We start from the raw sequence: 55,677 nt of genomic DNA, 5'->3' as shown, positions 1-55,677 counted from the left end.
GGACTCGAACCTACGACCGATCGGTTAACAGCCGATAGCTCTACCACTGAGCTACTGCGGAATGATAAAGTAACTTCTTCCATTGGAAGGATATAAACAAAAAGCTTGGCGGCGTCCTACTCTCACAGGGGGAAACCCCCAACTACCATCGGCGCTGAAGAGCTTAACTTCCGTGTTCGGTATGGGAACGGGTGTGACCTCTTCGCTATCGCCACCAAACCTGATGGAGAGAATGTTCTCTCAAAACTAGATAACAATGTTCATGCTTCACATTAGAATATAGGTTAAGTCCTCGATCTATTAGTATCTGTCAGCTCCACGTGTCACCACGCTTCCACCTCAGACCTATCAACCTGATCATCTTTCAGGGATCTTACTTCCTTGCGGAATGGGAAATCTCATCTTGAGGGGGGCTTCATGCTTAGATGCTTTCAGCACTTATCCCGTCCGCACATAGCTACCCAGCGATGCCCTTGGCAGAACAACTGGTACACCAGCGGTGCGTCCATCCCGGTCCTCTCGTACTAAGGACAGCTCCTCTCAAATTTCCTGCGCCCGCGACGGATAGGGACCGAACTGTCTCACGACGTTCTGAACCCAGCTCGCGTACCGCTTTAATGGGCGAACAGCCCAACCCTTGGGACCGACTACAGCCCCAGGATGCGATGAGCCGACATCGAGGTGCCAAACCTCCCCGTCGATGTGGACTCTTGGGGGAGATAAGCCTGTTATCCCCGGGGTAGCTTTTATCCGTTGAGCGATGGCCCTTCCATGCGGAACCACCGGATCACTAAGCCCGACTTTCGTCCCTGCTCGACTTGTAGGTCTCGCAGTCAAGCTCCCTTGTGCCTTTACACTCTGCGAATGATTTCCAACCATTCTGAGGGAACCTTTGGGCGCCTCCGTTACATTTTAGGAGGCGACCGCCCCAGTCAAACTGCCCACCTGACACTGTCTCCCTGCCCGATAAGGGCAGCGGGTTAGAAGGTCAATACAGCCAGGGTAGTATCCCACCGATGCCTCCACCGAAGCTAGCGCTCCGGTTTCCAAGGCTCCTACCTATCCTGTACAAGCTGTACCAACATTCAATATCAGGCTGCAGTAAAGCTCCACGGGGTCTTTCCGTCCTGTCGCGGGTAACCTGCATCTTCACAGGTACTATAATTTCACCGAGTCTCTCGTTGAGACAGTGCCCAGATCGTTGCGCCTTTCGTGCGGGTCGGAACTTACCCGACAAGGAATTTCGCTACCTTAGGACCGTTATAGTTACGGCCGCCGTTTACTGGGGCTTCAATTCGCACCTTCGCTTACGCTAAGCGCTCCTCTTAACCTTCCAGCACCGGGCAGGCGTCAGCCCCTATACTTCGCCTTACGGCTTCGCAGAGACCTGTGTTTTTGCTAAACAGTCGCCTGGGCCTATTCACTGCGGCTTCTCGGGGCTTTAACACCCTAAGAAGCACCCCTTCTCCCGAAGTTACGGGGTCATTTTGCCGAGTTCCTTAACGAGAGTTCTCTCGATCACCTTAGGATTCTCTCCTCGCCTACCTGTGTCGGTTTGCGGTACGGGCACCTCTCACCTCGCTAGAGGCTTTTCTTGGCAGTGTGGAATCAGGAACTTCGCTACTAAATTTCGCTCGCCATCACAGCTCAGCCTTTACGGGAAACGGATTTGCCTATTTCCCAGCCTAACTGCTTGGACGCGGATATCCAATACCGCGCTTACCCTATCCTCCTGCGTCCCCCCATTGCTCAAATGGTGAGGAGGTGGTACAGGAATATCAACCTGTTGTCCATCGCCTACGCCTTTCGGCCTCGGCTTAGGTCCCGACTAACCCTGAGCGGACGAGCCTTCCTCAGGAAACCTTAGGCATTCGGTGGACGGGATTCTCACCCGTCTTTCGCTACTCATACCGGCATTCTCACTTCTAAGCGCTCCACCAGTCCTTCCGGTCTGGCTTCACAGCCCTTAGAACGCTCTCCTACCACTGTTCGTAAGAACAGTCCGCAGCTTCGGTGATACGTTTAGCCCCGGTACATTTTCGGCGCAGAGTCACTCGACCAGTGAGCTATTACGCACTCTTTAAATGGTGGCTGCTTCTAAGCCAACATCCTGGTTGTCTAAGCAACTCCACATCCTTTTCCACTTAACGTATACTTTGGGACCTTAGCTGGCGGTCTGGGCTGTTTCCCTTTCGACTACGGATCTTATCACTCGCAGTCTGACTCCCAAGGATAAGTCATCGGCATTCGGAGTTTGACTGAATTCGGTAACCCGGTAGGGGCCCCTAGTCCAATCAGTGCTCTACCTCCGAGACTCTTACCTTGAGGCTAGCCCTAAAGCTATTTCGGAGAGAACCAGCTATCTCCAGGTTCGATTGGCATTTCACCCCTACCCACACCTCATCCCCGCACTTTTCAACGTGCGTGGGTTCGGGCCTCCATTCAGTGTTACCTGAACTTCACCCTGGACATGGGTAGATCACCTGGTTTCGGGTCTACGACCACGTACTCATGCGCCCTATTCAGACTCGCTTTCGCTGCGGCTCCGCATCTTCTGCTTAACCTTGCACGGGATCGTAACTCGCCGGTTCATTCTACAAAAGGCACGCCATCACCCGTTAACGGGCTCTGACTACTTGTAGGCACACGGTTTCAGGATCTATTTCACTCCCCTTCCGGGGTGCTTTTCACCTTTCCCTCACGGTACTGGTTCACTATCGGTCACTAGGGAGTATTTAGCCTTGGGAGATGGTCCTCCCGGATTCCGACGGAATTTCACGTGTTCCGCCGTACTCAGGATCCACTCTGGAGAGAACAACATTTCAGTTACAGGGCTGTTACCTTCTTTGGCGGGCCTTTCCAGACCTCTTCGCTTATATCGTTCCTTTGTAACTCCGTATAGAGTGTCCTACAACCCCAAGAGGCAAGCCTCTTGGTTTGGGCTGTTCCCGTTTCGCTCGCCGCTACTCAGGGAATCGCATTTGCTTTCTCTTCCTCCGGGTACTTAGATGTTTCAGTTCCCCGGGTATGCCTTCTCATACTCTATGTATTCAAGTATGGATACTACTCCATTACGAGCAGTGGGTTTCCCCATTCGGAAATCTCCGGATCAAAGCTTGCTTACAGCTCCCCGAAGCATATCGGTGTTCGTCCCGTCCTTCATCGGCTCCTAGTGCCAAGGCATCCACCGTGCGCCCTTTCTAACTTAACCATTTCTTACTTTAGAAAGAATCACTATGTGTGATGAACTTTGCATTGCATTCAATGTGAATGTATTACTTATTGTTATCTAGTTTTCAAAGAACAATCCTGTCTCGCTAGAGACATGTTTTGAAGGAATGATCCTTCAAAACTAAACAAGACGAAAACGTACGCTGCTCCATATATCCTTAGAAAGGAGGTGATCCAGCCGCACCTTCCGATACGGCTACCTTGTTACGACTTCACCCCAATCATCTGCCCCACCTTCGGCGGCTGGCTCCATAAAGGTTACCTCACCGACTTCGGGTGTTGCAAACTCTCGTGGTGTGACGGGCGGTGTGTACAAGGCCCGGGAACGTATTCACCGCGGCATGCTGATCCGCGATTACTAGCGATTCCAGCTTCACGCAGTCGAGTTGCAGACTGCGATCCGAACTGAGAACAGATTTATGGGATTGGCTAAACCTTGCGGTCTTGCAGCCCTTTGTTCTGTCCATTGTAGCACGTGTGTAGCCCAGGTCATAAGGGGCATGATGATTTGACGTCATCCCCACCTTCCTCCGGTTTGTCACCGGCAGTCACCTTAGAGTGCCCAACTGAATGCTGGCAACTAAGATCAAGGGTTGCGCTCGTTGCGGGACTTAACCCAACATCTCACGACACGAGCTGACGACAACCATGCACCACCTGTCACTCTGTCCCCGAAGGGAAAGCCCTATCTCTAGGGTTGTCAGAGGATGTCAAGACCTGGTAAGGTTCTTCGCGTTGCTTCGAATTAAACCACATGCTCCACCGCTTGTGCGGGCCCCCGTCAATTCCTTTGAGTTTCAGTCTTGCGACCGTACTCCCCAGGCGGAGTGCTTAATGCGTTAGCTGCAGCACTAAGGGGCGGAAACCCCCTAACACTTAGCACTCATCGTTTACGGCGTGGACTACCAGGGTATCTAATCCTGTTCGCTCCCCACGCTTTCGCTCCTCAGCGTCAGTTACAGACCAGAGAGTCGCCTTCGCCACTGGTGTTCCTCCACATCTCTACGCATTTCACCGCTACACGTGGAATTCCACTCTCCTCTTCTGCACTCAAGTTTCCCAGTTTCCAATGACCCTCCCCGGTTGAGCCGGGGGCTTTCACATCAGACTTAAGAAACCGCCTGCGAGCCCTTTACGCCCAATAATTCCGGACAACGCTTGCCACCTACGTATTACCGCGGCTGCTGGCACGTAGTTAGCCGTGGCTTTCTGGTTAGGTACCGTCAAGGTGCGAGCAGTTACTCTCGCACTTGTTCTTCCCTAACAACAGAGCTTTACGATCCGAAAACCTTCATCACTCACGCGGCGTTGCTCCGTCAGACTTTCGTCCATTGCGGAAGATTCCCTACTGCTGCCTCCCGTAGGAGTCTGGGCCGTGTCTCAGTCCCAGTGTGGCCGATCACCCTCTCAGGTCGGCTACGCATCGTCGCCTTGGTGAGCCATTACCCCACCAACTAGCTAATGCGCCGCGGGTCCATCTGTAAGTGACAGCCGAAACCGTCTTTCATCCTTGAACCATGCGGTTCAAGGAACTATCCGGTATTAGCTCCGGTTTCCCGGAGTTATCCCAGTCTTACAGGCAGGTTACCCACGTGTTACTCACCCGTCCGCCGCTAACATCCGGGAGCAAGCTCCCTTCTGTCCGCTCGACTTGCATGTATTAGGCACGCCGCCAGCGTTCGTCCTGAGCCAGGATCAAACTCTCCGAAAAAGTACAAAACCGAAGTTTTGCTTTTCGCCAGTTTGACTGACTACCTATGAAGTTTCATAGGATTTTTTTATAAAAACTCGAATTAACAGGTACGTTTTGTCTTGTTTAGTTTTCAAAGATCATCTCCGCCGTTCTTAGCGGCTTTAATAATATAACATTTCGCTTCATCTTATGTCAACAACTTTTTTCAAGTTTATTTCCCGAAGCGTTTTGTGTTTGTCACTGTGTGTCAGCGACGATTAATAATATATCACGAAAACATTCTATCGGTCAACGCCTTTTCGAAACTTTTTTTGAAATAGTTTTATTAAGCATCTTAAACCCTTGTCCTGCATACAATCAAGTAACAATCTTGGACAAGGCAGGAGTGTTTGAATTGAGTCGATTATATGTGTTGCCTATTAAACGGCTGAAGCAAGTTGTCATTATTCTTGTAGCAGCCCTTGCAGCTGCAACCTTTTTTTATGTACAAAAGGCACCGCCGCTGTCGGTATTTAAAACTGAACATGGACCCCGAGCCATTTATAAAGGAGAGACTTCATCAAAACATGTCTCTCTCACTTTTAATATTGGCTGGGGGGATGAGAAGGCAGTTCCTATTTTAAATGTCCTTCGAGAGTACGGTATAAAGAACGCCACTTTCTTTCTGTCTGCTTCTTGGGCTGAGCGTCATCCTGATATCGTGAAACAAATTAGGGAGGACGGCCATCAAATTGGAAGCCTCGGCTATGCTTATAAAAATTATAGCCAGCTTGAAGATAGTGAAATCAAGCAAGATCTTGTCCGTGCACAAAATACATTTCAAAAGCTTGGACTAGATGACATTCAACTATTAAGACCGCCAACTGGACAGTTTAACGAAACAGCACTGAAAATTGCCACACAGTACGGTTATACCGTTGTTCATTACAGCATCAATTCACAGGATTGGCTGAATCCGGGGGTCGACCAAATTGTTCAAAATGTAAATGATCGAATGAAAAGCGGAGACATTGTTCTCCTTCACGCCTCAGATTCAGCAACCCAAACCGCTCAAGCCTTACCCGCTATTTTGAAACAAATAAAAGAAAAGAATTTAAAAAATGTGACGGTTGGCGAACTGATCTCCAACACGAAAACAAAGTCATCAGAAGTTAAGTAGCTTTCGCTTTTGAAAACCGCGGCATCGCTAACAGCTGAAACGCATTACAGCCTAATAGCGGGAACAGCATTAAATACAGCCAGTCCTCTTCATTGACTCTGAGCGCCGGGAACCATTCTAACGACGTGATGACGACCATGAGAAACATTGCGGAAATAAATGTTTTCTTAGAGGACTGCTGCTGTTTAAAATAAGCCACGATCAATGCAAACACACCGATAAAAACAGGCAGCCACAAGTATGGAAGAAATGAATCATTCTCCCCGAAAAACAAAAATCGCAAGTAAGCTAAATCAAACAACACAAAAATCACAAGAAACAGCTGAATGGTATTCCATAAAGAATGTGACCGGAAAATCTCTAACGCAAACCGGTGCACCGTCAAGAAGACAACAAACCCCATCTGGCTAATGACACTAAAGATCATCCCTACACCAATAAACCAAAACAATACAGATGCGATCTCTAGAATTTCAAACGATATAAAAAGCTTCTGATATTTCCCCCACTCCAGCGCAAAGCCTACCACGCTTGTAATGACCGCTCCAACAGCTAGCACAGAGAAGAAAAAACGAACTAAATCCCGACTTTTCATTGAATTGATCCAACCCCTATTTTTGTTATGTATAAATTTACGTGAAACATTCATATTAAAAGTAAGACATGTAACGAAAGGAGCCACTGTATGTCAAAAGGCATCTTGCGTATAATGAGCTGTTTTCTTCTTTTATCTCTAACAGCTTGTGCTCCCAAAACCCAATCCTCATCTAATATGGACTATGACGAAACAAAAAAAATGGTCGTCGATATATTAAAGACAGATGACGGTAAAAAGGCCATTCAACAGTTATTAAATGACGAGGCAATGAATGAAGCTTTGGTAATGGATGAACAAACTGTGAAAAAAACGATAGAGAAAACACTGACTTCTGATAAAGGCAAAGAGTTCTGGAAGAAGGTCTTTGAGGATTCTAAATTTGCCGAGACTTTCGCAAAATCCATGCAGCAACAGCATGAAAGAATGTTAAAACAGCTAATGAAGGATCCTGACTATCAACAGCTGATGATGGATATTCTCAAGGATCCTGAGATGGAAAAGAAATACGGTGAATTGGTAAAAAGCAAAGAGTTTAGAAAACACTTAGAAAAAGTCATTACGGAAACATTAAGCAGCCCTCTTTATAAGAAGAAATTCGAAGATGAGCTCAAAAAGGCAGCATCCGAGAGCGGCAGTGATTCCGGCTCGAAAGATAGCGAAGGAAGCGATTAGTTAAACATCACCCGAGTGGCATTCATCCACTCGGGCTTTCATTATGCTTTCACTGCTAATTGTTCAATGACTTTATTCGCAATGTGTTGATACACTTCTCCTGTCGGATGACTTGCATCATAGACAGAAGGCGCAAAATCATCCTCATTCCAATCAGGCTGTCTTAAAGGAATTTGGCCAAGGACTGATACACGCAGCTCTTCAGCCAGCTTGTCCCCGCCGCCTTTTCCAAAGACGTATTCCTTTTCACCTGTTTTTTTGCTTTCATAATAGCTCATATTCTCAACGACCCCGAGCACCTCATGATCTGTTTGCAGTGCCATTGCGCCTGCTCTTGCTGCAACGAAGGCAGCTGTCGGATGCGGTGTAGTGACAATGATTTCTTTACAGCTAGGCAGCATTGTATGAATATCAAGCGCCACATCTCCCGTTCCAGGCGGAAGGTCTAATAGTAAGTAATCTAATTCTCCCCACTCAACTTCATGGAAGAAGTTATTTAACATTTTTCCAAGCATCGGTCCTCTCCAAATAACCGGTGCATTTTCTTCAACAAAAAAGCCCATTGAAATCACTTTGACACCAAAGCGCTCCACAGGAATAATTTTTTCCCCTTTAACTGTTGGTCTGACAGTGATTCCCATCATATCCGGTACACTAAAGCCATAAATATCAGCATCAATCAGCCCGACTTTTTTCCCTAGACGAGCCAGCGCTACAGCAAGGTTAACAGAAACAGTCGATTTACCAACGCCGCCCTTTCCACTCGCAATCGCTAAGAACTCAGGCGGATTTTTAGAGTTAAGCAGAGTTTCTTCCTCATCTTGTGATGGCATAAACTTTTCAAGTGTTTCCTGAGGCAGTTCCTCAAAACGAAGTCCTACTGTGTTAGCACCTGCTGCTTTCAAGGCTTGTACGATGTCTTGCTGCAGCTTCATCTGCTCAGCAGTGCCTGTTTTAGCAATGGCCACCTTTAGGCTCACATGCTCTTTCTCAGGCTTTAGGCTGATTTCCTTGATGGCATCCAGCTCACCAAGCGGTATATGAAGGAAAGGTTCGTCCATCTTCCCAACTAGTTTTCTCACATCATCTTGTCCGATCATAGCAGAACCTCACCCTTTATTGAATTCGTTTACAATCCAAGTATATCATACATATCCTTACAATGTCTGTCCTGTTTGCCTGCGATCAAAAGGAAAAAGCCCCTTATTCAGGAGGCTCTTTTTGCTCTGTTAAATATCTTAAAATCCCTTTATAAATAGAGGCAGCAATTTGATCCTGATATTTAGGTGTTGCCAGCTGTCCAGCCTCTTTCGGGTTGGAGAGAAACCCAATTTCCACAAGAGCTCCTGGCTTTGTGACATTTTGCATTAAATAAATGCCATTAATCCGCTTCGCCTTTCGATCTGTGTTTTCAAGATTCCTGCGCAATTCATCTTGAATGAACTTCGCTGCCTTTTCATTTTCTTCATACTTTCCGTAAAAAAACGTCTGAGCCCCGCTCCATTTGTTTGATGGTATCGCATTTAAATGAATGCTTAAATAGAGATCCGCTTCAGATTCATTGATGACTTTGACGCGGTTCCTTAAATCCTCCGCTTTCTTTCGGGCATATCCCCTTGTATTCTTTGATGATAAATCAGAATCATCCTCTCGGGTCATGAGAACAAGCGCTCCCTGCTCCTGCAAATAGTCACGTATCTTCATGGATACATCCAGTGCAATCTCTTTCTCAAGCAGTTCTCCTCCTACAGCCCCTCCATCTGGACCGCCGTGACCCGGATCTAAATAGATGATCTTCCCGCTTAGAGGCAAATTCCACGATTTCCATGAATCATCATTTAGAAATTGAAACCTGAATAAGAATAAGAGGACAATAAACCCAATTAAAAACCCTGTCCACTTCAGCTTTCTTTTCATCCCTGTCCCTCCCATACACCATTATTTTATAGATATGGGACAAGGACTGGAAATATGCTTAGTGCAGCCGAAGCTTGTGTCTTTTTTCTGATTCACGAAAGCCTTCCTGCCACCACATGCTTAAAAAATCCTTTGCAAATGGATATAAACATGACATTTTCCGCTCCATACGGAACATATTCCCCCACGATTGCAAGCATCCTGCCAGCTCTTCAATCAGCTCAGCTTCCTCCTGGAAGGACCGCTTTTTGATATCGTCGAATGATTCGCCGTATTTACTCGACTCACCGTATCTCCCGCCAGCTAAGAAAGCTTCAATGGCGAAATCGATGCAGCCATCACTCATAATACCAGCTGGATCATCTGCAAATGGAAACAGCTTCTTTGTGAATTTCTCGGAAGCAGCCGTTACTTGTTGAAGAGACAATGTACGCAAAAGCTTCTTTTCAAGCGTGACATCTCGTTTTGTTTTTAGTTGATAAAATGAAAGCACTTCTGCCATGGACTGAACTCCTTTTTTCTTTGTATTGTTCGTTGGTTTGAACAAAACATGCAGTTCAGTAAATGGAAATGACGGCCTGTGAACGATCGGAATGGAAAATTGTGATAAAATAGACATTTACATATAGAAAGAACAATAAAGGGGCAAAATCAATGAAGAAATGGATGTATATCCTGCTGCTACTTACAGTCGTCCTATCTGCGTGCAGCAGTCAAGCCAGCGAGAAAAAGAGCGATATGAAAGGAATAGCAGACATATCCTTAAAACAACTTTCAACACACAAAAACACGTATCTCGGTGACAATTCAGCCATTCGTGAAATCTTATCAGATCTTCCTGGAGGCGTCATTCGTGAATTTGAAATCATCGATAGGAAAGCATTAGACGTCACGTATGGAGTAAAAGAAAATGCAGGCTATACAGAAGAACAGTTTGACGCCTTCTGGTTTGATCAAAAGGATACGATCGAAAAAACGTATTTATACAACGCCATCGCACTTTTTATTCTGGTCGATAACGTAGAGCAAGTGACACTTAACATGACCTCTAAAGACGAGCCGTCCGTCACGTTTAAAAGAAAACAGCTAGAAAAAGAGCTCCCTCACCCTTTTAAAAAGTACAAAGACGATACAGCGCTTTGGCAAAAGGAACTGGTTGATGGAGTTGTGAAGTCAAAAAAGAAACGCCAAGATGTATACAAAGCGTTTCCAATGCAGAAATAATAAAACAGAGGGGTGTTTCCCTCTGTTTTTTGATGTTTATGTAGTGAAAGCCTGTATCAAGCGTTGTCGAAAGTTTTGATCCACTGCTGCAGTAAGCATAAATTCGTTGAATACTCCCCCAATCCAGTGAGAATTGTTCGCTTTCAGATCATTGATAAAAAGAGAAATGGATATAGAGGATGTATCTGTTCTTCGATATAAAGCACCTGTGAAAACGAACAATGTTGCTCCGCCTTTATACCAAAGATATTCATCTGTTTCCTTTTTCAATGTTTCTCCCAGTACGATTTGGCTAAAAAGACTCTTTTCTTCTATTGTTAACAGCTCATCCTGGAGACGTTTCATAAAATGTGCATATTGATTGGTTGTAGACTTTGTCAACTTTTGCGTCAGTAATGATTGAATACGCCAGCCTAATAAGTTCTTTTTTTTCATTTTTTCTTCTAACGCCTTTTTATACTCTGGGTCATTTTTCATGATATTAAAAATCTCATTCATTAGAGATTTGTATTGTTCTTCGGATACACCGCTCATTTTCTTGAATGCATCCCGCCGACGATCAGATACATAAGCGGACCACAAAATCATTGGCGTGAGCGGCATGAGTTCATCATGTTCTGTAAGACCTGCTTGTTTCATCTGATCATTGATCTTTTCTAAGCCCAGCCGGTCAATCAAATAATCCGTACAAGCATTCGAACTGAATTGCATCATCCCTTTGGCAACATCTAATAAAGTCGCATGCTCAGAAAAATCATTGACCTCCAGCCAGTACGCGTGCGCACCACCGTCTGTTCTATCAATATAAAACCGCTCTATATCAGACAATGCCACTTTTTCCTCTAGCTTGATGGCGCCGCTCGATACAGCTTTAACAAAATGAAATAAAACCACTAATTTCACCGTACTTGCAAGTGGCGTTTTTTGATCAGCATTCCATTCTAACACCACATCATCATTTTCAATGATTGTCACTGAAACGTCCTTTTTGTTTTTTGTGACAAATGTCAAAAGATCTTCCTTCGTTTTCTTCATATCTCTTTTATACAGCAAGACTTGAACCACCACGTAAAGTATGACCACACATATGACAATTAGACCGATTTTGAATAACATGTTTCTCCTTTCTCAATAACAGAGGATGTACACATTCAATATAACAAATATTTCAAATAAAGGCACAAAAAAGGCAGAGGTTCGTGAATCCTCCGCTTCTTGTTGTCCTTATTCATGGGGCAGATGCAGCTTCATTCCTTCATGTGTGGCTTCAAACCCTAATTTCTCATAAAAATGGCGTGCTTCTGGCCTCTGTTTGTCTGTTGTCAGCTGAATCATATGACATCCGCGGTCGCTTGCGCGTTGAATGGCCCACTTTATGAGCAGCGAGCCGACTCCTTTTCCTCTATGAGTCGAAGCCGTACGAACTCCTTCGATGGATGCTCTCCATCCTCCTTGATGTGTAAGAAATGGCGTCATGGTTAACTGAAGAACACCAATTGCTTCTTCCTGGTCAAACGCAACAATGAGTTCAATATTTGGATCAGCATCGATTGAACGAAAGGCTTTGATATAACTTTCTAATAATGGGCTAGTGTAACACTCTCTCTTTTGACCTAACTTATCATCTGAAAGCATGAAGACGATTTTGTCGAGATCTTCTTGCACAGCTTCTCTAAATGTCAATTGATTTAAATTCAATGAAAGCACCTCCTAGGATGGACGTAAACTATCTTCACTTACTAAAATACCAATTACAACCGTTTTTCTATAAGATTTGATCAGCTGCTTTTTTTAACCACACAACTAGGCGGCAGTGTGTACCCTTGGTTTTCTTGAATGGGAAAACTCAATGATAAGAAATGCTTCAAAGATCCTCATGGCGAAGTCCCTCTTCTGCTTATTTGATCTGATTATATCAACATCGAAAGCGGAGTGATATTTGAAATGGTGAATTACTTCATATCATGAAAACTTATCAAGCCCTCTTCACGAACCATTCCTCTTGTAAGATGGCATAGTAAAACTCATCCCACCACTCATTTCCTTGTGGTATACATTTTTTAAAATACCCCTCTCTCCTCATCCCCATTTTCTCCATCACTCTCCACGATGGCACATTCTCAGGCTGACAAGTGGCAATGATCCGATGTAAGTTTAGTGTGTGAAAACCATGATGTAAGACAGCATACGCCGCTTCTGATGCATAGCCCTTGTTTTGATAGGCAGGATTGAAGACCCAGCCAATCTCATATGTGTGCTCACCAAAGTAAGAATGGAACACGATATGCCCGATGCATACCTGATCTTCTTTTAATAGAACAGCAAAATTCTTGGCTTTTTTAAGACGATTATTTTTAACAAATTCCTTCGCATTTTCTTTAGAAAAAACACCTTCCGGAATATACTTCATCACCGCCGGATCAGATGTATATGCATAAACATCATGCCAATCATCCTCAGCAAATGATCGAATGAAACACCTTTCTGTTGTTAGATTCATATGACACTTCCATAGACTTCGTGTTTTAAACAAAACCTTGCTATGATCCTATTTTATATGTTTCCAAACAGAAAAAAACACAAATAAAAAAGCACCAGCAGGATGCTGATGCTTTTTTTATAAGGTTTGTCTGTAACAAACCTTTGTAAAACGTCCATACAATATAAAATTGATTAACGTTTTGAGAACTGAGGAGCTCTACGTGCGCCTTTAAGACCGTATTTCTTACGCTCTTTCATACGAGGATCACGAGTAAGAAGTCCAGCACGTTTAAGTGGTGTACGGTACTCAGGATCTACTTCTAGAAGAGCACGAGAGATACCGTGACGAATTGCTCCAGCTTGACCAGAGAATCCACCACCGTGAACATTTACAAGAACATCGTAGCTGTTAGCTGTTTCTGTGATGTTCAAAGGCTGTTTCACGTCTTCGATTAAAGCAGCGAATGGAATGTATTCAGTAATTTCACGATTATTAACGACGATACGGCCTTCACCTGGAACTAAGCGAACGCGCGCTACAGAACTTTTACGACGACCTGTACCGTAATATTGAACCTGTGCCAAATTGTTAACCTCCCTTATAATTAACCGCGAAGTTCGTAAACTTCAGGTTGTTGTGCTTGATGTGGATGCTCAGAACCACGGTACACATTTAATTTTTTGAACATTTGACGACCTAGTGGACCCTTTGGAAGCATACCTTTGATAGCAAGCTCCAACATTTTCTCAGGGTAGTTTGTACGCATCTCAAGAGCAGTTCTTTGTTTCAAACCGCCTGGGTGCATCGTGTGACGGTAGTAAATTTTGTCCGTCAATTTCTTACCTGTTAATTCAATTTTCTCAGCATTGATGATGATGACGTGATCACCTGTATCAACGTGTGGTGTATAAGTTGGTTTGTGCTTACCGCGCAAAAGTGATGCTACTTCAGTAGAAAGACGACCTAGAGTCTTGCCTGCCGCATCAACAACTAGCCATTTGCGCTCAATTGTGCTTGCGTTCGCCATTGGTGTTGTACGCATGAGTTTCCCTCCTAAATAAATCAATGAATTTTCCTTGAATCAAATGCTACGTTCTATTTCAAAACACAAGATAAGTCTTCCGGGGCTTATTTGTGGGGTTGAAATACATACCATATGATATCTTATAACTTTCTGCTTCCTGTGTCAAGAACATGTTACACCTGGTTTAGTTGTCATAGAAAACTTCCCATAAATACAGTCCGTGACTAGGCGCAGTCTTGCCTGCCGCTTCGCGATTTCGGGCGGCAAGCATAGCTTTTATCTCCTCAGGGTGAAATTTACCAGAACCGATTTCAAGCAACGTTCCAGCGATAATCCGCACCATGTTGTATAAAAAGCCATTCCCTCTCACACGCATTTCAAGCCCGTCTGAGACGTTTTTCCACTCAAGGGCATAAATAACCCTCACCTTGTCCTGAACCTCCGTATTGGCCGCACAGAAGCTTGTAAAGTCATGCGTCCCAATCAGGTGCTCAGCGGCTTCTCTCATTTTATCGATATCCAGCCGGTAAGGATAGTGGCAGGCATACTGTCTCGTGAACACATTTTGGTGTGTTTCCGTTGAGACCTTATAACGGTACTCCTTCGAAACAACACCAAATCTGGCATGAAACGAGTCATCGACCTCCTCAGCCTTTAGAACACGGATATCATCCGGCAGCAAGCTGTTAAGGGCAAAAGGCCATCTCTCCATCGGGATCGAGAGTGGGGTGTCAAAATGGATGACCTGTCCCTTTGCATGGACACCGCTGTCCGTCCGGCCGGAAGCCACAATCGGAATCAGTTCATCCTGTTTGTGCATTCTTGCAAGGGCTGACTCTATCTCCGTCTGAACGGTTCGCTGCCCTGGCTGCACCTGATAGCCTTTAAAATGTGTCCCATCGTAGGATACGGTACATTTGACCTTCATCTAGGAATCACCTAATTTCTAAGCAGCACAAGGAGTGCTGTTAACAGGATGAATAGAAGCAGCGTGAACGTGTCCTTCATGCCCCAGACAAGCTGACGGTATTTCGTCCGTCCTTCTCCCCCGCGGTAGCCTCTCGCTTCCATCGCGGTCGCCAGTTCTTCTGCACGCTTAAACGCACTGACGAAAAGCGGAACAAGCAAAGGAACGATGGCTTTCATGCGATCCTTTAAAGGCCCGCTTGTAAAATCAACACCTCGTGCCATTTGTGCCTTCATGATTTTATCCGTCTCTTCTAATAACGTCGGAATAAACCGAAGAGAGATGGACATCATGAGAGCAAGCTCATGAACAGGCAGTTTGATTTTACGGAATGGGTGCAGAAGCTTCTCCATCCCGTCTGTCACTTCTATAGGCGTTGTGGTTAACGTAAGAAGTGTCGTCATCATGATGAGATAGACAAAACGGAGTGAAATGAATATTCCTTGCTTTAAACCTTCTTCATAAATATTCAGAAAACCAAAGTGGAATAGCAAGGCGCCATCCTTTGTCATGAAAATATGCAGAATAAAGGTAAACAGGACAATCCATAGGATCGGCTTCATTCCCTTGAGAATAAAGTATAGCGGCACCTGAGAAACCATCACCACAAGGATGGTAAAGACACCTAAAAGCCCGTAAGTGATGTAATTATTAGCAAAAAAAACAATAAAGACAAAAAAGAAAATTGATAACAGCTTTGTCCTTGGATCAAGACGATGGACAAAGGATGAACCTGGCACATATTTGCCGATAATCATACTATCCATCATGATGTCGTGTCCTCCTGATAAAGAGCTGTTAAGGCTTCTGCCATTTCATCCATCGTCAGAAGCGGCCTTGGAAACGTAATACCAAGCTTTTCTTCTACAGTCTGCTGGAATTTAATCGTTTCTGGGAGGTCGAGACCAAACGAAGACATGTCTGTACGATTGGCAAACAACTCTCTCGGCGTACCTGTCGCCTTCACTGTCCCTTTATGCATCACAATCATTTGATCCGCATAATGAGCGGCATCTTCCATACTGTGTGTGACCAGAATCGTGGTGAGGTTTGCCTTATGATGAAGATCATAGAACATGTCCATGATTTCCTTCCGCCCGCGTGGATCCAGCCCAGCAGTCGGCTCATCAAGCACAAGCACCTCTGGCTCCATCGCTAAAACGCCTGCAATCGCCACACGTCTCATTTGACCGCCGCTTAGTTCAAAGGGAGATCGAGATAATAGGGACTCAGGAAGACCAACCAGTTTCAGCATCTCCTTCGCCTTCGCTTCTGCCTTCTCTTGAGGAACGCCGAAGTTCATCGGGCCAAAGCAGATATCCTTGAGTATGGTTTCCTCAAAGAGCTGATGCTCAGGAAACTGAAACACGATGCCTACCTTTTTCCGGAGGGGTTTCATATCCTTCTGCTTTTTATTGGCTTGTAAAACTGTCTTTCCAAGCGCAATGCTCCCCTTCGTTGGTTTGAGCAATCCATTTAAATGCTGCAGCAATGTGGACTTACCAGAGCCCGTATGACCAATGACAGCGACATAGCTGCCCTCTTTGATGGAAGCATTGACATCATACAAAGCGAGACGCTCAAACGGCGTTTTCATTTGATAACGATGCTCTAATTCTTTGATCGTAATGTCCATAGCTCTTTCACCAATCCTTCTTGTGTCAAATGGGCATTTGCAAGCGGCACACCTTGCTGCTTCAATTGCTTGCTCAATCGATAGGAGAATGGCAGATCAAGTCCAATCTGAACCAGCTGTTCATCTAGTTCAAATACTTCCTCTGGCGTTCCCTCAGCAAATTTCTTCCCACCATTCATCACAATGACGCGGTCTGCTTTGGCAGCCTCGTCTAAATCATGTGTGATGGAAATGACTGTGACCGTTCCTTGTTCCTTCAATAGTCTAACAGTCTCTAACACTTCTTCACGGCCAATCGGATCAAGCATTGATGTTGCTTCATCCAAGATCATGATGTCAGGGCTTGCGGCAAGCACACCTGCAATGGCGACTCTCTGCTTCTGCCCGCCTGATAGATGGTGCGGCTCTTGATCAAGAAACTCCTGCATATTGACCTGTTTGACAGCCCAATCTACACGTTCTATCATCAATTCCCGCTCAACCCCGTTATTTTCTAAACCAAAAGCCACATCATCACGAACTGTTGAGCCCACAAATTGGTTATCTGGGTTTTGAAAGACCATTCCGACCTTTTTGCGAATATCCCAAACACTTTCTTCTTTGAGCTCAATCTCTCCAACCTTGACCGTACCAGCATCCGGTAAAATGAGCCCATTCAGCACACGGGCAAGTGTGGATTTACCTGAACCGTTATGACCAACAATGGCGAGCCATTCATTTTGATTCACATGCAGTGACACTTGATCTAAAGCGGGCTTGTCCGCATCCTTGTGATAACGAAATACAATGTCCTTTACGTCAATTAATGTCTTCCCCATCTCTACCGGACCTCCTCTCAGCTCAACCTCTTCTTTGCTTATTCCTAAAAAAGCCGTAGTACCTAAAAAAGGGCATAGATCCAGTTATGAACTGTCCCGCCCTTTCTTAGATACACGATATGTGATTAAACTAATTCAATGACAGCCATTGGTGCGCCATCGCCGCGACGAGGTCCAAGCTTCATGATACGAGTGTATCCACCTTGGCGATCTTCGTAGCGAGTTGCAACGTCAGCGAATAATTTTTGAAGTGCATCTTGGTTTGTTTCAGCGTTAGCTACTTCATTACGAATGTAAGCTGCAGCTTGACGGCGAGCATGAAGATCTCCGCGTTTGCCAAGAGTGATCATTTTTTCAACTACAGAGCGAAGTTCTTTCGCACGTGTTTCAGTTGTTTCGATGCGTTCGTTGATGATCAAATCAGTCGTTAGGTCACGAAGCATTGCTTTACGTTGTGCACTAGTGCGTCCTAGCTTTCTGTATGCCATGTGATGTCCCCTCCTTAATTAGAGATGCTGTATGAATAAAAAACACACGAAAATCCTAGTTCACAATGAAACTAGTCAATCGTCTTTACGAAGACCCAGTCCAAGTTCTTCTAGTTTCGCTTTCACTTCTTCAAGAGATTTACGTCCAAGGTTACGAACTTTCATCATATCCTCTTCTGTCTTGTTAGCAAGCTCTTGAACAGTGTTAATACCCGCACGCTTCAAACAGTTGTAAGAACGAACAGAAAGATCAAGCTCTTCAATTGTCATTTCAAGCACTTTTTCTTTTTGGTCTTCTTCTTTCTCAACCATGATTTCAGCATGCTGAGCTTCGTCAGTTAACCCAACGAAAATATTCAGGTGTTCAGTTAAAATCTTAGAACCTAGAGCGATCGCTTCTTTCGGTCCTGTGCTTCCATCAGTCCATACATCTAGTGTTAATTTATCATAGTTTGTGATTTGCCCAACACGGGTGTTCTCCACTTGATAAGTCACACGAGATACAGGTGTATAGATTGAGTCGATCGGAATCACACCGATTGGCTGATCGTCTCTTTTGTTTGCATCAGCAGGATTATACCCGCGACCTCTTTGTGCAGTTAAGCGAACACGGAAGCTCGCATTCTTGCCAAGAGTTGCGATGTGAAGATCTGGATTTAAGATTTCAATATCGCTGTCGTGTGTAATATCAGCAGCTGTTACAGTACCTTCATCTTGTACATCAATTTCAAGCGTCTTCTCTTCTTCAGAGTAGATTTTGAGTGCAAGCTTTTTAATGTTTAAGATAATCGTTGTAACATCTTCAACCACGCCTTCGATCGTTGAGAATTCGTGTAAGACACCATCTATCTGGATCGATGTTACAGCTGCACCAGGAAGTGAGGATAAAAGGATACGACGAAGGGAGTTCCCTAAAGTGGTACCATATCCACGCTCAAGTGGCTCTACGACAAACTTGCCATACTTGGCATCGTCGCTGATTTCAACCGTTTCGATTTTTGGTTTTTCAATTTCGATCATCTAATAAAACCCTCCTTCAAAACGTCGAAACCTCGAATAGAATCATATGAGATTCCATCCGAAATTCCTCATTGTTTAGTCCCGTATGTGCTCAGGCAACGAGTCGTGTATTCGTCTCATAAATAACTGTATCATAACCCATTATTGACAGGGACACAAAATCTATACAAACAAATTACACGCGGCGACGTTTTGGTGGACGGCATCCGTTATGAGGAACTGGAGTTACGTCTCTAATTGCAGTAACTTCAAGACCTGCAGCTTGAAGTGCACGAATTGCAGCTTCACGACCAGAACCAGGACCTTTAACAGTTACTTCAAGTGTTTTAAGACCGTGTTCGATAGAACCTTTAGCAGCAGTTTCAGCAGCCATTTGTGCAGCGAAAGGAGTAGATTTACGAGAACCTCTGAATCCTAATGCACCAGCACTTGACCAAGAAATTGCGTTTCCATGAACATCAGTAATCGTTACAATCGTGTTGTTGAAAGTGGAACGGATATGAGCGATTCCAGCTTCAATATTCTTTTTCACGCGACGTTTACGCGTATTTTGTTTACGAGCAGCAGCCATTCTTTAACTACCTCCTTTACTTATTTTTTCTTGTTAGCTACAGTACGACGCGGACCTTTACGAGTACGCGCGTTGTTTTTTGTGTTTTGTCCACGAACAGGAAGTCCTCTACGATGACGGATTCCGCGGTAGCTTCCGATTTCAATTAGACGCTTAATGTTAAGTGAAACTTCACGACGAAGGTCACCTTCTACTTTAAGTTTGTCAATGATATCACGGATTTTACCAAGTTCGTCTTCAGTTAGATCGCGAACGCGAGTGTCTTCAGAAACACCTGCTTCTTTAAGGACTTGTTGCGCAGTCGTACGACCAATTCCAAAAACATATGTTAAAGAAATGACAACACGCTTATCACGTGGAATATCTACACCAGCAATACGAGCCATGATTTGGGCACCTCCTTGTTATTAGCCTTGTTTTTGTTTATGTTTTGGGTTTTCACAGATCACCATTACTTTTCCTTTTCTGCGAATCACTTTACATTTTTCACAGATAGGTTTAACAGATGGTCTCACTTTCATGTGTTTCCAACCTCCTTCTTCCGGAGTTGCTTTATTTGTAACGGTACGTAATTCTACCACGAGTTAAGTCATATGGAGATAATTCTACCGTAACTTTGTCTCCAGGTAAAATGCGAATGAAGTGCATACGGATTTTTCCTGATACATGAGCCAAAACTGTATGACCATTCTCTAGTTCAACTTTGAACATTGCGTTTGGCAAAGTTTCTGCTACAGTACCTTCCACTTCAATTACATCGTCTTTCGCCATTCAAGTGTTCTCCCTTCTTCAAATCAGTAACTTGCTCTCTGACAAATGTCCAAATGAGAATCTCTCAATTGTCCATCTATCACCCGACCTGTTTTGAATATACTGTTCTGAACTTCCGGAGATACGCAATCATAAAAGGTTATATGATTGATATTTTTTCTTAGGAGAATGAAATTTACGCTTTTCTCCGTCTGCGATTAGTACATGGCAGCCAACGAACATGCCGATGACACCTGTATACTGATCTTGTTCTTTCTTTGGACTATACAGACAACCTGCCCGATTTGGGCCTGAAAGGCTTCAGTGAAGACCTAAATCTTAGTCAGTATATCAAAACCTGTATCTGTAATCGCAATCGTATGCTCAAAGTGAGCACACTTTTTCCCATCAACCGTTACAACCGTCCAGTTATCAGCCAATGTTTTCACATATCGGCTGCCTGCGTTCACCATCGGTTCGATGGCCAACACCATCCCAGGTTTTAGCCGCGGGCCTTTGTTGGGCGGACCATAATGAGGAATTTGAGGGTCCTCATGAAGATCCTGTCCGACCCCATGTCCAACATATTCTCTAACAACTGAAAAATTTTCATTTTCAACATACGTTTGTATGGCATGGGAAATGTTCGACAGACGTTCGCCTGGCTTTGCTTCCTGTAAGCCTTTATATAGAGATTCCTCTGTGACTTCCAGTAGTTTGCGGTCTTCATCACTGATTACCCCAACTGGATAAGTCCAAGCAGAGTCACCATGATAGCCATTTAACTTTGCGCCAATATCGATACTAATGATGTCACCATCACGTAAAACCCGTTTACCAGGAATACCGTGAACGAGTTCTTCATTCACCGAAACGCAAATGCTCCCGCGAAAACCATTATACCCTTTAAAAGATGGGATTGCACCCTGCTTTGTAATAAAACGTTCGGCAATTTGATCCAATTCTTTTGTCGAAATACCTGGTTTTATATGTTTCTTCAGCTCTTCATGAGTCAGTGCGACAATACGTCCAGCTTCTCTCATAATCTCAAGCTCGCGAGGAGTTTTACAGATAATCATTTATTTAATCCTCCAAGCAGGTCCTTGATATCTGCATACACATCGTTAATGTGCTTCGCACCATCAATGTTTACAAGATATCCTTTTTCTGAATAGAAGTTCAGTAAAGGTTCAGTCTGCTTTAAGTTTACTTCAAGTCTAGTCGAAACGGTTTCTGCATTATCATCTGCACGTTGATAAAGCTCGCCTCCACACTTGTCACAAACATTTTCTTTCGCAGGTGGATTGAATACTAAATGATATGTTGCTCCGCAATTTTTGCAAATTCTTCGGCCAGTCAGACGCTCCATCAAAGCATCTTTATCGACTTTAATATTAATGACATAATCAATCGTTCTGCCAAGGTCCTTTAGAATTTCTTCTAAAGCTTCAGCCTGAGCGACTGTTCGCGGAAATCCGTCCAGAAGAAAACCTTGTTCACAATCATTTTTGCCAAGTCTTTCTCTAACAATACCGATTGTGACCTCATCAGGAACAAGCTCTCCTTTATCGATAAAGGATTTTGCTTCGAGCCCAAGTTGTGTCTCCTCTTTCATAGCAGCGCGGAACATATCTCCTGTTGAGATATGAGGGATCCCATAATCATCAACAATTCGTTCTGCCTGAGTGCCTTTACCAGCACCCGGAAGCCCCATTAAGACTAAGTTCATTTCGGATTTCCCCTTCCTTACTTAGAGAGGTTGGGCAGCTGCCCAGCCCTCTGTTTTATTTCATAAATCCACGGTAATTTCGTTTCACTAATTGGCTTTCAAGCTGTTTCATTGTTTCAAGTGCAACACCTACAACAATGAGAAGACTTGTGCCGCCAATTTGTGCAGCGGAAGGTAATCCAGCGAATTGAATGAAAAAGATAGGAAGTATTGAAATCACGGCTAAGAAAATGGCGCCCACAAACGTGAGTCGGTACAAAATGCTCGTAATTCTATCTTGAGTCATTTTCCCTGGACGAACTCCCGGGATATAGCCACCCTGCTTTTGCAGATTTTCAGCCATTTGTTCAGGATTGACTTGGACAAAGGCATAAAAATATGTGAAAGCAACAATCAGTGCTACATAAATCGTCATACCGATTGGCTTAGTATAGTCAAAGTTGTTGGTTATCCAAGTTGTCACATTATTGGTTCCGAAGAACGATGCGATCGTCTGCGGAGTAATAATGAAAGAAACGGCAAAGATGACTGGAATCACCCCTGCTGGATTCACTTTTAATGGAAGGTGCGTTGCTTGACTAGCAGACATTTGTGCACGGCCAGTTCCCTTTGAATATTGAATTGCAATCTTTCTCACTGCCATTTGAATGTAAATAACACCGATAACAATGACAAGAATGGCAATGACAATAAGGGCAATTTTAAGGATTTGCATGAACAGCTGTCCATCTCCACCTACAAATTGTTGAGCGTACACTTGTTTTAATGTTTGAGGGATACCAGCGATGATACCGGCAAAGATAATAATCGAAATACCGTTACCAACACCGTGAGCAGTAATCTGCTCACCCAGCCACATTAAAAATGCTGTTCCCGCAGTGAGTACGACCGCAATTAAGAGATACGTTGAAACACCAGGGTTTTCAATCAGCATGCCTCCTGCCATATTGTTAAATCCATATGACATTCCTAGCGCCTGGATAAATCCTAGAACAATTGTAAAATACCTTGTGAATTGTGCTAATTTTCGGCGGCCAACCTCTCCTTGCTTTGACCACTCAGTAAACTTCGGAACAACATCCATCTGCAAGAGCTGAATGATGATCGAAGCAGTGATATACGGCATAATCCCCATTGCAAGAATGGAGAATTGGAAAAGTGCCCCGCCCCCAAACGTGTTGAGGATTCCGAAAACACTCATTTGATCCTGTGCCTGGAGAACTTCGGCGTTCACATTAGGCACAGGGATGAAAGCACCTATACGAAAGACGACTAACATTAAAAGTGTGAATATAATCTTATTCCGTATATCTTTCACGCGCATAAAATTGGAGATTGTCTTAAACAAGTTAGATCACCTCGGCTGTACCGCCAGCAGCTTCAATCGCTTCTTTCGCAGAAGCAGAGAATTTATTGGCTTTTACAGTTAATTTTTTTTCTAATTTACCGTTGCCAAGAATTTTTACTCCTGCTTTTAACTTGCTTATTGCACCAGTCTCTAGAAGAAGTTCAGGAGTTACTTCCGTTCCTTCGTCAAAACTGTTTAATCTGTCTAAGTTGATTACCGCGTAATCTTTACGGTTGATGTTTGTAAAACCACGTTTTGGAAGACGTTGGAATAAAGGCATCTGACCACCTTCGAAACCAGGGCGTACACCGCCGCCAGAACGAGCGTTTTGACCTTTATGACCTTTACCAGAAGTTTTACCGTTACCTGATCCAATACCACGACCAACACGGTTGCGTACTTTACGTGAACCTTCTGAAGGCTTCAATTCATGAAGTTTCATTTGGGCACCTCCTTATCGATTAAAAATGTTTTATTGTTCTTTAACAGAAACTAAATGAGACACCTTGTTAATCATGCCGCGGATCGCTGCATTGTCTTCATGTACGACTGTTTGGTTTGTTTTCTTAAGACCAAGAGTACGAACAGTGACACGCTGATCTTCAGGGCGACCGATTACACTGCGTTTGAGGGTAATTTCTAATTTATTTGCCATTATTGTTCCCTCCTTATCCTAACAGGTCTTCTACAGATTTTCCACGAAGCTTCGCTACATCTTCAGCACGTTTAAGCTCACTTAAACCTTGAAGTGTTGCGCGGATCATGTTGATCGGTGTATTAGAACCTAGAGATTTAGAAAGGATATCAGCTAGACCAGCAAGCTCAAGTACCGCACGAACTGGGCCTCCAGCGATAACTCCTGTACCTTCTGAAGCAGGCTTCAATAGAACGTTTCCTGCACCGAATCGACCGATGATTTCATGTGGAATTGTAGTTCCAACCATTGGTACTTCAATTAAATTCTTTTTCGCATCTTCAACAGCTTTGCGGATCGCTTCTGGTACTTCTTGTGCTTTACCAGTACCGAAACCTACATGACCGTTTTTGTCACCGACAACAACTAAAGCTGCAAAACGGAAACGACGTCCACCTTTAACAACTTTCGCTACGCGGTTAACCGTAACTAAGCGTTCTTCTAACTCTAATTTGCTTGGGTCAATACGACTCATTCGGATGTGTCCCTCCTTCTTTTATTAAAATTTAAGTCCAGCCTCACGAGCAGCTTCAGCTAGAGCTTTTACACGTCCATGATATAGGTATCCTCCGCGGTCAAATACCACGTTAGAGATTCCTTTTTCAACAGCACGTTTTGCAACAAGTTCGCCAACTTTCGTAGCAGCTGCAGTGTCAGAACTATTCTCGATCTTTAACTCTTTATCAAGAGTAGAAGCACTTACAAGTGTTACACCGTTAACATCATCAATTACTTGAGCGTAGATATTCTTGTTAGAACGGAAAACGTTAAGGCGAGGTCTTTCAGCAGTACCTGAAAGTTTCGCACGAACACGAGCATGTCTTTTAAGACGAGTAGCGTTTTTGCTAGTTTTCGTAATCATCCGAGTCACTCCTTTCTTCACATTAAGCGATCTTACTTACCAGTTTTTCCTTCTTTACGGCGAACGAATTCACCTTCGTAACGAATTCCTTTACCTTTGTAAGGCTCTGGAGCACGGACAGCGCGGATGTTAGAAGCTAGAGCTCCTACACGCTCTTTATCGATACCTTTAATGATTACTTTCGTTTGAGATGGAACTTCGATTTCAACTCCAGCCTCAGGAACGATTTCAACTGGATGAGAGTATCCAACGTTAAGAACAAGTTTGTTTCCAGATTTAGCTGCACGGTAACCGACACCGATAAGTTCTAAACCTCTTTCGAAACCTTTAGATACACCTTCAACCATGTTTGCAATCAAGCTGCGTGTTGTACCATGTAATGCACGGTGTTCTTTATTTTCAGACGGACGGCTTACAGTTAAGACGTTGTCCTCAATTTTAATTTCCATATCAGGGTGAAATGCACGAGTTAGTTCACCTTTTGGTCCCTTTACTGTCACTGTGTTATCGTTGTTTGTCACAGTAACTCCTGAAGGGATCTCGATTAGTTTTTTACCTATACGAGACATACCAAGCACCTCCATTCATCTTAAACTTTTTTTACCATACGTAAGCAAGTACTTCTCCACCAGCTTGTTTAGCACGGGCTTCTTTGTCCGATAAAACACCTTGTGATGTAGAAATAATTGCGATTCCAAGTCCGTTAAGTACACGTGGTACTTCATTTGATTTCGCATATACGCGTAAACCAGGTTTACTGATTCTTTTAAGACCAGTGATAACACGTTCGTTGTTTTGGCCGTATTTAAGGAACAAACGGATAATTCCTTGTTTGCTGTCTTCGACGTACTCAACGTCACGGATAAAACCTTCACGCTTTAAGATTTCAGCAATTTCTCTTTTGATTTTTGAAGCCGGTACTTCTAGCTTCTCATGACGTACCATGTTCGCATTGCGAATACGAGTCAGCAAATCTGCAATCGGATCTGTCATAACCATTATTTAATAACCTCCTTCCCATTTATGGGGATTACCAGCTGGCTTTTTTAACGCCAGGAATTTGTCCTTTATATGCAAGTTCGCGGAAACAAATACGGCAAAGTTTAAACTTACGAATAACTGAATGTGGACGACCACATCGTTCGCAGCGCGTATACTCTTGAACTTTAAACTTTTGTTTGCGTTGTTGTTTCGCAATCATAGACTTTTTAGCCACGATTTCGCCTCCCTTTCATTGATTATTTCTGGAACGGCATACCTACTTGAGTTAATAACTCACGTGCTTCTTCGTCCGTATTGGCAGTAGTAACGATAACGATATCCATACCGCGGACCTTTGTTACTTTATCGTAATCAATTTCTGGGAAGATTAACTGTTCTTTAATACCAAGCGTGTAGTTTCCACGACCGTCGAAAGATTTCTTAGAAATCCCGCGGAAGTCACGTACACGTGGTAAAGACACAGAAATAAGTTTATCAAGGAAATCATACATGCGCTCTCCGCGAAGTGTTACTTTCGCACCGATTGGCATTCCTTCACGTAGACGGAATCCAGCAATAGACTTCTTCGCACGAGTAACGACAGGTTTTTGACCAGCGATAAACGTTAATTCTTCAACAGCAGTATCGATTGCTTTAGCGTTTTGAACAGCGTCACCAACACCCATGTTGATCACGATTTTTTCGATTTTTGGCACTTGCATTACTGATTTGTATTCAAACTTAGAAACTAATGCAGGTGTAATTTCTTTTACATACTTTTCTTTAAGGCGGTTCATGAGAAAGACCTCCCTTCCTTATTTACTATTTATCTAGAACTTGCCCAGATTTTTTCGCTACACGGACTTTCTTTCCGTCCTCAACTTTATACCCAACACGTGTCACTTCACCCGTTTTAGGATCAAGCGGCATTACGTTTGATACGTGGATCGGCGCTTCTTGTTCAGAAATTCCGCCTTGAGGGTTAGCTTGGGTTGGTTTAGAGTGTTTTTTCACAAGGTTAATACCTTCTACTAAAACACGTTCCTTTTTAGGGAAAGCAGCAAGGATGACACCTTGTTTACCTTTATCTTTACCAGAGATAACCACTACTTTATCGCCCTTTTTAACATGCATTTAATCGCACCTCCTTGAGTCGCGGATTGTATTCATTAAAGTACTTCTGGTGCTAGAGAAACAATTTTCATATAGTTGTTTTCACGAAGTTCACGTGCTACTGGTCCGAAGATACGAGTTCCACGTGGGCTCTTGTCGTCACGAATGATGACACATGCATTTTCGTCGAAACTGATGTAAGATCCATCGTTTCTGCGAGCTCCGCTCTTAGTACGAACGATAACTGCTTTCACAACTTCACCTTTTTTGACAACGCCTCCAGGTGTTGCTTGTTTAACCGTACAAACAATGACATCACCGATGTTAGCCGTTTTACGTCCAGAGCCACCAAGAACTTTAATCGTTAGTACTTCGCGTGCGCCAGAGTTGTCAGCTACTTTTAAACGAGTCTCCTGTTGAATCATTAATGTTACCTCCTTTCGGAAAAAGAAATCCGAACTTTATTAGATAATAACGGCTTCTTCGACAACTTCAACTAGACGAAAGCGTTTAGTCGCAGATAAAGGACGAGTTTCCATGACCTTTACGATGTCTCCGATTTTTGCTTGGTTGTTTTCATCATGTGCTTTGAACTTCTTAGAGTATCTTACACGTTTGCCATAAAGTGAATGCTTTTTGTATGTTTCAACTACAACAGTGATGGTTTTATCCATTTTGTCAGAAACAACACGACCTTGATACACTTTACGTTGGTTACGTTCGCTCATGTTTGCGGGGCCTCCCCTCTAATTATTATTTATTAGCAGCGATTTCTCTTTGACGAATCACAGTTTTCATGCGTGCGATTGATTTACGCACTTCACGAATGCGAGCAGTATTTTCAAGCTGCCCAGTCGCTAATTGGAAACGAAGATTGAAAAGTTCTTCTTTAAGAGACTTTACTTTTTGTTCAATTTCAGCAGTGGTAAGGTCACGAATTTCATTAGCTTTCATTTGATTCACCACCAATTTCTTCACGTTTTACGAACTTCGTTTTAATTGGCAATTTGTGAGATGCAAGACGAAGAGCTTCACGAGCAACTTCTTCAGACACACCAGAAATTTCAAATAAAACTTTGCCCGGTTTCACTACAGCTACCCATCCTTCTGGAGCACCTTTACCGGAACCCATGCGGACCTCTAGAGGTTTAGCTGTGTATGGCTTAGAAGGGAAAATTTTAATCCAAACTTTACCGCCACGTTTCATGTAACGAGTCATAGCAATACGAGCAGCTTCGATTTGACGGTTTGTGATCCAAGAAGCTTCAAGAGCCTGGATACCGTACTCACCGAAATGTACTTCAGTACCGCCTTTTGCACGACCACGCATTTTTCCACGATGTTCTCTGCGATACTTCACGCGTTTTGGCAATAACATATTATTTTCCTCCTTCCGCAGTATTCTTCTTAGTTGGAAGGACTTCTCCACGATAGATCCATACTTTTACGCCAAGCTTACCATAAGTAGTGTCAGCTTCAGCAGTAGCATAGTCGATGTCAGCACGAAGTGTGTGCAATGGAACAGTACCTTCACTGTAATATTCAGAACGAGCAATATCTGCACCGCCAAGACGACCAGAAACCATTGTTTTGATTCCTTGTGCTCCAGCACGCATTGTGCGTTGGATTGTTTGTTTTTGTGCACGACGGAATGAAATACGGTTTTCAAGTTGACGAGCGATGTTTTCAGCAACTAGCTGAGCATCAAGATCTGCTCTCTTGATTTCAAGAATGTTGATGTGTACACGTTTGCCAGTTAGGCTGTTAAGAGCTTTACGAAGTGCTTCAACTTCAGATCCGCCTTTACCAATTACCATACCTGGTTTAGCCGTGTGGATTGTGATATTTACGCGGTTTGCAGCACGTTCGATTTCAACTTTAGAAACAGACGCGTCAGACAAACGCTTGCTGATGAATTCACGGATTTTCAAGTCTTCATGTAAGAAGTCAGCGTAATCTTTTCCTGCGAACCATTTAGATTCCCAATCACGAATGACGCCAATACGAAGACCTACTGGATTTACCTTTTGACCCACGGATTATCCCTCCTTCTTTTCTGATACAACGATTGTAATGTGGCTAGTACGTTTGTTAATTGCGCTCGCACGACCCATAGCACGTGGACGGAATCTCTTAAGTGTTGGACCTTCGTCAACGAATGCTTGAGTAATCACTAGGCTGTTAGCGTCCAACTCGTAGTTGTGCTCAGCGTTTGCGATAGCAGATTTTAATACTTTTTCAATAATTGGTGAAGCAGCCTTAGGTGTAAGGTTTAAGATAGAAACTGCTTCTCCTACTTGCTTACCTCGGATCAGGTCCATTACTAGACGTGCTTTACGAGGAGCAATACGGACTGTTCTTGCGACAGCTTTAGCTTGCATTTAAAAGCCTCCTCTCATTAGCGTCTTGTTTTTTTATCGTCACTAGCATGACCTTTGTAAGTACGGCTTGGTGCGAATTCGCCCAATTTGTGACCTACCATATCTTCAGAAATGAAAACAGGTACATGTTTGCGTCCATCATAGACAGCGATTGTGTGACCGATGAATTGTGGGAAAATTGTAGAACGACGAGACCAAGTTTTTACGACTTGCTTTTTGTCAGTTTCATTCAATTTCTCGACTTTAGCCATCAAATGATCATCAACAAATGGTCCTTTTTTTAAGCTGCGAGCCATTGTGGAACCTCCCTTCGTGATTGAACTACGGTCCTAAATGAACCGTAGACAACCCCGTTACTTGTTTTTACGACGACGTACAATGAATTTATCAGACTTGTTGGTTTTCTTACGAGTCTTGAATCCAAGAGTCGGTTTACCCCATGGAGACATTGGTGATTTACGTCCGATTGGAGCGCGTCCTTCACCACCACCGTGTGGGTGATCGTTAGGGTTCATTACAGAACCACGAACTGTTGGGCGTACGCCTTTCCAGCGAGAACGTCCAGCTTTACCGATGTTGATTAATTCGTGTTGCTCGTTTCCAACTTGACCGATAGTCGCACGGCAAGCAGAAAGAATCATGCGAACTTCTCCTGAGTTCAAACGTACAAGAACGTATTTACCTTCTTTACCAAGAACTTGAGCAGAAGTACCAGCAGAACGAACTAATTGTCCACCTTTACCTGGTTTTAATTCAATGTTATGCACAACTGTACCAACTGGGATGTTGATAAGTGGAAGAGCATTACCTGGTTTGATGTCAGCTTCTGGTCCAGAAGTAACTTCAGTACCAACTTGGATTCCTTTCGGAGCAAGAATGTAACGTTTCTCACCATCTGCATAGTTTACAAGAGCGATGTTAGCTGAACGGTTTGGATCATACTCGATTGTAGCAACGCGTCCAGGTATACCGTCTTTATCACGCTTAAAGTCGATGATACGGTATTGACGTTTGTGACCGCCACCTTGATGACGAACAGTCAATCTACCTTGGTTGTTACGTCCGCCTTTTTTGTGTAGCGGTGCAAGCAACGATTTTTCTGGTTTGTCAGTCGTGATTTCAGCAAAATCTGAAGTAGTCATGCCACGACGACCATTACTGGTTGGTTTATACTTTTTAATCGCCATTTTGAATTTCCCTCCTTCTTTTTAAGATTTACGCTTCAAAAATTTCGATTTCTTTGCTGTCAGCAGTTAATTTCACGATCGCTTTTCTGCGACGGCTAGTCATACCAGTGTAGCGTCCAACGCGTTTTGATTTTCCTTTGTAGTTTTGAACGTTGACTTTCTCAACTTTCACTCCAAAGATTTCTTCAACAGCGTCTTTCACTTCTGTTTTGTTAGCTCTGACATCAACTTCGAACGTGTACTTCTTCTCTGTCATTAGATCAGCAGAACGTTCAGTAATGATAGGGCGCTTTAGAACATCACGAGGATCTTTCATTATGCAAGTCCCTCCTCTACTTTTTCAACCGCTGCTTTAGTGATCAGAAGTTTGTCGTGGTTGACAACGTCAAGAACGTTGATACCGTTAGCTTCAACAACTGTTACTCCAGGAATGTTACGAGCAGATAAAGCAACTGTTTCGTTTGCATCCGCAGTGACGATCAACGCTTTCTTCTCGACAGATAATCCTTTAAGGATGCCTGCGAATTCTTTCGTTTTCACTGCATCAAGAGTCAGATCTTCAAGAACGATGATGTTGTTGTCGATTACTTTAGAAGACAATACTGACTTGATAGCCAAGCGGCGAACTTTTTTAGGTAATTTATAAGAATAACTGCGTGGTGTTGGACCGAATACGATACCGCCTCCGCGCCATTGTGGTGAACGGATAGAACCTTGACGAGCACGACCTGTACCCTTCTGTCTCCAAGGCTTACGACCTCCGCCACGTACTTCAGAACGAGTTTTTACTTTGTGAGTTCCTTGACGTAAGGAAGCTCTTTGCATAAGAATAGCATCGAATACTACGCTTTCGTTTGGCTCGATTCCAAACACAGAAGCGTTTAATTCGATTTCACCGTTAGTAGAACCGTTTTGGTTATATAATGCTACTTTTGGCATGACTTGTTTCCTCCTTTCCTAAGAGAGTTATTTAGATTTAACTGCACTCTTTACAGTTACTAGAGATTTTTTAGCGCCTGGTACGTTTCCTTTGATCAATAGAAGATTGCGTTCTGCATCAACTTTAACGATCTCAAGGTTTTGGACAGTAATTTGCTCTCCGCCCATACGACCTGGAAGAAGTTTACCTTTGAATACACGGTTTGGATCAACAGGTCCCATTGAACCAGGACGACGGTGGTAACGTGAACCGTGAGTCATTGGTCCGCGTGATTGTCCGTGGCGTTTGATAGCCCCTTGGAATCCTTTACCTTTTGATGTTCCTGTTACATCTACGATATCTCCATTTGCGAAAATATCAACTTTGACTTCCTGACCAACTTCATACGCATCTAACTCCGCACCGCGTAATTCTTTTACGAAGCGCTTAGGAGCAGTTTCCGCTTTAGCAACGTGGCCTTTCTCTGGTTTGTTAGAAAGCTTTTCACGTTTATCATCAAAACCGATTTGGATTGCTTCATAGCCATCCGTGTCAACAGTCTTCTTTTGAAGAACAACGTTAGCAGCAGCCTCAACAACAGTTACAGGGATAAGATCACCGTTTTCTGCGAATACTTGCGTCATACCAATTTTTCTACCTAAGATTCCTTTGGTCATTAGTCACACCTCCTATAATATGTGTTTTCTATTTGAATTAAAGTTTGATTTCGATATCTACACCAGATGGTAAATCTAAACGCATAAGTGCATCAACTGTTTGCGGAGTTGGATTCACGATGTCGATTAGACGTTTGTGAGTACGCATCTCGAATTGCTCACGAGAATCTTTGTACTTATGCACCGCACGAAGGATTGTGTAAACTGATTTTTCAGTTGGAAGCGGGATTGGACCAGATACACTAGCACCAGAACGCTTAGCCGTTTCAACAATCTTCTCAGCAGATTGATCAAGAATTCTATGATCATATGCTTTTAAACGAATACGAATTTTTTGTTTTGCCATTATTTTCCCTCCTTTTCGCCTACTTACGTTAGACAGTTCTCCGTGAGAAAAACCTGATCACCTCGCCATGGCAAAGCGGCCGGGTGTGTCAGCAACCTCTCACTTCATCGCAGTCAAAGACCAACATGCACTATTGTACCAAATTGGCCTGCGTGTTGCAATAATAAATCGGATAAATTTATGATTTGCACACTTTTCATATTATACAGGGATTCAGCCTATAAATCAAGCTTTCCCTGAAGATGATGTATAGCAGTCTTTCTTATGATACGTATAAATTCATCTGGTTCCTCAATGTGCGGGGAATGTGCAGAGTCTTTAAAGGTAAACCATTCTTTGATTGGTGCTTTTAATTGATCAACATATGGTTTTGATACAGCAGCTGGTGTAATCATGTCGTGATCGCCAATGAGAAAGTAGCACGGTATTAATATAGTAGAAACTCGGAATTGAATACTCTCATTCATTAGCTGATCCCATAGCTTGTCTTGACTAAACTTCTGTCCTTTCATGAACTTCCATTTATCTTTAAGCTGATATTGCTTACTAAAAAGAAACCCTTTTAGCATTTGAAAAACCGGTTTCCATCTATGTGTGAGACCTACGCTCGCAAACTCTTTATATAGAGAAAACAAGGCATGAGCTGATGTCCGTTTCCATGGAGGGGGCGTCAGTAATCGCAGACACCCAGTAAACAGCCGATTGCGATGATATTTCTTCAAAAGGAGCTCGTACGATACGATATCTTCCTTTAACACATCTACTACCTGACTAATCCCGTAATATGCATGATAAAGGTCCGGACGCTTATGTACTGCTTGTATGGCAATTAATGATCCCCACGAGTATCCTGCGATATACAATTTTGAATGACCTAGATAAGTTAGAAGCTTTTCTGTCAGTTCAATCGTGTCTTCAATAAATTGCTGAATGGTCATCGATGCATCGGGAAGATTCTCTTGATAGGAAAGTCCTGCACCTCTCTGATCCCAATGGACAACTGTAAAGTCCTGATCAAGTTCCCCGTGAAAGGAATCAATATAACTGATTTGAGCCGAGCCGGGCCCACCGTGTAAAAATAAAAGTACAGGCTTCGTTTCACTCGTCTGGTCTTCTTTCATCATAATCCATTGGTCAATCCCGCCGATCGACCATTTTTTCAAATATGTCTTTACCATTCCAGCGATCCTCTCGGTTCCATTTAGATTCTATAGCTTATAGTAGCCGTTCTGATCTGGAAAAGCAAAAAAAGAGACCCTTTTGCAAGGAGTCTCTTTTGTATGTTTATTACTTAATGATAGTTGAAACGACACCAGAACCTACAGTACGTCCACCCTCACGGATAGAGAAACGAGTTCCTTCTTCGATAGCGATAGTAGAGATAAGTTCAACTTCCATCTCAGTGTTATCGCCAGGCATTACCATTTCAGTACCTTCTGGAAGATGTACGATACCAGTTACGTCAGTTGTACGGAAGTAGAACTGCGGACGGTAGTTAGCGAAGAATGGAGTATGACGTCCACCCTCTTCTTTAGAAAGTACATAAACTTCAGCTTTGAAACGGCTGTGTGGAGTGATTGTACCTGGTTTAGCAAGTACTTGACCACGTTGGATATCTTCACGAGATACACCACGAAGTAGTGCACCGATGTTGTCACCAGCTTCAGCGTAGTCAAGAAGTTTACGGAACATTTCAACACCTGTAACAGTTGTTTTACCGTTTTCTTCTTGAAGACCGATGATTTCAACTTCGTCACCGACTTTAACTTGTCCACGCTCAACACGACCAGTAGCAACTGTTCCACGACCAGTGATTGAGAATACGTCCTCAACTGGCATCATGAATGGCTTCTCAGTGTCACGCTCTGGAGTTGGGATGTACTCATCAACCGCATCCATAAGTTCAAAGATTTTTGCTTCGTAATCAGCATCTCCTTCAAGAGCTTTAAGAGCAGAACCTTTGATAACTGGTACATCGTCACCAGGGAAGTCATAGTCAGAAAGAAGGTCACGAACTTCCATTTCAACAAGTTCAAGTAACTCTTCATCGTCAACCATGTCACATTTGTTAAGGAATACTACGATGTATGGTACACCTACGTTACGAGAAAGTAGGATGTGCTCACGTGTTTGTGGCATTGGACCATCAGCAGCAGATACTACTAAGATCGCGCCGTCCATTTGAGCAGCACCAGTGATCATGTTTTTAACATAGTCAGCGTGTCCTGGGCAGTCTACGTGTGCATAGTGACGAGTTTCAGTTTCATACTCAACGTGTGCAGTTGAGATTGTGATTCCACGCTCGCGCTCTTCTGGAGCACCATCGATTTGGTCATAAGCCATAGCTGTACCTTTACCAGATTTCTTATGAAGAACTGTTGAGATAGCAGCAGTTAGAGTTGTTTTACCATGGTCAACGTGTCCAATTGTACCAATGTTAGCATGCGATTTGGAACGGTCGAATTTTTCTTTAGCCATTCTAAAAATCCTCCTTAAAGGTTCATTGTATTTGGTATAGAGTGATAGAAAGTGAAGAGTTACCTCTCACTTTCTGATCTTCAATAGTAGTTATACTTTAGTTTAAAGGCAAAATCAATTATTCACCTTTATTTTTTTTGATGATTTCTTCACTGATGCTCTTAGGCACTTCTTCGTAGTGATCCATGTGCATAGTGAAAGTACCGCGTCCTTGTGTGTTAGAACGGAGTGCAGTAGCATATCCGAACATTTCAGAAAGTGGAACCATAGCGCGAACAACTTGAGCGTTACCGCGAGCTTCCATACCTTCTACACGTCCACGACGAGATGTGATATCACCCATGATGTCTCCCATGTATTCTTCAGGGATAACAACTTCCACTTTCATCATTGGCTCAAGTAGAACTGGGTTACATTTGCTGACAGCATTTTTCAATGCCATAGATGCAGCAATTTTGAACGCCATTTCGTTAGAGTCAACATCGTGGTAAGATCCATCAAATAATTTTGCTTTGATGTCGATTAATGGGAATCCAGCTAATACACCATTTTCAAGTGAATCTTCAAGACCTGCTTGAATTGCTGGGATGTATTCACGTGGAACAACCCCACCGACGATTGCATTTTCAAATTCGAATCCTGCGCCTTCTTCGTTTGGTTCGAATTCAATCCAAACGTGTCCGAACTGACCGCGTCCACCAGACTGACGTACGAATTTACCTTCAACTTTTGCACCAGAACGGAATGTTTCACGGTACGCAACTTGAGGAGCACCTACGTTAGCTTCAACCTTGAACTCACGCTTCATACGGTCAACAATGATATCAAGGTGAAGCTCACCCATACCAGAGATGATCGTTTGACCAGTTTCAGGGTTTGTTTGTGTACGGAATGTTGGATCCTCTTCAGCTAGTTTAGCTAAAGCGATACTCATTTTATCTTGGTCAGCCTTAGATTTAGGCTCGATAGCTACATCGATAACTGGCTCTGGGAATTCCATAGACTCAAGGATAACAAGATTTTTCTCGTCACAAAGAGTATCACCAGTAGATGTATCTTTAAGACCTACAGCTGCTGCGATATCCCCTGCATATACAGTAGAGATTTCTTCACGGCTGTTTGCGTGCATTTGAAGGATACGTCCAACACGTTCACGCTTGTTCTTAGAAGAGTTCTTCACGTATGAACCAGAATCAAGTGTTCCAGAGTATACGCGGAAGAAAGTTAGTTTCCCAACATAAGGGTCAGTCATAACTTTAAATGCAAGAGCTGCGAATGGTGCGTCATCAGTAGACTCACGAACAACCTCTTCATTTGAATCTGGCAGGATACCTTTAATTGCAGCAACATCAGTTGGTGCAGGCAGGTAGTCAAGCACAGCGTCAAGTACAAGCTGAACACCTTTGTTTTTGAAAGCAGATCCAACAAGAACTGGGTAGAATTCAACATTCAATGTTCCTTTACGGATTGCAGCTTTCAATTCAGGAATTGTGATTTCTTCACCCTCAAGGTATTTTTCCATAAGCTCTTCATCAAGCTCAGCAACAGCTTCAATTAGGCTGCTGCGAAGCTCTTCAGCTTTGTCTTTATACTCAGCAGGGATTTCTTTAGCATCAGAGCGAGTTCCAAGGTCATCTTCGTAGAAGTATGCTACGTTTTCTACAAGGTCGATGATTCCTTCGAATTGATCTTCAGCGCCGATCGGCAATTGAATTGCATGAGCGTTCGCTTGAAGACGATCTCTTAATGTGCTTACAGAGTAAAGGAAGTCCGCACCAGTTTTATCCATTTTGTTAACGAATACGATACGAGGTACTCCGTAAGTTGTTGCTTGGCGCCAAACTGTTTCAGTTTGTGGCTCTACACCTGATTGTGCATCAAGAACAGCAACCGCACCATCAAGTACACGTAAAGAACGTTCAACTTCAACAGTGAAGTCTACGTGTCCTGGTGTATCGATGATGTTTACACGGTAACCCTTCCATTGTGCTGTAGTAGCAGCAGAAGTGATTGTAATACCACGTTCTTGCTCCTGCTCCATCCAGTCCATTTGTGAAGCTCCTTCGTGAGTTTCACCAATTTTATGGATACGACCAGTGTAGTACAAGATACGCTCAGTCGTTGTCGTTTTACCGGCATCGATGTGAGCCATGATACCAATATTACGAGTTTTGTCTAAGGAGAACTCTCTTGCCATTGGGTAATTTCTCCTTCCTCATTAGGGAATAGTTTTTTTAGTTTGGTATAAATCCTACCAGCGGTAGTGAGCGAATGCTTTGTTCGCTTCTGCCATTTTGTGTGTATCTTCACGTTTCTTAACAGCAGCACCAGTGTTGTTAGCTGCGTCAAGGATTTCGTTAGCAAGACGCTCTTCCATCGTTTTTTCTCCACGAAGACGAGCATAGTTTACTAACCAGCGAAGACCTAAAGTAGTACGACGGTCTGGGCGAACTTCTACAGGAACTTGGTAGTTAGCTCCACCTACACGACGTGCTTTAACTTCAAGAACTGGCATGATGTTTTTCAAGGCTTGTTCGAAAACCTCCATCGCTTCATTACCAGTACGTTCTTTGATGATATCAAATGACTTGTAGAGGATTGTTTGTGACTTTCCTCTTTTACCGTCGATCATCATTTTGTTGATCAAACGAGATACAAGTTTAGAATTGTAAATTGGATCTGGCAATACGTCTCTTTTTGCTACAGGACCTTTACGTGGCATCTGAATAGCCTCCCTTCTCTTTTAAAAGGATTTCTATCTGTCTCTCATCTCAATATCATTGTCAGCTGCCTGACTCCACTGATCTGATATCAACTTCTAAAAACCCTTATGTTTGTTTTTATTATTTGCTTTGTTTAGGGCGTTTTGTTCCGTATTTAGAACGTCCTTGCATACGACCGTCAACTCCGGCAGTATCAAGCGCACCACGAACGATGTGGTAACGTACACCCGGTAAGTCTTTTACACGTCCGCCACGGATAAGTACTACACTGTGCTCTTGTAGGTTATGTCCGATACCAGGAATGTAAGCTGTTACCTCAATCAGGTTAGACAAACGTACACGAGCATATTTACGTAGTGCTGAGTTTGGTTTTTTCGGTGTCATTGTACCGACACGAGTACAAACCCCGCGCTTCTGTGGAGATGTTACGTTAGTGTGCTCTTTTTTGAAACTGTTGTATCCTTTGTTAAGTGCAGGTGACTTTGAGTTTTCAACTTTACTCACGCGTCCTTTGCGTATTAGCTGATTAATTGTAGGCATGTTGTTATTCCTCCCTTCATTACTTTTTTTATAACCCACATACCCAGGTGGTTCATCAAAAGGCAAAAAACAATGCTTTTGCATTTTATACATGCAAAAACAAAACAAGTACGCTATAACATAATGGCAACAGCTGCTGCCCCAACTTCAATTCCGCAGGCCTTGCCGAGCTTTTTCATGGAATCTACCACTAAGATGTCTACACCCTTCTCTTGCGCTAGTTTCAATACACTAGCGGTTAAAGCAGGATCAGCATCTTTCGCTACGACGACTTCCTTAACTGAATCTCGTTTCAGAGCTTTTACTGTTTGCTTCGTACCAATAATAATGGATTGAGCCTGTGATACTTTATCATAAGACATCGAATATCCTCCAAAGTAACAGGTTTTATTTTGAGCACCTTGGTTATATTATCATCATGGCAGAAGGATGTCAATATCGTATGACAGATTATCTTGACATCCTTCACCATTTTTTGATGATTTTATAGGAATCTCACGAGAAAGATTACTCTACAGGAACCATGTCGTCAGACGGCTGCACTTGCGAAACCGGCTTAACTTTACGGTAGTTTGGCATTCCCGTTCCAGCAGGAACAAGTTTACCAATGATAACATTCTCTTTCAAGCCAAGCAGTTCATCACGTTTTCCTTTGATCGCCGCATCTGTTAGGACACGAGTCGTTTCTTGGAAGGATGCCGCAGACAAGAATGAGTCTGTTTCAAGTGAAGCTTTTGTAATACCAAGAAGAACTGGACGGCCTGTTGCAGGACGTTTGCCTTCGAATAGTACTTTTTTGTTCGCTTCAGTGAATTGATGTACATCAAGAAGTGTGCCTGGTAATACATCTGTATCCCCTGCATCAGCGACACGCACTTTACGAAGCATTTGGCGAACCATTACCTCTACGTGCTTATCTCCGATTTCTACCCCTTGCATACGGTATACTTTTTGTACTTCATGAAGCAGATATTCTTGAACAGCTGTCATGTCAGTCACTTTAAGAAGTTCTTTCGGATCGATCGAACCTTCTGTAAGTACTTGACCACGAGTAACTGTGTCACCTTCAACAACTTTCAGACGTGCATTGTAAGGAGCTGTGTAAGAACGAGTTTCAACTTCGCCTTGAACCACAATTTCCTGCTGCTTGTCACGAACATCGTTAATTTCAGCAACGACACCATCAATTTCAGAAATTGTCGCTTGCCCTTTCGGATTACGCGCTTCAAATAGCTCTTGGATACGAGGTAGACCTTGTGTGATATCGTCTCCTGCTACCCCACCGGTGTGGAACGTACGCATTGTAAGCTGTGTTCCTGGCTCACCGATTGATTGTGCAGCGATGATTCCAACTGCTTCACCGACTTCAACGTCAGTACCAGTTGCAAGGTTACGGCCGTAGCATCGTTTACATACACCATGAGGCGTGTTACATGTAAATGCTGAACGGATCCATACTTCCTCAATTCCTGCTTCAACTACTTCAAGTGCTTTATCTTCATCAATTAGTTCGTTTTCGGCTACAATGACTTCGCCTGTTTCAGGATGAACAATTGGTTTTCTTGCAAAACGTCCGATCAGACGTTCTTCAAGTTTCTCAATAATTTCATTTCCTTCTTTAATGGACTTCGCCAAGATTCCACGGTCTGTACCGCAATCTGTTTCACGGATGATAACATCCTGTGCAACGTCAACGAGACGACGCGTGAGGTAACCTGAGTCAGCTGTTTTAAGGGCTGTATCGGCAAGACCTTTACGCGCTCCGTGAGTGGAAATAAAGTATTCCAATACGGTTAAACCTTCACGGAAACTAGATTTAATCGGAAGTTCGATGATACGTCCAGCCGGGTTGGCCATCAGACCACGCATACCAGCCAGCTGAGTAAAGTTAGATGCGTTACCACGCGCTCCAGAGTCACTCATCATGTAGATTGGGTTGACTTCATCAAGGGACTTCATCAGTTTACCTTGGATGACATCTTTAGAAGAACTCCAGATTGAAATAACTCTCTCATAACGCTCTTCTTCAGTAATCAAACCACGTCTGAATTGCTTCATGACGTTATCTACTTTTGCTTGTGCTTCTTCAAGAATTTGCTGCTTATCATCTAATACGACGATATCAGACACACCAACCGTAATACCGGCTTTAGTAGAGTATCTGAAACCAAGATTTTTCATGCGGTCAAGCATTTTAGATGTCTCAGTGATATGGAATCTCTTAAAGATTTCTGCAATGATTTTCCCTAAAATACCTTTTTTGAACGGCGCATTGATTTCTTGTTTCTCGATCGCAGCTTTTACATCCTCACCTTTTTCAAGGAAGAAACGATCAGGCGTTTTTTCTTCAATATTGCTCTTTGTCGGCTCATTCATGTATGGGAATGATTCCGGTAAGATTTCGTTAAAGATCAGTTTTCCAACTGTTGTAATCAACAATTTAGAACGCTGTTCATCAGTGAATGTCACATTCTTCAACGAGCTAGCTGCAACAGCTACACGTGTATGAAGATGCACATAACCATTTTGATAAGCTAGAAGGGCTTCGTCAGTATCTTTGAAGACCATACCTTCTCCGATAGCACCTTTGCGCTCAAGTGTAAGGTAGTAGTTACCAAGCACCATATCCTGAGATGGCGTAACAACTGGTTTTCCATCTTTCGGGTTCAAAATGTTTTGAGCCGCAAGCATTAAGATACGAGCTTCAGCTTGAGCTTCAGCAGATAATGGTACGTGAACCGCCATTTGGTCACCGTCAAAGTCAGCGTTGTAGGCTGTACATACAAGTGGATGAAGACGAATTGCGCGTCCTTCCACAAGTGTAGGTTCAAACGCTTGAATACCAAGTCTGTGAAGAGTCGGTGCACGGTTTAGTAAGACTGGATGCTCACGAATAACTGATTCTAATACATCCCATACTTCTGGCTGCACGCGCTCAATTTTACGCTTCGCACTCTTGATGTTGTGAGCTAATCCTTTTTCAACAAGTTCCTTCATCACGAATGGTTTGAATAATTCAAGAGCCATTTCTTTCGGAAGTCCACACTGATACATTTTCAAATGTGGTCCTACGACGATAACGGAACGTCCAGAATAGTCAACACGTTTACCAAGCAAGTTTTGACGGAAACGTCCTTGTTTCCCTTTCAGCATGTGAGAAAGAGATTTCAATGGTCTATTTCCTGGTCCTGTTACTGGTCGGCCTCTACGTCCATTATCAATCAAGGCATCGACAGCTTCTTGAAGCATACGCTTCTCGTTCTGAACGATGATGCTTGGCGCGCCAAGATCTAATAAACGCTTCAGACGATTGTTACGGTTGATGACACGACGATAAAGGTCGTTCAAGTCAGAAGTAGCAAAACGTCCACCATCAAGCTGAACCATTGGACGTAATTCTGGCGGAATAACCGGAAGTACATCAAGAATCATCCAAGATGGTTTGTTTCCTGAGTTACGGAAGGCTTCTAACACTTCAAGGCGTTTGATCGCACGTGTACGTCGCTGTCCTTGAGCAGTTTTCAGCTCTTCCTTCAGTGTATCTACTTCTTTTACAAGATCGATATCTTGAAGAAGTTTGTTGATTGCTTCTGCACCCATAGCTGCTTGGAATGTATTACCGTATTTATCTAAATAAGCACGGAATTCTTTCTCAGAAAGAAGTTGTTTCTTCTCAAGCGGTGTATTGCCCGGATCTGTCACGACGTAAGAAGCGAAGTAGATCACTTCTTCTAACGCACGTGGTGACATATCAAGAACAAGACCCATACGGCTTGGGATACCTTTGAAATACCAAATGTGGGAAACTGGGGCAGCCAGTTCAATATGCCCCATTCTCTCACGACGGACTTTTGCCCGTGTTACTTCTACACCACAACGGTCACATACAACACCCTTATACCGAACGCGTTTATACTTCCCACAATGACATTCCCAGTCTTTTTGCGGTCCGAAGATACGTTCACAAAAGAGACCATCTTTTTCAGGTTTCAGTGTACGATAGTTAATCGTTTCAGGCTTTTTCACTTCACCAAAAGACCAAGAACGGATTTTATCAGGTGATGCGAGACCGATGTTCATATACTCAAAATTGTTCACATCTAGCAAGGGGCCTACCTCCCTTTTAATCTTCGGGTTATACCCTAGTCACTTGCTCTAATCGTTTCTGCTATTCTTTTGTGACTGCGTCACGTTCAAGATCGACAGGTGCGAGGTCTGCAGCATCTTCGTCATTAGATAACGCTAATCCGTCTGCTTTCTTCGTTTCCTCATCGTCTTCTAAATCTCTCATTTCTATCTCTTCTTCATCGCCGGATAGGATTTTCACATCCATACCTAAACTTTGAAGTTCTTTGATTAACACTTTGAATGATTCAGGGACACCTGGTTCAGGTACGTTATCCCCTTTGACGATGGCTTCGTATGTTTTCACACGACCCACAACGTCATCTGATTTAACTGTTAAGATCTCTTGAAGTGTATATGCTGCACCGTAAGCTTCAAGTGCCCATACTTCCATCTCTCCGAAACGCTGACCACCAAACTGTGCTTTACCGCCAAGTGGCTGCTGCGTAACAAGTGAGTATGGTCCTGTTGAACGAGCGTGAAGTTTATCGTCAACCATGTGAGCCAGTTTGATCATGTACATGATTCCGACAGATACACGGTTGTCGAATGGTTCACCAGTTCGACCGTCATAAAGGACTGTTTTCGCATCACGGGACATACCTGCTTCTTCAAGCGTTTCCCAAACATCTTCCTCGCGCGCACCATCAAATACTGGTGACGCAATGTGTATGCCAAGGTAACGTGCAGCCATACCCATATGAAGCTCAAGTACCTGACCGATGTTCATACGAGATGGTACCCCTAGAGGGTTCAACATGATATCGATCGGTGTTCCGTCTGGAAGATAAGGCATATCTTCTTCTGGAAGGATTTTAGAGATAACCCCTTTGTTACCATGTCGTCCGGCCATTTTGTCACCTTCAGAAATCTTACGTTTCTGAACGATGTATACGCGGACTAATTGGTTTACACCTGGAGGTAATTCATCTCCATCTTCACGGTTGAAGACTTTTACATCGTGGATAATTCCGCCGCCGCCGTGTGGAACACGCAGTGACGTATCACGAACTTCACGAGCCTTTTCACCGAAGATTGCATGTAATAGACGTTCTTCAGCTGTTAGTTCAGTTACACCTTTAGGCGTTACTTTACCTACAAGAAGGTCTCCGTCTTTTACTTCTGCACCAATACGGATGATTCCGCGCTCGTCAAGGTTGCGTAAAGCATCTTCCCCAACGTTTGGAATATCACGAGTGATTTCTTCTGGTCCAAGCTTTGTATCACGAGCTTCTGATTCATATTCTTCAATATGAATAGACGTGTAGACGTCATCTTTTACAAGGCGCTCACTCATGATGATCGCATCCTCGTAGTTGTAACCGTCCCAAGTCATAAATCCGACCATAACGTTACGTCCTAGAGCCAATTCACCTTTTTCCATAGAAGGTCCGTCTGCAAGAATTTCTCCTTTAACGACTTCATCTCCAACACTTACGATAGGGCGCTGGTTGTAGCAAGTCCCTTGGTTAGAGCGGACAAATTTCAGCAGGCTGTATTTGTCTAGGTTTCCTTTGACTTGTTGTCCGTCAACGTCTTCATAACGGCGAACCCAAATATTTTTTGCTTCTACACGTTCTACAACACCTGGATAGCGGCAGATGACAGCAGCACCAGAGTCTTTACCTGATACGTACTCCATCCCTGTACCAACAATCGGTGATTCCGGCTGCATCAAAGGCACAGCCTGACGCTGCATGTTCGCTCCCATTAGAGCACGGTTAGAGTCATCGTTTTCTAAGAATGGGATACATGCTGTCGCTGCAGAAACAACCTGCTTTGGCGAAACGTCCATGTAGTCAACGCGGTTTCGAGGAACAACGGTGTTTTCCCCTCTGAAACGAGCAATGATATTATCATCGATAAACGAACCATCATCAGCTAACTGAGCGTTCGCTTGTGCTACTACGTAGTTATCCTCTTCATCAGCAGTTAAGTAATCGATTCTCGGTGTCACTTTACCAGTTTCAGGATCAACCCGGCGGTAAGGTGTTTCAATAAATCCGAAGCGATTCACTTTTGCAAATGAAGATAGAGAGTTGATCAAACCAATGTTTGGACCCTCTGGTGTTTCAATCGGACACATACGTCCATAGTGAGAGTAGTGAACGTCACGAACTTCCATTCCTGCACGCTCACGTGTCAAACCACCCGGTCCAAGCGCTGACAGACGACGTTTGTGCGTCAATTCAGCAAGCGGGTTTGTTTGATCCATGAACTGAGAAAGCTGAGAACTACCAAAGAACTCTTTGATAGAAGCGATCACAGGACGAATGTTGATCAGCTGCTGAGGTGTGATCGTGTTTGTGTCTTGAATCGACATTCTTTCACGAACAACACGCTCCATTCTGCTTAAACCAATACGGAATTGGTTTTGCAGAAGTTCACCTACAGAACGCAGACGACGGTTACCAAGGTGGTCGATATCATCTGTGTCACCTACACCATGAAGAAGGTTGAAGAAGTAACTGATTGATGCAATGATGTCAGAAGGCGTGATGTTTTTCACAGCTTCCTCTACATAAGCATTTCCAATCACGTTGATCACTTGCTCGCCTTCTTGATCAGACGGTGCATAAATCTTAATAGATTGAAGTTCTACTTCATCTTCTACTACGCCACCATTAGGATAAAGCTTTCTAAATCCGATGCCGTTTTCTAAGTATGGAAGAACTTTATCAAGAATTCTTCTGTCTAGAATTTGACCTTTTTCTGCTAGAATTTCACCTGTTTCAGGATCAACTAACGTTTCAGCCAATTTTTGATTGAACAGTCTATTTTTAATATGAAGCTTCTTATTAATCTTGTAGCGTCCAACATTTGCTAGGTCATATCTCTTCGGATCGAAGAAGCGAGAGTCTAGCAAGCTTTTCGCATTTTCAACAGTTGGCGGCTCTCCAGGACGGAGGCGCTCGTAGATTTCGAGAAGTGCTTTATCTGCATTCTCTGTATTGTCTTTTTCCAGCGTGTTGCGTAAGTATTCATTCTCGCCAATGAGGTCAAGAATCTCTTGATCAGAGCTGAAGCCGAGAGCACGCAAAAGAACCGTAACCGGCAACTTACGTGTGCGATCGATGCGTACATAGACTACATCCTTCGCATCAGTTTCGTATTCTAACCATGCGCCACGGTTTGGAATGACAGTCGCAGTAAAACCTTTTTTACCGTTTTTGTCTACTTTACCACTGAAATATACACTTGGAGAACGCACTAACTGAGAAACGATTACACGTTCCGCACCATTAATGATAAAAGTACCTGTGTCTGTCATGATTGGGAAATCACCCATAAACACATCTTGGTCTTTTACTTCTCCAGTTTCTTTGTTAATTAAACGAACTTTTACTCTTAGTGGAGCAGAGTAAGTTACATCACGTTCTTTTGATTCTGCTACAGGATACTTAGGATCCCCTAGGCTGTAATCAATGAATTCAAGAGAAAGGTTACCAGTAAAATCCTCAATTGGGGATATATCTTGAAACATCTCTCTAAGACCCTCATCAAGAAACCACTGATAAGAAGAGGTTTGAATTTCAATGAGATTTGGTAATTCTAACACTTCGCTTATGCGTGCGTAGCTTCTGCGCTGGCGGTGTCGTCCATACTGAACTAGTTGACCTGTCAACTGATTCACCCCTCAAATCATGCGTATTATATGTGTAAAAAGTATTTCTGTCTTTCAAATGTCAGTAAAGAAATACTTTTACAAGACAAAAGAAAAAAGGGTTTCTAAAATAAGAAAACCACATCCAAAAACAAATACCGATTTTATTAGTTTTCCCAAGTATGCATAATTTATACAAAATAGTTGTTTTTTAAGCCTATCAAGCAAAATATACACATTGGCATTTTATAATGTTAACACAGCTAGGAAACTGCGTCAAACTTTTTTAGCTTTGATGATATAGTAGCCCTTTTTTTTCAGCACAACCTCGACTTCTTCAAAGAGCTGCTCTAATTTTTCAATCGCAGATGGTCCACCTTGCTTCTTCTGAATAACCACCCACAACTCACCTTCCGGCAATAAATGATCAGCACTTTTTTCAAAGATCGCATGTACAACTTTCTTCCCTGCCCGTATTGGGGGATTGGTCAGTATAGAGGCAAAAGCAGCTGAGGAATGAACATTCGAGAACAAATCACTTTGATAGATGCGGACATTATCAATGCGATTATGTTTAGCGTTTTCCTTTGAAAGTTCGACTGCTCTTTCGTTCACATCAATCATATGAATGGTACGGCTAGTCATTTCGTTTGCTAACGATAAGCCAATCGGTCCATAACCGCAACCGACATCTAAGACATCGCCATCCAAATCAGGTTCTTCGAAAGCTTCAATTAAAAGCCTTGAACCAAAGTCGACTTCTTTCTTAGAAAACACTCCACTGTCACTTGTAAAAGTAAAGGTACGGTTTCTCAAGGTGAAGTCCCATGTCTGTTTATTGCTTTTCACTGATGGCTTTTCCGTATAATAGTGGTCACTCATGGTGAATGGACCTCCTCTGGATTCAATCGTTTCAGGAGATTAGAAAAGAAAAAGCCCGCCAGTAAAAGCGAGCTTTCCCAAAAGATTAGGCGAAGATTACTTAACTTCTACAGAAGCGCCAACTTCTTCAAGCTTAGCTTTAAGTTCTTCAGCTTCTTCTTTAGCAATACCTTCTTTAAGTGGTTTTGGAGTGTTGTCAACAAGTTCTTTAGCTTCTTTCAAGCCAAGACCAGTGATTTCACGAACCACTTTGATAACTTTGATTTTTTGGTCTCCAGCACCAGCAAGTACTAGATCAAAATCAGTTTTTTCTTCAGCAGCAGCACCGCCACCAGCAGCTACAGCTACAGGAGCAGCAGCAGTTACGCCAAATTCTTCTTCGATTGCTTTTACTAAGTCGTTTAACTCAAGTACAGTTGCTTCTTTAACTGAAGCAATGATTTCTTCGATATTTAAAGCCATTTGTAATTCCTCCATTTTAAGTTTTTTTACGTAAACGTAAAGTACGCATTAAGCGCCTTGTTCTTCTTTTTGATCTGCAACTGCTTTAGTAGCAAGAGCAAGATTACGAACTGGAGCTTGAAGAACGCTAAGCAACATAGAAAGTAAGCCTTCGCGAGACGGAAGTTCCGCAAGAGCCTTCACTTCTTCTACAGTCGCTACGTTTCCTTCGATGACACCAGCTTTGATTTCTAAAGCTTCGTGGCTTTTCGCAAATTCGTTGATGATTTTCGCAGGTGCGATAACATCTTCGTTACTGAATGCGATAGCGTTTGGACCTGTTAAGAAATCGTTTAAACCCGTTAGTTCAACTTGTTCAACTGCACGGCGAGTCAAAGTGTTTTTGTAAACTTTGAATTCTACGCCAGCTTCACGAAGCTGTTTACGAAGTTCAGTCACTTCAGAAACAGAAAGACCGCGGTAATCTACAATGACAGTAGACATACTATCTTTAAATTTAGAAGTAATTTCATCAACGACAACTTTTTTAGTATCGATTGCATTGCTCATGGTTACACCTCCTGTACATTCTTTGTGTAACACTTATACCGATCAGGCCATCACGTTCCTAACGAACGGTTCTCCATATAAAAAGCCTCCATTAAGACATGGAGGCTGTATATACAAGCATACGTTAACGTAAGACTGTGACATATACACCTCGGCGGGTTATTTAAGCCATAAGGCCCCTGCTGTCTACGGTATAAATGGACATTATTCTATTTTACAACATTTTGATATTATCAAAATGGTTGTCATAAGTCAAGAATTATTTTGCAGAGAAAGAAGATGGATCCACTTTCACACCAGGGCCCATAGTAGATGTAACAGAAACGTTTTTCACGTATACACCTTTAGCCGCTGCAGGTTTTGCTTTAAGGATTGTGTCATAGATTGTTGCAAAGTTCTCAACAAGCTTTTCGTCCTCGAAAGAAACCTTTCCGATTGGCGCGTGGATATTACCAGCTTTATCAACGCGGTATTCTACTTTACCAGCTTTGATTTCATTGATTGCTTTTTCAACTTCGAACGTTACAGTTCCTGTTTTAGGGTTTGGCATAAGACCTTTTGGTCCAAGTACACGACCGATCTTACCAACTTCACCCATCATGTCAGGTGTCGCAACGATTACATCGAAATCGAACCAGCCTTGTTGGATTTTAGTGATGTAATCAGAATCTCCAACGTAGTCTGCTCCAGCAGCTTCTGCTTCTTTTGCTTTTTCGCCTTTAGCGAACACAAGAACGCGTTGAGTTTTACCAGTTCCGTTAGGAAGTACAACTGCACCGCGGATTTGTTGATCGTTTTTACGAGGGTCTACGCCCAAACGAAAAGCAACTTCTACAGTCGCATCAAATTTCGCTGCATTTGCTTTTTTTGTAAGAGAAACAGCTTCAGCTACATCATACGCTTTAGTACGTTCGATCAGCTTAGCAGCTTCTACATACTTTTTACCTTTTTTAGCCATTATAAAAATCCTCCTTATGTGGTTTTAGCGGAATAACCTCCCACGAATAAGGGTTGCGAACTTGTCAAAACCAAACTCGCAACCCAACAAGACAAAAAATTAATCTTCGATGACAATACCCATACTGCGTGCAGTACCTTCAACCATGCGCATAGCTGATTCAACGCTAGCAGCGTTTAAGTCAGGCATTTTTGTTTCCGCGATTTCGCGTACTTTATCACGCTTAACAGTTGCCACTTTATTACGGTTAGGTTCACCAGAACCAGACTCAATACCAGCTGCTTTTTTAAGTAAAACTGCAGCAGGTGGAGTTTTAGTAATAAATGTAAATGAACGGTCTTCAAAAACCGAAATTTCAACAGGAATGATAAGACCAGCTTGGTCAGCTGTACGAGCGTTAAACTCCTTACAGAATCCCATGATATTAACACCGGCTTGACCTAGTGCAGGTCCAACTGGTGGAGCTGGGTTAGCTTTTCCAGCAGGAATTTGCAATTTAACAACTTTAACTACTTTTTTAGCCACGAGACACACCTCCTTAAAGTCCGTGATGTGGTAATAGGGGAATCCCCCTCCCACTCAACAACTTCATTCTTTATATGAATGACGAAATAACTAGCTAGCGATCTTGAGTGAACTCAAGACGTACCTTTGCTATATTACCACTTCTATACACTCATTTCAAGCTCTTTTAAATTACAATTTATCGATCTGCGTGAACTCAAGTTCAACAGGTGTTTCTCTACCAAACATATTAACGAATACTTTGACTTTGCTTTTATCGTAGTCAATTTCTTCAATAGAGCCAGTGAAGTTAGCAAATGGTCCATCGATGACCTTAACTGTTTCTTTCAGTTCAAAGTCGATTTCTGTTTTGCGTTCTTCAAGACCCATTCTCTTCAGAATGGTTTCAGCTTCGCCTGGCAGCAGCGCAGTCGGCTTTGAGCCTGATCCAGCTGATCCAACGAATCCAGTGACACCTGGTGTATTACGAACGACATACCAAGAGTCGTCAGTCATCACGATTTCCACTAGGACATAGCCAGGGAATACTTTCTTTTTGACAACTTTTTTCTTACCATTTTTAATATCCGTTTCTTCTTCTTCTGGTACGACGACGCGGAAGATTTTATCCTGCATGCCCATTGATTCAACACGCTTTTCCAAATTCGCTTTTACTTTGTTTTCATAGCCAGAGTACGTATGCACAACATACCAATTCTTTTCCATTTTCGTTCAGGACTATTTAGTCCTTCCCTCCCCACATTTCATAATGTCTATTTGACGAATCTCGAGTAACGGTAAATATTTTCAAGCAATTGAAAAAACCCGTAAAACGGGTTTTTTGGCAAGTCATATTATGATCTATTATAGCACGTTCAGCAGACCATTATTCAAGTATTAATGAATTAATTCGATTAATTGTGAGATTCCTATATCAAGAAAAGAGAAAAAGATGGCAAAGAATACGACTGTTAAAATAACAGTGATTGTGTAGCGGACCATTTCGTTCTTCTTTGGCCAGCTGACCTTTTTCATTTCTTTTCCGACACTTTTTAAGAAACTGATAATACGCATGTAAAAGACCTCCACAGATTAAAGAACGCAAATCTTACTTCGTTTCTAAATGTGTTTTATGTGAATTACAAGTCTTGCAATATTTCTTAACTTCTAATCTTTCAGCTGCTGAAGCAACACTTTTCATTGTCGTATAATTGCGGCTTCCGCAGTCTTTACAGGCTAGAGTAATCTTTTTCCTCATATTTACACCTATTTTCTCGACATCATTTCATTAGTACCTTATCACAGTGTCGAAAAAGCTGTCAATATAGGTTTGATTAGAGACTAATCTCGCGAAGCTCTAAATATTTCTCTAATTTTCTCTTTACTCTTTGGAGTGCGTTATCAATTGATTTCACATGACGATTTAAATCTTCAGAAATCTCTTGATAGGATCTGCCATCAAGATAAAGCACAAGTACCTTTCTTTCCAGCTCGCTTAGCAGTTCACCCATCTTCATTTCGATATCATCAAATTCTTCTTTGCTAATAATTAAGTCTTCTGGGTTAAGCGCTTTAGCACCGGAAATGACATCCAATAATGTTCTGTCCGATTCTTCATCGTAGATCGGCTTGTCTAATGATACATAGGAATTTAACGGGATATGTTTTTGGCGAGTAGCTGTTTTAATTGCGGTGATAATTTGGCGGGTAATACATAATTCTGCAAAAGCCTTAAATGAAGTAAGCTTGTCCTCTCTGAAATCGCGGATAGACTTATAAAGTCCGATCATTCCCTCTTGGACAATGTCCTCTCGATCCGCTCCTATCAAGAAATAAGATCTTGCTTTCGCACGTACAAAATTGCGGTATTTCGTTATTAAATAATCTAGCGCATCACTATCTCCGACATGAACCCTTTCAATGACTTGTTCATCTTCCAACTGGCAAAATTGCTCTCTGATGGACTTACCCTTGCTGTTGTTTAGATTCACTTCGATCCCCCCGACCGCACCTAGATAGAAATATTATACATTAATGGTTGAAATATCGTCAAGCTATTCCAGATTCCCGCGCCGCCATTTTTCAAACGTTTTCAATACATCTTCTGACAATTCAATCTTAGATGCTGGTTTATCAGAAGTAATCTTTTTGACCCTCGTTTCAATCTTTCGTTCTATCACTTCAATCTCTCTTAAAAGCTCACGAGCCGACTTCCGAAGAGCTCCTTGTCCAAAAATAGCCCATTGTTCCGTAAAATCTGAGGTTGCCACATGAATTTGCGTCCGTATATTATTCAAATCCTGCGCCAGCTTTTCAATCCGCTCATCCGCCGTTTCATTCTCTCTCGTAAAGATGACCTCTACTCGGTGGTTGGTCCGCTTCTTTTCAATTCCTTTGACCATATGGGCATCGAATACGACAATGACTCGATACCCTGTGTATGCTTGATATTCTGCTAAATGTTGAATCAGTACGTCTCTGGCTTCTTCAAAGCTGTTTTCCTTTAAGTGCTGCAGCTGAGGCCATGCACCTATCATGTTGTATCCATCGACTAAGAGGATATCCATCTCTATTCTCCTAACGGATAACGTTTTCGATACACTTCATACATCAATAAACCAGCGGCAACTGATGCGTTTAACGAAGTAACCTTCCCGGCCATAGGCAGTTTAATCAGAAAATCACACTTTTCCTTAATCAATCGGCCAATTCCTTTTCCCTCGCTGCCAATCACAAGAGCCAGCGGCATCGTGCCATCAAATTGTCTGTAATCCTGTTTAGCAGACGCATCTGTTCCCGCAACCCAGATTCCTCTTTCTTTCATTTCATCAAGGGCTCTTGAAAGATTGGTCACTTTTGCGACAGGAATATGCTCAATTGCTCCAGTGGATGCCTTAGCAACTGTTGTTGTTAGACCGACCGCTCTCCTTTTCGGAATGACAATCCCGTGTGCACCTACAGCATCTGCCGTTCTCATAATAGATCCTAAATTATGCGGGTCTTCAATCTCATCTAAAATCAGAAAGAAAGGCTGTTCATTACGCTTTTCAGCGATTTGATACAGGTCGTCCAATTCTGCATATTCATATGCTGCTACTTGTGCAACGATTCCCTGGTGCTGACCTGTAACCATTTGATCAAGCTTTTTCCTCGGAACATACTGAATGGTGATATTTTGCTTTTTAGCGAGTTCAATGACCTGCTGGGCTTGTCCTTTTACAGTGTTTTCTGCCATCCAGAGCTTGTATAACTCCCGATCTGACTTCAGTGTCTCAATCACTGCATTTTTCCCAATGACATAATCATGTTGCTGACTCATTTGTCTTCCTCCCTGACGTTCCGATTTCAATCGCCTGACCAATCAGCTCTTCTAAGCGTTCGTCCTGCTTTTCGATAAATAAATAACCCATGAGCGCTTCAAACGCTGTACTATAACGATACGTTTGAACGTCTGTGTTTTTAGGCACTGTGCCTGATTTTGCGTTTCTTCCTCTTTTCAGCACCGCTTCTTCTGCTTCAGTGAAAAAGCCTTGCTGCTGAAGCGTAAATAAAATAGCAGCCTGTGATTTAGCTGAAACAATTTTGCTTGCTCGTTTGTGCAGCTCATTTGGTTTTGTCGCCCCCGTTTGGAGGAGGTGATGCCTCACATATACTTCAAAAATGGCATCACCCATATAAGCCAGCGCAAGTCCGTTCAGCTGTTTACCGTCTTTCAGCTTTTCAAAATTCAACATTGCCTATTCTCCTCTTTTCCAGCGAGTACCTTGAGGAGTGTCCTCCAACACAATATTCATGTTCTTTAATTGATCACGAATTTGATCAGATAGGGCAAAGTCACGATTTCTTCTAGCTTCATTGCGTTTTTCAATTAACGCTTCTACCTCTTCGTCAAGCGTGTGCTTTTCTTCTAATGAGAAGCCGAGAACAGACGTAATTTCTTGGAACAAGCCGATAAATGCCTTGATCACTTCCTCCGAAGTATGATCATTTTCCATATAATAATTCGCCTGTTTCGCTAATTCGAATAAAACAGAGATCGCATTTGCCGTATTGAAGTCATCATTCATTTCGGAAATAAATGTTGCACGCTGCTCTTCAATTTTTGCCAGCCATTCAGCATTGTCTTCCGTGATATTTGTGCTGCTCTCTAGACGGTGATGTAAATTCGCATACGATGTTTTGAGTCGGTTAAACGCACTCTTTGTACTTTCTAATAAATCCATTGAGTAATTAATTGGGTGGCGATAGTGAACCGACAACATAAAGAAGCGAAGCACATCAGGATCTTGTTCTTTCACAATGTCATGCACCAGCACAAAGTTGCCAAGTGATTTTGACATTTTTTCATTATCGATATTAATATACCCGTTATGCATCCAATACTTCGCAAAAGGCTTCCCTGTCAAAGCCTCAGATTGGGCAATTTCATTCTCATGGTGAGGGAATGTTAAATCCTGTCCGCCAGCATGAATATCGATCGTATCACCTAAATATTTTTTGACCATTGCCGAGCATTCAATGTGCCAGCCTGGGCGTCCTTCGCCCCACGGGCTATCCCAAGAGATTTCCTGATCCTTTGCAGCCTTCCAAAGAGCAAAGTCCAGTGCATCTCGTTTCTTTTCACCTACTCGAATACGGGCACCTGTCTTCAGTTCATCAATTGATTGGTGAGAAAGCTTTCCATAGCCTTCAAATGAGCGTGTGCTGTAATACACGTCGCCATCTGCTTCATAGGCGTAGCCTTTTTCAATCAATGTGGCAATAAACGCAATGATATCATCCATGTTTTCCGTCACTCGCGGGTGAAGGTCTGCTTTTTTGCAGCCGAGTGCACTGACGTCTTCGAAGTAGGCCTGGATAAACCGGTCAGCAATTGTCGGCACATCTTCTCCGAGTTCGTTGGCTGCTTTGATGAGTTTATCATCCACATCTGTAAAGTTTGATACAAAGTTTACATCGTAACCGCTGTATTCTAAATACTTACGTACAGTGTCATAAACAATAGCAGGTCTAGCATTCCCGATATGAATGTAGTTATAAACGGTTGGTCCGCACACATACATCTTGACCTTTCCTGGCTCAAGCGGGACAAATTCTTCCTTCTTACGTGTCAATGTATTATAAATATTGATTGTCATGATTGTTCTTCCTTTCTGCTCAATGAAGCCAGCTCACCTTTTAGCTTTTCCATTTCTCGTTCCAATTCTTTGAAACGATCGGAAATTGGATCTGGCAAATCTTGATGATTGAGATCACGATTGATTTTCTTTCCATTTTGAACGACGACTCGCCCAGGTATACCGACAACGGTGGAATGGTCGGGTACGTCCTTTAACACGACCGACCCCGCTCCAATCTTGGCTCCTTTTCCAACTGTAATGGAACCAAGCACCTTGGCACCTGTCGCAATGAGGGCATCGTCTAAAATGGTCGGATGCCGCTTTCCCTTTTCTTTCCCTGTTCCCCCTAATGTCACGCCTTGGAAAACAGTGACGTTGTCTCCAATTTCACATGTTTCCCCGATCACGACGCCCATGCCGTGATCAATGAAGAACCGCCTGCCAATGGTTGCCGCCGGATGAATTTCCACCCCTGTGAAAAAACGGCTGACCTGAGAAATGATTCGCGCAATAAAGTACAGCTTCCGCTTATAAAATGCATGCGCAATACGGTGAGCCCAAATCGCATGAAGCCCTGAATAGGTTAGCACTACTTCAATATAGCTTCTAGCAGCAGGATCTTGATCAAACACAGTATCAATATCTTCTTTCAGCATTTTGAAAAACACATGCTCCCCCCGTTCTTCCCCATGAATCTCTCTTAGGACTTGCTCTCTTTTTTTGGACAAATAAAAAACGCCTCTGCCAAATGACAGAGACGTTTTGAAAACGCGGTTCCACTCTGTTTAGAAAGCCACTTATCTTGAAGCCTTCTCAACTTAATCCCATAACGGAGGGTACCGCCCTTGCATACTAACGTACGTGTTCCTCAAGGGTCTTGAGGGTGCATTTCCAACATCTGCCCATAAGTCTCTTTCAGCCGGTGGAGACTCTTTCTGTGATGGACGAGTACATTGTACTTCTCCCTCGCAACGATTTCCTTATATTTGTTTAATGCGGTTTAATACCGTTTCTTTACCTAGTAATTCAATACTTTGCGGAAGTTCTGGGCCATGCGTTTGTCCTGTGACAGCCACACGAATCGGCATGAATAGTTTCTTGCCTTTATGCCCTGTTTCTTTTTGTACCGCTTTAATGGCAGCCTTGATTTCATCAGGTGTGAAAGACTCAAGCTGTTCAAGATGACCTGCAAAAGATGCCATGACTTCTGGTACTTGCTCCTCTGCTAGAACTTCCTTTGCCTCT

69 protein-coding genes, 1 tRNA gene, 3 rRNA genes, 1 pseudogene and 2 other annotated features (2 of these 76 running past the window's edge) are annotated in these 55,677 nt (G+C 43.0%); of the genes and pseudogenes, 3 read left to right on the top strand and 71 right to left on the bottom strand.

The annotated features are described in order from the left end of the window. The 4 genes from NST65_RS00980 to NST65_RS00965 form a co-directional block, all read right to left on the bottom strand. Positions 1–61 (bottom strand) — tRNA-Asn (locus NST65_RS00980); it reaches 14 nt to the left of the window's first position. A gap of 42 nt (positions 62–103) precedes the next feature. After that, a 5S ribosomal RNA gene (gene rrf, locus NST65_RS00975) occupies positions 104–219 on the bottom strand. Between the two features lie 61 nt (positions 220–280). After that, positions 281–3,211 (bottom strand): 23S ribosomal RNA (locus NST65_RS00970). Between the two features lie 182 nt (positions 3,212–3,393). Beyond that, positions 3,394–4,942: ribosomal RNA gene (locus tag NST65_RS00965) — 16S ribosomal RNA — on the bottom strand. The 16S, 23S and 5S rRNA genes sit together here with 1 tRNA gene alongside, the layout of an rRNA operon. A 376-nt stretch (positions 4,943–5,318) precedes the next feature. Here NST65_RS00965 and pdaB point away from each other — a divergent pair. Then, positions 5,319–6,083, top strand: a complete 765-nt coding sequence (gene pdaB, locus NST65_RS00960; protein ID WP_065215437.1) for a polysaccharide deacetylase family sporulation protein PdaB — start codon at positions 5,319–5,321, stop codon at positions 6,081–6,083. Here pdaB and NST65_RS00955 read toward each other — a convergent pair. Beyond that, a complete protein-coding gene (locus NST65_RS00955; protein ID WP_111927725.1) occupies positions 6,076–6,678 on the bottom strand; it encodes a KinB-signaling pathway activation protein in 603 nt (200 codons plus the stop codon). The genes pdaB and NST65_RS00955 overlap by 8 nt on opposite strands. 90 nt (positions 6,679–6,768) lie before the next feature. Between NST65_RS00955 and gerD the strand changes: the two genes are divergently transcribed. Then, positions 6,769–7,353 carry a spore germination lipoprotein GerD gene (gene gerD / locus NST65_RS00950; protein WP_024425617.1) on the top strand — a complete coding sequence of 195 codons (585 nt, stop codon included), beginning with the start codon at positions 6,769–6,771 and terminating at the stop codon, positions 7,351–7,353. A 41-nt stretch (positions 7,354–7,394) separates the two neighbouring features. On the opposite strand, the gene NST65_RS00945 is transcribed toward gerD, so the two are convergent. The 3 genes from NST65_RS00945 to NST65_RS00935 all read right to left on the bottom strand — a co-directional run bounded on the left by NST65_RS00945 (position 7,395) and on the right by NST65_RS00935 (position 9,772). Beyond that, complete coding sequence (locus NST65_RS00945) at positions 7,395–8,453, bottom strand: Mrp/NBP35 family ATP-binding protein (protein ID WP_024425873.1); 1,059 nt, start codon at positions 8,451–8,453, stop codon at positions 7,395–7,397. Between the two features lie 103 nt (positions 8,454–8,556). Beyond that, the gene (gene cwlD, locus NST65_RS00940; protein ID WP_034283867.1) at positions 8,557–9,270 is read right to left on the bottom strand and encodes an N-acetylmuramoyl-L-alanine amidase CwlD; all 714 of its coding nucleotides are present in this window, start codon (positions 9,268–9,270) and stop codon (positions 8,557–8,559) included. Positions 9,271–9,328: 58 nt separating this feature from the next. Beyond that, entirely contained in the window at positions 9,329–9,772 is a 444-nt protein-coding gene (locus NST65_RS00935) for a DUF2521 family protein (RefSeq protein ID WP_034283869.1), read from the bottom strand. Positions 9,773–9,924: 152 nt separating this feature from the next. Between NST65_RS00935 and NST65_RS00930 the strand changes: the two genes are divergently transcribed. After that, positions 9,925–10,494, top strand: coding sequence for a DUF4825 domain-containing protein (locus tag NST65_RS00930; RefSeq protein WP_041115147.1), 570 nt, complete (start codon positions 9,925–9,927; stop codon positions 10,492–10,494). 36 nt (positions 10,495–10,530) lie between these two features. Here NST65_RS00930 and NST65_RS00925 read toward each other — a convergent pair whose 3' ends face one another. The 63 genes and pseudogenes from NST65_RS00925 to gltX all read right to left on the bottom strand — a co-directional run. Then, positions 10,531–11,547, bottom strand: a complete 1,017-nt coding sequence (locus NST65_RS00925; RefSeq protein ID WP_258521805.1) for a class A beta-lactamase-related serine hydrolase — start codon at positions 11,545–11,547, stop codon at positions 10,531–10,533. 171 nt (positions 11,548–11,718) lie between these two features. After that, on the bottom strand, positions 11,719–12,192 hold the full coding sequence (locus NST65_RS00920) for a GNAT family N-acetyltransferase (protein WP_342489225.1): 474 nt from the start codon (positions 12,190–12,192) through the stop codon (positions 11,719–11,721). Between the two features lie 277 nt (positions 12,193–12,469). Next, positions 12,470–12,994, bottom strand: a complete 525-nt coding sequence (locus NST65_RS00915; RefSeq protein WP_111927726.1) for a GNAT family N-acetyltransferase — start codon at positions 12,992–12,994, stop codon at positions 12,470–12,472. 173 nt (positions 12,995–13,167) lie between these two features. Beyond that, the gene (rpsI, locus tag NST65_RS00910) at positions 13,168–13,560 is read right to left on the bottom strand and encodes a 30S ribosomal protein S9 (protein ID WP_034283876.1); all 393 of its coding nucleotides are present in this window, start codon (positions 13,558–13,560) and stop codon (positions 13,168–13,170) included. Positions 13,561–13,580: 20 nt separating this feature from the next. Beyond that, the gene (rplM, locus tag NST65_RS00905; RefSeq protein WP_003217042.1) at positions 13,581–14,018 is read right to left on the bottom strand and encodes a 50S ribosomal protein L13; all 438 of its coding nucleotides are present in this window, start codon (positions 14,016–14,018) and stop codon (positions 13,581–13,583) included. A gap of 166 nt (positions 14,019–14,184) precedes the next feature. Continuing rightward, positions 14,185–14,928, bottom strand: coding sequence for a tRNA pseudouridine(38-40) synthase TruA (truA, locus tag NST65_RS00900; RefSeq protein WP_034283879.1), 744 nt, complete (start codon positions 14,926–14,928; stop codon positions 14,185–14,187). 11 nt (positions 14,929–14,939) lie between these two features. Continuing rightward, entirely contained in the window at positions 14,940–15,737 is a 798-nt protein-coding gene (locus tag NST65_RS00895; protein ID WP_034283880.1) for an energy-coupling factor transporter transmembrane protein EcfT, read from the bottom strand. After that, a complete protein-coding gene (locus tag NST65_RS00890) occupies positions 15,734–16,603 on the bottom strand; it encodes an energy-coupling factor ABC transporter ATP-binding protein (RefSeq protein ID WP_034283881.1) in 870 nt (289 codons plus the stop codon). Before NST65_RS00890 ends, NST65_RS00895 begins: the two co-directional genes overlap by 4 nt. Then, entirely contained in the window at positions 16,579–17,421 is an 843-nt protein-coding gene (locus NST65_RS00885; RefSeq protein WP_008356549.1) for an energy-coupling factor ABC transporter ATP-binding protein, read from the bottom strand. The genes NST65_RS00890 and NST65_RS00885 overlap by 25 nt, the downstream gene beginning before the upstream one ends. Positions 17,422–17,546: 125 nt before the next feature. Continuing rightward, the gene (gene rplQ, locus NST65_RS00880; RefSeq protein WP_003216944.1) at positions 17,547–17,909 is read right to left on the bottom strand and encodes a 50S ribosomal protein L17; all 363 of its coding nucleotides are present in this window, start codon (positions 17,907–17,909) and stop codon (positions 17,547–17,549) included. Positions 17,910–17,984: 75 nt separating this feature from the next. Further along, positions 17,985–18,929, bottom strand: coding sequence for a DNA-directed RNA polymerase subunit alpha (locus NST65_RS00875; protein WP_003217009.1), 945 nt, complete (start codon positions 18,927–18,929; stop codon positions 17,985–17,987). A gap of 175 nt (positions 18,930–19,104) precedes the next feature. Then, positions 19,105–19,500 (bottom strand): 30S ribosomal protein S11, encoded by a 396-nt coding sequence (gene rpsK / locus NST65_RS00870; RefSeq protein ID WP_003217231.1) that lies wholly within the window; start codon positions 19,498–19,500, stop codon positions 19,105–19,107. Between the two features lie 20 nt (positions 19,501–19,520). After that, entirely contained in the window at positions 19,521–19,886 is a 366-nt protein-coding gene (gene rpsM / locus NST65_RS00865) for a 30S ribosomal protein S13 (RefSeq protein ID WP_003217023.1), read from the bottom strand. A 21-nt stretch (positions 19,887–19,907) separates the two neighbouring features. Further along, the gene (gene rpmJ, locus NST65_RS00860; protein ID WP_003156543.1) at positions 19,908–20,021 is read right to left on the bottom strand and encodes a 50S ribosomal protein L36; all 114 of its coding nucleotides are present in this window, start codon (positions 20,019–20,021) and stop codon (positions 19,908–19,910) included. A 31-nt stretch (positions 20,022–20,052) separates the two neighbouring features. Beyond that, a complete protein-coding gene (gene infA / locus NST65_RS00855) occupies positions 20,053–20,271 on the bottom strand; it encodes a translation initiation factor IF-1 (protein ID WP_003217190.1) in 219 nt (72 codons plus the stop codon). Then, positions 20,249–20,537 (bottom strand): annotated as a pseudogene (locus NST65_RS00850) (RNA-binding protein). Before NST65_RS00850 ends, infA begins: the two are co-directional and overlap by 23 nt. A gap of 45 nt (positions 20,538–20,582) precedes the next feature. After that, on the bottom strand, positions 20,583–21,329 hold the full coding sequence (gene map, locus NST65_RS00845) for a type I methionyl aminopeptidase (protein WP_003217210.1): 747 nt from the start codon (positions 21,327–21,329) through the stop codon (positions 20,583–20,585). Then, the gene (locus NST65_RS00840; RefSeq protein WP_034283883.1) at positions 21,326–21,979 is read right to left on the bottom strand and encodes an adenylate kinase; all 654 of its coding nucleotides are present in this window, start codon (positions 21,977–21,979) and stop codon (positions 21,326–21,328) included. Before NST65_RS00840 ends, map begins: the two co-directional genes overlap by 4 nt. Before the next feature lie 55 nt (positions 21,980–22,034). Continuing rightward, the gene (secY, locus tag NST65_RS00835) at positions 22,035–23,327 is read right to left on the bottom strand and encodes a preprotein translocase subunit SecY (RefSeq protein WP_007496334.1); all 1,293 of its coding nucleotides are present in this window, start codon (positions 23,325–23,327) and stop codon (positions 22,035–22,037) included. Position 23,328: 1 nt separating this feature from the next. After that, positions 23,329–23,769 (bottom strand): 50S ribosomal protein L15, encoded by a 441-nt coding sequence (gene rplO / locus NST65_RS00830; RefSeq protein WP_003216888.1) that lies wholly within the window; start codon positions 23,767–23,769, stop codon positions 23,329–23,331. A gap of 30 nt (positions 23,770–23,799) precedes the next feature. After that, positions 23,800–23,982 carry a 50S ribosomal protein L30 gene (gene rpmD, locus NST65_RS00825; RefSeq protein WP_003217067.1) on the bottom strand — a complete coding sequence of 61 codons (183 nt, stop codon included), beginning with the start codon at positions 23,980–23,982 and terminating at the stop codon, positions 23,800–23,802. A 13-nt stretch (positions 23,983–23,995) separates the two neighbouring features. Beyond that, a complete protein-coding gene (gene rpsE, locus NST65_RS00820; RefSeq protein ID WP_007496332.1) occupies positions 23,996–24,496 on the bottom strand; it encodes a 30S ribosomal protein S5 in 501 nt (166 codons plus the stop codon). 24 nt (positions 24,497–24,520) lie between these two features. Then, complete coding sequence (gene rplR, locus NST65_RS00815; protein ID WP_008356544.1) at positions 24,521–24,883, bottom strand: 50S ribosomal protein L18; 363 nt, start codon at positions 24,881–24,883, stop codon at positions 24,521–24,523. A gap of 32 nt (positions 24,884–24,915) precedes the next feature. After that, positions 24,916–25,452, bottom strand: a complete 537-nt coding sequence (gene rplF / locus NST65_RS00810; RefSeq protein WP_024425602.1) for a 50S ribosomal protein L6 — start codon at positions 25,450–25,452, stop codon at positions 24,916–24,918. Positions 25,453–25,483: 31 nt separating this feature from the next. Then, on the bottom strand, positions 25,484–25,882 hold the full coding sequence (gene rpsH / locus NST65_RS00805; RefSeq protein WP_007496327.1) for a 30S ribosomal protein S8: 399 nt from the start codon (positions 25,880–25,882) through the stop codon (positions 25,484–25,486). Between the two features lie 31 nt (positions 25,883–25,913). Beyond that, a complete protein-coding gene (gene rpsN / locus NST65_RS00800; RefSeq protein ID WP_008356542.1) occupies positions 25,914–26,099 on the bottom strand; it encodes a 30S ribosomal protein S14 in 186 nt (61 codons plus the stop codon). Between the two features lie 22 nt (positions 26,100–26,121). Beyond that, complete coding sequence (gene rplE, locus NST65_RS00795) at positions 26,122–26,661, bottom strand: 50S ribosomal protein L5 (RefSeq protein WP_003217159.1); 540 nt, start codon at positions 26,659–26,661, stop codon at positions 26,122–26,124. A 25-nt stretch (positions 26,662–26,686) separates the two neighbouring features. Next, positions 26,687–26,998: a 50S ribosomal protein L24 gene (gene rplX, locus NST65_RS00790; RefSeq protein WP_008356538.1), complete on the bottom strand. Its 312-nt coding sequence runs from the start codon at positions 26,996–26,998 to the stop codon at positions 26,687–26,689. A gap of 35 nt (positions 26,999–27,033) precedes the next feature. Further along, positions 27,034–27,402, bottom strand: a complete 369-nt coding sequence (gene rplN, locus NST65_RS00785; RefSeq protein ID WP_003216882.1) for a 50S ribosomal protein L14 — start codon at positions 27,400–27,402, stop codon at positions 27,034–27,036. Positions 27,403–27,441: 39 nt separating this feature from the next. After that, positions 27,442–27,705: a 30S ribosomal protein S17 gene (rpsQ, locus tag NST65_RS00780; RefSeq protein WP_003216906.1), complete on the bottom strand. Its 264-nt coding sequence runs from the start codon at positions 27,703–27,705 to the stop codon at positions 27,442–27,444. Positions 27,706–27,730: 25 nt separating this feature from the next. Next, on the bottom strand, positions 27,731–27,931 hold the full coding sequence (rpmC, locus tag NST65_RS00775; RefSeq protein WP_003217155.1) for a 50S ribosomal protein L29: 201 nt from the start codon (positions 27,929–27,931) through the stop codon (positions 27,731–27,733). Then, positions 27,921–28,355, bottom strand: coding sequence for a 50S ribosomal protein L16 (rplP, locus tag NST65_RS00770; protein ID WP_003156478.1), 435 nt, complete (start codon positions 28,353–28,355; stop codon positions 27,921–27,923). The genes rpmC and rplP overlap by 11 nt, the downstream gene beginning before the upstream one ends. A 1-nt stretch (position 28,356) precedes the next feature. Next, positions 28,357–29,013, bottom strand: coding sequence for a 30S ribosomal protein S3 (gene rpsC, locus NST65_RS00765; RefSeq protein ID WP_003217241.1), 657 nt, complete (start codon positions 29,011–29,013; stop codon positions 28,357–28,359). A 3-nt stretch (positions 29,014–29,016) separates the two neighbouring features. After that, positions 29,017–29,358, bottom strand: a complete 342-nt coding sequence (gene rplV / locus NST65_RS00760; protein ID WP_007496316.1) for a 50S ribosomal protein L22 — start codon at positions 29,356–29,358, stop codon at positions 29,017–29,019. A gap of 17 nt (positions 29,359–29,375) precedes the next feature. Continuing rightward, positions 29,376–29,654, bottom strand: a complete 279-nt coding sequence (rpsS, locus tag NST65_RS00755; RefSeq protein WP_003216920.1) for a 30S ribosomal protein S19 — start codon at positions 29,652–29,654, stop codon at positions 29,376–29,378. 57 nt (positions 29,655–29,711) lie between these two features. Continuing rightward, positions 29,712–30,545 carry a 50S ribosomal protein L2 gene (rplB, locus tag NST65_RS00750; protein ID WP_024425599.1) on the bottom strand — a complete coding sequence of 278 codons (834 nt, stop codon included), beginning with the start codon at positions 30,543–30,545 and terminating at the stop codon, positions 29,712–29,714. Positions 30,546–30,573: 28 nt separating this feature from the next. Further along, a complete protein-coding gene (gene rplW, locus NST65_RS00745; protein WP_003217016.1) occupies positions 30,574–30,861 on the bottom strand; it encodes a 50S ribosomal protein L23 in 288 nt (95 codons plus the stop codon). Further along, positions 30,861–31,484: a 50S ribosomal protein L4 gene (rplD, locus tag NST65_RS00740; RefSeq protein WP_024425598.1), complete on the bottom strand. Its 624-nt coding sequence runs from the start codon at positions 31,482–31,484 to the stop codon at positions 30,861–30,863. The genes rplW and rplD overlap by 1 nt, the downstream gene beginning before the upstream one ends. A gap of 27 nt (positions 31,485–31,511) precedes the next feature. Continuing rightward, positions 31,512–32,141 (bottom strand): 50S ribosomal protein L3, encoded by a 630-nt coding sequence (gene rplC / locus NST65_RS00735; protein WP_024425597.1) that lies wholly within the window; start codon positions 32,139–32,141, stop codon positions 31,512–31,514. A gap of 37 nt (positions 32,142–32,178) precedes the next feature. Next, positions 32,179–32,487, bottom strand: coding sequence for a 30S ribosomal protein S10 (gene rpsJ / locus NST65_RS00730; RefSeq protein ID WP_003156464.1), 309 nt, complete (start codon positions 32,485–32,487; stop codon positions 32,179–32,181). A gap of 218 nt (positions 32,488–32,705) precedes the next feature. Beyond that, positions 32,706–33,665, bottom strand: a complete 960-nt coding sequence (locus NST65_RS00725; protein ID WP_034283889.1) for an alpha/beta hydrolase — start codon at positions 33,663–33,665, stop codon at positions 32,706–32,708. A gap of 109 nt (positions 33,666–33,774) precedes the next feature. Continuing rightward, positions 33,775–34,965 (bottom strand): elongation factor Tu, encoded by a 1,191-nt coding sequence (gene tuf, locus NST65_RS00720; RefSeq protein WP_034283892.1) that lies wholly within the window; start codon positions 34,963–34,965, stop codon positions 33,775–33,777. A gap of 118 nt (positions 34,966–35,083) precedes the next feature. Beyond that, a complete protein-coding gene (gene fusA, locus NST65_RS00715) occupies positions 35,084–37,162 on the bottom strand; it encodes an elongation factor G (RefSeq protein WP_024425594.1) in 2,079 nt (692 codons plus the stop codon). A gap of 54 nt (positions 37,163–37,216) precedes the next feature. Continuing rightward, complete coding sequence (gene rpsG / locus NST65_RS00710; RefSeq protein WP_003216884.1) at positions 37,217–37,687, bottom strand: 30S ribosomal protein S7; 471 nt, start codon at positions 37,685–37,687, stop codon at positions 37,217–37,219. A gap of 121 nt (positions 37,688–37,808) precedes the next feature. Further along, a complete protein-coding gene (rpsL, locus tag NST65_RS00705) occupies positions 37,809–38,228 on the bottom strand; it encodes a 30S ribosomal protein S12 (RefSeq protein ID WP_003216962.1) in 420 nt (139 codons plus the stop codon). A 113-nt stretch (positions 38,229–38,341) separates the two neighbouring features. Further along, positions 38,342–38,590, bottom strand: a complete 249-nt coding sequence (locus NST65_RS00700) for a 50S ribosomal protein L7ae-like protein (RefSeq protein WP_024425593.1) — start codon at positions 38,588–38,590, stop codon at positions 38,342–38,344. Between the two features lie 145 nt (positions 38,591–38,735). Then, positions 38,736–42,335, bottom strand: coding sequence for a DNA-directed RNA polymerase subunit beta' (gene rpoC / locus NST65_RS00695; RefSeq protein ID WP_024425592.1), 3,600 nt, complete (start codon positions 42,333–42,335; stop codon positions 38,736–38,738). Between the two features lie 61 nt (positions 42,336–42,396). After that, positions 42,397–45,978 carry a DNA-directed RNA polymerase subunit beta gene (gene rpoB / locus NST65_RS00690; RefSeq protein ID WP_034283896.1) on the bottom strand — a complete coding sequence of 1,194 codons (3,582 nt, stop codon included), beginning with the start codon at positions 45,976–45,978 and terminating at the stop codon, positions 42,397–42,399. 255 nt (positions 45,979–46,233) lie between these two features. Next, the gene (locus NST65_RS00685) at positions 46,234–46,839 is read right to left on the bottom strand and encodes a class I SAM-dependent methyltransferase (RefSeq protein WP_034283897.1); all 606 of its coding nucleotides are present in this window, start codon (positions 46,837–46,839) and stop codon (positions 46,234–46,236) included. Positions 46,840–46,935: 96 nt separating this feature from the next. Then, entirely contained in the window at positions 46,936–47,301 is a 366-nt protein-coding gene (gene rplL / locus NST65_RS00680; RefSeq protein ID WP_008345418.1) for a 50S ribosomal protein L7/L12, read from the bottom strand. A gap of 48 nt (positions 47,302–47,349) precedes the next feature. Beyond that, complete coding sequence (gene rplJ, locus NST65_RS00675; protein ID WP_024425590.1) at positions 47,350–47,850, bottom strand: 50S ribosomal protein L10; 501 nt, start codon at positions 47,848–47,850, stop codon at positions 47,350–47,352. A 69-nt stretch (positions 47,851–47,919) separates the two neighbouring features. Continuing rightward, positions 47,920–48,060, bottom strand: a sequence feature (ribosomal protein L10 leader region). A 49-nt stretch (positions 48,061–48,109) separates the two neighbouring features. Further along, positions 48,110–48,808, bottom strand: coding sequence for a 50S ribosomal protein L1 (gene rplA, locus NST65_RS00670; protein ID WP_034283899.1), 699 nt, complete (start codon positions 48,806–48,808; stop codon positions 48,110–48,112). A gap of 99 nt (positions 48,809–48,907) precedes the next feature. Beyond that, entirely contained in the window at positions 48,908–49,333 is a 426-nt protein-coding gene (gene rplK, locus NST65_RS00665; RefSeq protein ID WP_003216956.1) for a 50S ribosomal protein L11, read from the bottom strand. Positions 49,334–49,504: 171 nt separating this feature from the next. After that, on the bottom strand, positions 49,505–50,038 hold the full coding sequence (gene nusG / locus NST65_RS00660) for a transcription termination/antitermination protein NusG (protein ID WP_003217197.1): 534 nt from the start codon (positions 50,036–50,038) through the stop codon (positions 49,505–49,507). A 171-nt stretch (positions 50,039–50,209) separates the two neighbouring features. Beyond that, complete coding sequence (gene secE / locus NST65_RS00655; protein ID WP_008345422.1) at positions 50,210–50,386, bottom strand: preprotein translocase subunit SecE; 177 nt, start codon at positions 50,384–50,386, stop codon at positions 50,210–50,212. A 34-nt stretch (positions 50,387–50,420) separates the two neighbouring features. Further along, complete coding sequence (rpmG, locus tag NST65_RS00650) at positions 50,421–50,570, bottom strand: 50S ribosomal protein L33 (protein ID WP_008356502.1); 150 nt, start codon at positions 50,568–50,570, stop codon at positions 50,421–50,423. A gap of 76 nt (positions 50,571–50,646) precedes the next feature. Beyond that, complete coding sequence (gene sigH, locus NST65_RS00645; protein ID WP_008345424.1) at positions 50,647–51,303, bottom strand: RNA polymerase sporulation sigma factor SigH; 657 nt, start codon at positions 51,301–51,303, stop codon at positions 50,647–50,649. A gap of 63 nt (positions 51,304–51,366) precedes the next feature. Beyond that, positions 51,367–51,879, bottom strand: coding sequence for a ribosome-dependent mRNA decay endonuclease Rae1/YacP (gene rae1, locus NST65_RS00640; protein ID WP_024425589.1), 513 nt, complete (start codon positions 51,877–51,879; stop codon positions 51,367–51,369). A 2-nt stretch (positions 51,880–51,881) separates the two neighbouring features. Continuing rightward, complete coding sequence (gene rlmB, locus NST65_RS00635) at positions 51,882–52,631, bottom strand: 23S rRNA (guanosine(2251)-2'-O)-methyltransferase RlmB (protein ID WP_024425588.1); 750 nt, start codon at positions 52,629–52,631, stop codon at positions 51,882–51,884. After that, the gene (locus NST65_RS00630) at positions 52,615–53,046 is read right to left on the bottom strand and encodes a Mini-ribonuclease 3 (RefSeq protein ID WP_024425587.1); all 432 of its coding nucleotides are present in this window, start codon (positions 53,044–53,046) and stop codon (positions 52,615–52,617) included. The genes rlmB and NST65_RS00630 overlap by 17 nt, the downstream gene beginning before the upstream one ends. A gap of 3 nt (positions 53,047–53,049) precedes the next feature. Beyond that, complete coding sequence (gene cysS / locus NST65_RS00625; RefSeq protein ID WP_034283904.1) at positions 53,050–54,450, bottom strand: cysteine--tRNA ligase; 1,401 nt, start codon at positions 54,448–54,450, stop codon at positions 53,050–53,052. Continuing rightward, entirely contained in the window at positions 54,447–55,100 is a 654-nt protein-coding gene (gene cysE / locus NST65_RS00620; protein ID WP_034283914.1) for a serine O-acetyltransferase, read from the bottom strand. Before cysE ends, cysS begins: the two co-directional genes overlap by 4 nt. Positions 55,101–55,182: 82 nt before the next feature. Further along, positions 55,183–55,413: a binding site (T-box leader), on the bottom strand. After that, positions 55,413–55,677, bottom strand: partial view of a glutamate--tRNA ligase gene (gene gltX / locus NST65_RS00615; RefSeq protein WP_342489223.1) — the final stretch only. 1,187 nt of this gene lie beyond the right edge of the window; only the last 265 of its 1,452 coding nucleotides appear in the window; its start codon lies beyond the right edge, outside the window — the gene reads right to left on this strand; the stop codon is at positions 55,413–55,415. (Overlaps the previous feature by 1 nt.)

The organism is Bacillus sp. FSL P4-0248 (assembly GCF_038593305.1).
Taxonomy (GTDB): Bacteria; Bacillota; Bacilli; order Bacillales; family Bacillaceae; genus Bacillus; species Bacillus safensis.
The sequence above is the reverse complement of the archived record's forward strand: the minus strand, read 5'-3'. Positions and strand labels throughout refer to the sequence as shown.

Bases quoted from the DNA above. Each gene is read 5' to 3' on its own strand.
- NST65_RS00955 (WP_111927725.1), bottom strand. From the start codon at position 6,678: ATGAAAAGTCGGGATTTAGTTCGTTTTTTCTTCTCTGTGCTAGCTGTT.
- gerD (WP_024425617.1), top strand. From the start codon at position 6,769: ATGTCAAAAGGCATCTTGCGTATAATGAGCTGTTTTCTTCTTTTATCT.
- NST65_RS00945 (WP_024425873.1), bottom strand. From the start codon at position 8,453: ATGATCGGACAAGATGATGTGAGAAAACTAGTTGGGAAGATGGACGAA.
- cwlD (WP_034283867.1), bottom strand. From the start codon at position 9,270: ATGAAAAGAAAGCTGAAGTGGACAGGGTTTTTAATTGGGTTTATTGTC.
- NST65_RS00935 (WP_034283869.1), bottom strand. From the start codon at position 9,772: ATGGCAGAAGTGCTTTCATTTTATCAACTAAAAACAAAACGAGATGTC.
- NST65_RS00930 (WP_041115147.1), top strand. From the start codon at position 9,925: ATGAAGAAATGGATGTATATCCTGCTGCTACTTACAGTCGTCCTATCT.
- NST65_RS00915 (WP_111927726.1), bottom strand. From the start codon at position 12,994: ATGAATCTAACAACAGAAAGGTGTTTCATTCGATCATTTGCTGAGGAT.
- rplM (WP_003217042.1), bottom strand. From the start codon at position 14,018: ATGCGTACAACACCAATGGCGAACGCAAGCACAATTGAGCGCAAATGG.
- truA (WP_034283879.1), bottom strand. From the start codon at position 14,928: ATGAAGGTCAAATGTACCGTATCCTACGATGGGACACATTTTAAAGGC.
- NST65_RS00895 (WP_034283880.1), bottom strand. From the start codon at position 15,737: ATGATGGATAGTATGATTATCGGCAAATATGTGCCAGGTTCATCCTTT.
- NST65_RS00890 (WP_034283881.1), bottom strand. From the start codon at position 16,603: ATGGACATTACGATCAAAGAATTAGAGCATCGTTATCAAATGAAAACG.
- NST65_RS00885 (WP_008356549.1), bottom strand. From the start codon at position 17,421: ATGGGGAAGACATTAATTGACGTAAAGGACATTGTATTTCGTTATCAC.
- rplQ (WP_003216944.1), bottom strand. From the start codon at position 17,909: ATGGCATACAGAAAGCTAGGACGCACTAGTGCACAACGTAAAGCAATG.
- NST65_RS00875 (WP_003217009.1), bottom strand. From the start codon at position 18,929: ATGATCGAAATTGAAAAACCAAAAATCGAAACGGTTGAAATCAGCGAC.
- rpsK (WP_003217231.1), bottom strand. From the start codon at position 19,500: ATGGCTGCTGCTCGTAAACAAAATACGCGTAAACGTCGCGTGAAAAAG.
- rpsM (WP_003217023.1), bottom strand. From the start codon at position 19,886: ATGGCTCGTATTGCTGGTGTAGATATTCCACGTGATAAGCGTGTTGTC.
- rpmJ (WP_003156543.1), bottom strand. From the start codon at position 20,021: ATGAAAGTGAGACCATCTGTTAAACCTATCTGTGAAAAATGTAAAGTG.
- infA (WP_003217190.1), bottom strand. From the start codon at position 20,271: ATGGCGAAAGACGATGTAATTGAAGTGGAAGGTACTGTAGCAGAAACT.
- map (WP_003217210.1), bottom strand. From the start codon at position 21,329: ATGATTATCTGTAAAACTCCTCGCGAGCTTGAGATTATGAGAGAAGCT.
- NST65_RS00840 (WP_034283883.1), bottom strand. From the start codon at position 21,979: ATGAACTTAGTCTTAATGGGGCTTCCGGGTGCTGGTAAAGGCACTCAG.
- rplO (WP_003216888.1), bottom strand. From the start codon at position 23,769: ATGAAACTTCATGAATTGAAGCCTTCAGAAGGTTCACGTAAAGTACGC.
- rpmD (WP_003217067.1), bottom strand. From the start codon at position 23,982: ATGGCAAATAAATTAGAAATTACCCTCAAACGCAGTGTAATCGGTCGC.
- rpsE (WP_007496332.1), bottom strand. From the start codon at position 24,496: ATGAGTCGTATTGACCCAAGCAAATTAGAGTTAGAAGAACGCTTAGTT.
- rplR (WP_008356544.1), bottom strand. From the start codon at position 24,883: ATGATTACGAAAACTAGCAAAAACGCTACTCGTCTTAAAAGACATGCT.
- rplF (WP_024425602.1), bottom strand. From the start codon at position 25,452: ATGTCTCGTATAGGTAAAAAACTAATCGAGATCCCTTCAGGAGTTACT.
- rpsH (WP_007496327.1), bottom strand. From the start codon at position 25,882: ATGGTTATGACAGATCCGATTGCAGATTTGCTGACTCGTATTCGCAAT.
- rplE (WP_003217159.1), bottom strand. From the start codon at position 26,661: ATGAACCGCCTTAAAGAAAAGTATGTAAAAGAAATTACACCTGCATTA.
- rplX (WP_008356538.1), bottom strand. From the start codon at position 26,998: ATGCATGTTAAAAAGGGCGATAAAGTAGTGGTTATCTCTGGTAAAGAT.
- rplN (WP_003216882.1), bottom strand. From the start codon at position 27,402: ATGATTCAACAGGAGACTCGTTTAAAAGTAGCTGACAACTCTGGCGCA.
- rpsQ (WP_003216906.1), bottom strand. From the start codon at position 27,705: ATGAGCGAACGTAACCAACGTAAAGTGTATCAAGGTCGTGTTGTTTCT.
- rpmC (WP_003217155.1), bottom strand. From the start codon at position 27,931: ATGAAAGCTAATGAAATTCGTGACCTTACCACTGCTGAAATTGAACAA.
- rplP (WP_003156478.1), bottom strand. From the start codon at position 28,355: ATGTTATTGCCAAAACGCGTGAAGTATCGCAGAGAACATCGTGGAAAA.
- rplV (WP_007496316.1), bottom strand. From the start codon at position 29,358: ATGCAAGCTAAAGCTGTCGCAAGAACAGTCCGTATTGCTCCTCGTAAA.
- rpsS (WP_003216920.1), bottom strand. From the start codon at position 29,654: ATGGCTCGCAGCTTAAAAAAAGGACCATTTGTTGATGATCATTTGATG.
- rplB (WP_024425599.1), bottom strand. From the start codon at position 30,545: ATGGCGATTAAAAAGTATAAACCAACCAGTAATGGTCGTCGTGGCATG.
- rplW (WP_003217016.1), bottom strand. From the start codon at position 30,861: ATGAAAGATCCTCGTGATGTTCTAAAGCGCCCTATCATTACTGAACGT.
- rplD (WP_024425598.1), bottom strand. From the start codon at position 31,484: ATGCCAAAAGTAGCATTATATAACCAAAACGGTTCTACTAACGGTGAA.
- rplC (WP_024425597.1), bottom strand. From the start codon at position 32,141: ATGACCAAAGGAATCTTAGGTAGAAAAATTGGTATGACGCAAGTATTC.
- rpsJ (WP_003156464.1), bottom strand. From the start codon at position 32,487: ATGGCAAAACAAAAAATTCGTATTCGTTTAAAAGCATATGATCATAGA.
- NST65_RS00725 (WP_034283889.1), bottom strand. From the start codon at position 33,665: ATGGTAAAGACATATTTGAAAAAATGGTCGATCGGCGGGATTGACCAA.
- tuf (WP_034283892.1), bottom strand. From the start codon at position 34,965: ATGGCTAAAGAAAAATTCGACCGTTCCAAATCGCATGCTAACATTGGT.
- fusA (WP_024425594.1), bottom strand. From the start codon at position 37,162: ATGGCAAGAGAGTTCTCCTTAGACAAAACTCGTAATATTGGTATCATG.
- rpsG (WP_003216884.1), bottom strand. From the start codon at position 37,687: ATGCCACGTAAAGGTCCTGTAGCAAAAAGAGACGTATTGCCAGATCCA.
- rpsL (WP_003216962.1), bottom strand. From the start codon at position 38,228: ATGCCTACAATTAATCAGCTAATACGCAAAGGACGCGTGAGTAAAGTT.
- NST65_RS00700 (WP_024425593.1), bottom strand. From the start codon at position 38,590: ATGTCTTATGATAAAGTATCACAGGCTCAATCCATTATTATTGGTACG.
- NST65_RS00685 (WP_034283897.1), bottom strand. From the start codon at position 46,839: ATGAGTGACCACTATTATACGGAAAAGCCATCAGTGAAAAGCAATAAA.
- rplL (WP_008345418.1), bottom strand. From the start codon at position 47,301: ATGGCTTTAAATATCGAAGAAATCATTGCTTCAGTTAAAGAAGCAACT.
- rplJ (WP_024425590.1), bottom strand. From the start codon at position 47,850: ATGAGCAATGCAATCGATACTAAAAAAGTTGTCGTTGATGAAATTACT.
- rplA (WP_034283899.1), bottom strand. From the start codon at position 48,808: ATGGCTAAAAAAGGTAAAAAGTATGTAGAAGCTGCTAAGCTGATCGAA.
- nusG (WP_003217197.1), bottom strand. From the start codon at position 50,038: ATGGAAAAGAATTGGTATGTTGTGCATACGTACTCTGGCTATGAAAAC.
- secE (WP_008345422.1), bottom strand. From the start codon at position 50,386: ATGCGTATTATCAGTTTCTTAAAAAGTGTCGGAAAAGAAATGAAAAAG.
- rpmG (WP_008356502.1), bottom strand. From the start codon at position 50,570: ATGAGGAAAAAGATTACTCTAGCCTGTAAAGACTGCGGAAGCCGCAAT.
- rae1 (WP_024425589.1), bottom strand. From the start codon at position 51,879: ATGGATATCCTCTTAGTCGATGGATACAACATGATAGGTGCATGGCCT.
- rlmB (WP_024425588.1), bottom strand. From the start codon at position 52,631: ATGAGTCAGCAACATGATTATGTCATTGGGAAAAATGCAGTGATTGAG.
- NST65_RS00630 (WP_024425587.1), bottom strand. From the start codon at position 53,046: ATGTTGAATTTTGAAAAGCTGAAAGACGGTAAACAGCTGAACGGACTT.
- cysS (WP_034283904.1), bottom strand. From the start codon at position 54,450: ATGACAATCAATATTTATAATACATTGACACGTAAGAAGGAAGAATTT.